Source organism: Paenibacillus sp. 2TAB19, assembly GCF_052115185.1.
Lineage (GTDB): Bacteria > Bacillota > Bacilli > Paenibacillales > Paenibacillaceae > Pristimantibacillus.
Genome location: NZ_JBFRGE010000016.1, coordinates 1 through 57,671 on the forward strand (window position 1 = coordinate 1; position 57,671 = coordinate 57,671).

Annotated in this window: 57 protein-coding genes; 10 read left to right on the forward strand and 47 right to left on the reverse strand. The window is 49.0% G+C overall.

The genetic code is table 11. The features are described 5' to 3' along the window. Both AB4Z33_RS09465 and thrC read right to left on the reverse strand, forming a co-directional pair. Positions 1-449 (reverse strand): SWIM zinc finger family protein (locus tag AB4Z33_RS09465; protein WP_442049785.1); only part of this gene is annotated, 449 nt, incomplete at its 3' end. Positions 450-619: 170 nt separating this feature from the next. Then, positions 620-1,810 carry a threonine synthase gene (gene thrC, locus AB4Z33_RS09470; RefSeq protein WP_442049786.1) on the reverse strand — a complete coding sequence of 397 codons (1,191 nt, stop codon included), beginning with the start codon at positions 1,808-1,810 and terminating at the stop codon, positions 620-622. A gap of 147 nt (positions 1,811-1,957) precedes the next feature. On the opposite strand from thrC, the gene AB4Z33_RS09475 reads away from it, so the two are divergent. Further along, positions 1,958-2,854 carry a LysR substrate-binding domain-containing protein gene (locus AB4Z33_RS09475; protein WP_442049702.1) on the forward strand — a complete coding sequence of 299 codons (897 nt, stop codon included), beginning with the start codon at positions 1,958-1,960 and terminating at the stop codon, positions 2,852-2,854. A gap of 82 nt (positions 2,855-2,936) precedes the next feature. Here the strand turns inward: AB4Z33_RS09475 and AB4Z33_RS09480 are convergent, their stop codons facing one another. Continuing rightward, the gene (locus AB4Z33_RS09480) at positions 2,937-3,944 is read right to left on the reverse strand and encodes an aldo/keto reductase (RefSeq protein ID WP_442049703.1); all 1,008 of its coding nucleotides are present in this window, start codon (positions 3,942-3,944) and stop codon (positions 2,937-2,939) included. Positions 3,945-4,134: 190 nt separating this feature from the next. On the opposite strand from AB4Z33_RS09480, the gene AB4Z33_RS09485 reads away from it, so the two are divergent. Together AB4Z33_RS09485 and AB4Z33_RS09490 are read left to right on the forward strand one after the other, a co-directional pair. Further along, positions 4,135-4,965, forward strand: coding sequence for an AraC family transcriptional regulator (locus AB4Z33_RS09485; RefSeq protein WP_442049704.1), 831 nt, complete (start codon positions 4,135-4,137; stop codon positions 4,963-4,965). A 118-nt stretch (positions 4,966-5,083) separates the two neighbouring features. Further along, entirely contained in the window at positions 5,084-5,884 is an 801-nt protein-coding gene (locus tag AB4Z33_RS09490) for a hypothetical protein (RefSeq protein ID WP_442049705.1), read from the forward strand. Between the two features lie 62 nt (positions 5,885-5,946). Here AB4Z33_RS09490 and AB4Z33_RS09495 read toward each other — a convergent pair whose 3' ends face one another. Genes AB4Z33_RS09495 through AB4Z33_RS09510 form a run of 4 tightly spaced genes read right to left on the reverse strand, consistent with a single transcriptional unit; the run spans position 5,947 to position 8,555 of the window. Next, positions 5,947-6,270 (reverse strand): winged helix-turn-helix domain-containing protein, encoded by a 324-nt coding sequence (locus tag AB4Z33_RS09495; protein ID WP_442049706.1) that lies wholly within the window; start codon positions 6,268-6,270, stop codon positions 5,947-5,949. Further along, the gene (locus AB4Z33_RS09500; RefSeq protein ID WP_442049707.1) at positions 6,263-6,844 is read right to left on the reverse strand and encodes a hypothetical protein; all 582 of its coding nucleotides are present in this window, start codon (positions 6,842-6,844) and stop codon (positions 6,263-6,265) included. Before AB4Z33_RS09500 ends, AB4Z33_RS09495 begins: the two co-directional genes overlap by 8 nt. A 44-nt stretch (positions 6,845-6,888) precedes the next feature. Continuing rightward, complete coding sequence (locus tag AB4Z33_RS09505) at positions 6,889-7,635, reverse strand: ABC transporter permease (RefSeq protein ID WP_442049708.1); 747 nt, start codon at positions 7,633-7,635, stop codon at positions 6,889-6,891. After that, positions 7,632-8,555 (reverse strand): ABC transporter ATP-binding protein, encoded by a 924-nt coding sequence (locus AB4Z33_RS09510; RefSeq protein WP_442049709.1) that lies wholly within the window; start codon positions 8,553-8,555, stop codon positions 7,632-7,634. The genes AB4Z33_RS09505 and AB4Z33_RS09510 overlap by 4 nt, the downstream gene beginning before the upstream one ends. 218 nt (positions 8,556-8,773) lie before the next feature. Here AB4Z33_RS09510 and AB4Z33_RS09515 point away from each other — a divergent pair, with 218 nt between their 5' ends. Beyond that, positions 8,774-9,604: a sugar phosphate isomerase/epimerase family protein gene (locus tag AB4Z33_RS09515; protein ID WP_442049710.1), complete on the forward strand. Its 831-nt coding sequence runs from the start codon at positions 8,774-8,776 to the stop codon at positions 9,602-9,604. 92 nt (positions 9,605-9,696) lie between these two features. Here the strand turns inward: AB4Z33_RS09515 and AB4Z33_RS09520 are convergent, their stop codons facing one another. The 3 genes from AB4Z33_RS09520 to AB4Z33_RS09530 form a co-directional block, all read right to left on the reverse strand. Next, positions 9,697-10,635, reverse strand: coding sequence for a site-specific integrase (locus AB4Z33_RS09520; RefSeq protein WP_442049711.1), 939 nt, complete (start codon positions 10,633-10,635; stop codon positions 9,697-9,699). A gap of 164 nt (positions 10,636-10,799) precedes the next feature. Next, positions 10,800-12,128 (reverse strand): helix-turn-helix domain-containing protein, encoded by a 1,329-nt coding sequence (locus AB4Z33_RS09525; protein ID WP_442049712.1) that lies wholly within the window; start codon positions 12,126-12,128, stop codon positions 10,800-10,802. Positions 12,129-12,211: 83 nt separating this feature from the next. Continuing rightward, positions 12,212-14,161: an ATP-dependent DNA helicase gene (locus tag AB4Z33_RS09530; protein ID WP_442049713.1), complete on the reverse strand. Its 1,950-nt coding sequence runs from the start codon at positions 14,159-14,161 to the stop codon at positions 12,212-12,214. A 147-nt stretch (positions 14,162-14,308) separates the two neighbouring features. Here AB4Z33_RS09530 and AB4Z33_RS09535 point away from each other — a divergent pair, with 147 nt between their 5' ends. Continuing rightward, positions 14,309-14,638: a DUF5658 family protein gene (locus AB4Z33_RS09535; protein ID WP_442049714.1), complete on the forward strand. Its 330-nt coding sequence runs from the start codon at positions 14,309-14,311 to the stop codon at positions 14,636-14,638. Positions 14,639-14,804: 166 nt separating this feature from the next. Further along, entirely contained in the window at positions 14,805-15,986 is a 1,182-nt protein-coding gene (locus AB4Z33_RS09540) for a voltage-gated chloride channel family protein (RefSeq protein ID WP_442049787.1), read from the forward strand. Between the two features lie 71 nt (positions 15,987-16,057). Here AB4Z33_RS09540 and AB4Z33_RS09545 read toward each other — a convergent pair whose 3' ends face one another. The 12 genes from AB4Z33_RS09545 to sleB all read right to left on the reverse strand — a co-directional run bounded on the left by AB4Z33_RS09545 (position 16,058) and on the right by sleB (position 25,522). Continuing rightward, positions 16,058-16,897 (reverse strand): undecaprenyl-diphosphate phosphatase, encoded by an 840-nt coding sequence (locus AB4Z33_RS09545; protein ID WP_442049715.1) that lies wholly within the window; start codon positions 16,895-16,897, stop codon positions 16,058-16,060. A 34-nt stretch (positions 16,898-16,931) separates the two neighbouring features. Beyond that, positions 16,932-17,807, reverse strand: a complete 876-nt coding sequence (locus AB4Z33_RS09550; RefSeq protein ID WP_442049716.1) for a radical SAM/SPASM domain-containing protein — start codon at positions 17,805-17,807, stop codon at positions 16,932-16,934. Positions 17,808-17,937: 130 nt separating this feature from the next. Further along, positions 17,938-18,615 carry a DUF4166 domain-containing protein gene (locus AB4Z33_RS09555; RefSeq protein WP_442049717.1) on the reverse strand — a complete coding sequence of 226 codons (678 nt, stop codon included), beginning with the start codon at positions 18,613-18,615 and terminating at the stop codon, positions 17,938-17,940. Beyond that, on the reverse strand, positions 18,599-19,564 hold the full coding sequence (locus tag AB4Z33_RS09560) for a DoxX-like family protein (RefSeq protein ID WP_442049718.1): 966 nt from the start codon (positions 19,562-19,564) through the stop codon (positions 18,599-18,601). The genes AB4Z33_RS09555 and AB4Z33_RS09560 overlap by 17 nt, the downstream gene beginning before the upstream one ends. Positions 19,565-19,569: 5 nt before the next feature. Further along, positions 19,570-20,013, reverse strand: a complete 444-nt coding sequence (locus tag AB4Z33_RS09565) for a thiol-disulfide oxidoreductase DCC family protein (protein WP_442049719.1) — start codon at positions 20,011-20,013, stop codon at positions 19,570-19,572. 111 nt (positions 20,014-20,124) lie between these two features. Then, positions 20,125-20,769 carry a response regulator gene (locus AB4Z33_RS09570; RefSeq protein ID WP_442049720.1) on the reverse strand — a complete coding sequence of 215 codons (645 nt, stop codon included), beginning with the start codon at positions 20,767-20,769 and terminating at the stop codon, positions 20,125-20,127. A 42-nt stretch (positions 20,770-20,811) separates the two neighbouring features. After that, entirely contained in the window at positions 20,812-22,149 is a 1,338-nt protein-coding gene (locus tag AB4Z33_RS09575; RefSeq protein WP_442049721.1) for an ATP-binding protein, read from the reverse strand. A 123-nt stretch (positions 22,150-22,272) separates the two neighbouring features. Next, complete coding sequence (locus tag AB4Z33_RS09580) at positions 22,273-22,491, reverse strand: cold-inducible protein YdjO-related protein (RefSeq protein WP_337101356.1); 219 nt, start codon at positions 22,489-22,491, stop codon at positions 22,273-22,275. A gap of 34 nt (positions 22,492-22,525) precedes the next feature. Then, positions 22,526-23,614, reverse strand: a complete 1,089-nt coding sequence (locus tag AB4Z33_RS09585; protein ID WP_442049722.1) for a lactonase family protein — start codon at positions 23,612-23,614, stop codon at positions 22,526-22,528. 92 nt (positions 23,615-23,706) lie between these two features. Continuing rightward, positions 23,707-23,943 (reverse strand): hypothetical protein, encoded by a 237-nt coding sequence (locus AB4Z33_RS09590; protein ID WP_442049723.1) that lies wholly within the window; start codon positions 23,941-23,943, stop codon positions 23,707-23,709. Continuing rightward, positions 23,943-24,659, reverse strand: coding sequence for a DsbA family oxidoreductase (locus AB4Z33_RS09595; RefSeq protein WP_442049724.1), 717 nt, complete (start codon positions 24,657-24,659; stop codon positions 23,943-23,945). Before AB4Z33_RS09595 ends, AB4Z33_RS09590 begins: the two co-directional genes overlap by 1 nt. A 206-nt stretch (positions 24,660-24,865) precedes the next feature. Then, complete coding sequence (sleB, locus tag AB4Z33_RS09600) at positions 24,866-25,522, reverse strand: spore cortex-lytic enzyme (RefSeq protein ID WP_442049725.1); 657 nt, start codon at positions 25,520-25,522, stop codon at positions 24,866-24,868. 442 nt (positions 25,523-25,964) lie between these two features. On the opposite strand from sleB, the gene xerS reads away from it, so the two are divergent. Continuing rightward, complete coding sequence (gene xerS, locus AB4Z33_RS09605; RefSeq protein ID WP_337101362.1) at positions 25,965-27,044, forward strand: tyrosine recombinase XerS; 1,080 nt, start codon at positions 25,965-25,967, stop codon at positions 27,042-27,044. Between the two features lie 20 nt (positions 27,045-27,064). Here xerS and AB4Z33_RS09610 read toward each other — a convergent pair whose 3' ends face one another. From AB4Z33_RS09610 to AB4Z33_RS09620, 3 genes are all read right to left on the reverse strand, one after another. Further along, positions 27,065-28,870, reverse strand: coding sequence for an ABC transporter ATP-binding protein (locus AB4Z33_RS09610; RefSeq protein WP_442049726.1), 1,806 nt, complete (start codon positions 28,868-28,870; stop codon positions 27,065-27,067). 28 nt (positions 28,871-28,898) lie between these two features. Then, complete coding sequence (locus AB4Z33_RS09615) at positions 28,899-30,635, reverse strand: ABC transporter ATP-binding protein (protein WP_442049727.1); 1,737 nt, start codon at positions 30,633-30,635, stop codon at positions 28,899-28,901. A 403-nt stretch (positions 30,636-31,038) separates the two neighbouring features. After that, on the reverse strand, positions 31,039-31,572 hold the full coding sequence (locus AB4Z33_RS09620) for an ADP-heptose synthase (protein ID WP_442049728.1): 534 nt from the start codon (positions 31,570-31,572) through the stop codon (positions 31,039-31,041). A gap of 163 nt (positions 31,573-31,735) precedes the next feature. On the opposite strand from AB4Z33_RS09620, the gene AB4Z33_RS09625 reads away from it, so the two are divergent. Then, complete coding sequence (locus tag AB4Z33_RS09625) at positions 31,736-32,713, forward strand: YpdA family putative bacillithiol disulfide reductase (protein ID WP_442049729.1); 978 nt, start codon at positions 31,736-31,738, stop codon at positions 32,711-32,713. 335 nt (positions 32,714-33,048) lie between these two features. On the opposite strand, the gene AB4Z33_RS09630 is transcribed toward AB4Z33_RS09625, so the two are convergent. From AB4Z33_RS09630 to AB4Z33_RS09675, 10 genes are all read right to left on the reverse strand, one after another. After that, on the reverse strand, positions 33,049-34,383 hold the full coding sequence (locus tag AB4Z33_RS09630; RefSeq protein WP_442049730.1) for a DUF4129 domain-containing protein: 1,335 nt from the start codon (positions 34,381-34,383) through the stop codon (positions 33,049-33,051). Further along, positions 34,383-35,534 (reverse strand): DUF58 domain-containing protein, encoded by a 1,152-nt coding sequence (locus tag AB4Z33_RS09635; protein ID WP_442049731.1) that lies wholly within the window; start codon positions 35,532-35,534, stop codon positions 34,383-34,385. Before AB4Z33_RS09635 ends, AB4Z33_RS09630 begins: the two co-directional genes overlap by 1 nt. A 10-nt stretch (positions 35,535-35,544) precedes the next feature. Next, a complete protein-coding gene (locus AB4Z33_RS09640) occupies positions 35,545-36,504 on the reverse strand; it encodes an AAA family ATPase (protein WP_442049732.1) in 960 nt (319 codons plus the stop codon). 15 nt (positions 36,505-36,519) lie between these two features. Further along, entirely contained in the window at positions 36,520-37,446 is a 927-nt protein-coding gene (locus AB4Z33_RS09645) for a polysaccharide deacetylase family protein (protein WP_442049733.1), read from the reverse strand. 34 nt (positions 37,447-37,480) lie between these two features. Further along, complete coding sequence (locus tag AB4Z33_RS09650; RefSeq protein ID WP_442049734.1) at positions 37,481-38,476, reverse strand: phosphotransferase; 996 nt, start codon at positions 38,474-38,476, stop codon at positions 37,481-37,483. A 46-nt stretch (positions 38,477-38,522) separates the two neighbouring features. Beyond that, positions 38,523-39,209, reverse strand: a complete 687-nt coding sequence (locus tag AB4Z33_RS09655) for an MOSC domain-containing protein (protein WP_442049735.1) — start codon at positions 39,207-39,209, stop codon at positions 38,523-38,525. A 231-nt stretch (positions 39,210-39,440) separates the two neighbouring features. Beyond that, a complete protein-coding gene (locus AB4Z33_RS09660; RefSeq protein ID WP_442049736.1) occupies positions 39,441-41,057 on the reverse strand; it encodes an amino acid permease in 1,617 nt (538 codons plus the stop codon). 137 nt (positions 41,058-41,194) lie between these two features. Continuing rightward, on the reverse strand, positions 41,195-41,806 hold the full coding sequence (locus AB4Z33_RS09665; RefSeq protein ID WP_442049737.1) for a DUF3298 and DUF4163 domain-containing protein: 612 nt from the start codon (positions 41,804-41,806) through the stop codon (positions 41,195-41,197). Positions 41,807-41,822: 16 nt separating this feature from the next. Continuing rightward, positions 41,823-42,335 carry a GNAT family N-acetyltransferase gene (locus AB4Z33_RS09670; protein ID WP_442049738.1) on the reverse strand — a complete coding sequence of 171 codons (513 nt, stop codon included), beginning with the start codon at positions 42,333-42,335 and terminating at the stop codon, positions 41,823-41,825. After that, a complete protein-coding gene (locus tag AB4Z33_RS09675) occupies positions 42,332-43,057 on the reverse strand; it encodes a phosphonate ABC transporter ATP-binding protein (RefSeq protein ID WP_442049739.1) in 726 nt (241 codons plus the stop codon). Before AB4Z33_RS09675 ends, AB4Z33_RS09670 begins: the two co-directional genes overlap by 4 nt. A 160-nt stretch (positions 43,058-43,217) precedes the next feature. Between AB4Z33_RS09675 and AB4Z33_RS09680 the strand changes: the two genes are divergently transcribed. After that, positions 43,218-43,442: a hypothetical protein gene (locus AB4Z33_RS09680; RefSeq protein WP_337101377.1), complete on the forward strand. Its 225-nt coding sequence runs from the start codon at positions 43,218-43,220 to the stop codon at positions 43,440-43,442. A 68-nt stretch (positions 43,443-43,510) separates the two neighbouring features. On the opposite strand, the gene AB4Z33_RS09685 is transcribed toward AB4Z33_RS09680, so the two are convergent. Next, positions 43,511-43,648, reverse strand: a complete 138-nt coding sequence (locus AB4Z33_RS09685) for a hypothetical protein (protein WP_337101378.1) — start codon at positions 43,646-43,648, stop codon at positions 43,511-43,513. 155 nt (positions 43,649-43,803) lie between these two features. On the opposite strand from AB4Z33_RS09685, the gene AB4Z33_RS09690 reads away from it, so the two are divergent. Continuing rightward, a complete protein-coding gene (locus tag AB4Z33_RS09690) occupies positions 43,804-44,538 on the forward strand; it encodes an HAD family hydrolase (RefSeq protein ID WP_442049740.1) in 735 nt (244 codons plus the stop codon). 66 nt (positions 44,539-44,604) lie between these two features. Here the strand turns inward: AB4Z33_RS09690 and AB4Z33_RS09695 are convergent, their stop codons facing one another. The 11 genes from AB4Z33_RS09695 to pdhA all read right to left on the reverse strand — a co-directional run bounded on the left by AB4Z33_RS09695 (position 44,605) and on the right by pdhA (position 57,397). Continuing rightward, on the reverse strand, positions 44,605-46,890 hold the full coding sequence (locus AB4Z33_RS09695; RefSeq protein ID WP_442049741.1) for a DNA topoisomerase 3: 2,286 nt from the start codon (positions 46,888-46,890) through the stop codon (positions 44,605-44,607). 172 nt (positions 46,891-47,062) lie between these two features. Then, positions 47,063-48,184 (reverse strand): hypothetical protein, encoded by a 1,122-nt coding sequence (locus AB4Z33_RS09700; protein WP_442049742.1) that lies wholly within the window; start codon positions 48,182-48,184, stop codon positions 47,063-47,065. Positions 48,185-48,234: 50 nt separating this feature from the next. After that, positions 48,235-48,588, reverse strand: a complete 354-nt coding sequence (locus AB4Z33_RS09705; RefSeq protein ID WP_442049743.1) for a hypothetical protein — start codon at positions 48,586-48,588, stop codon at positions 48,235-48,237. 74 nt (positions 48,589-48,662) lie between these two features. Continuing rightward, positions 48,663-50,150, reverse strand: a complete 1,488-nt coding sequence (locus AB4Z33_RS09710) for a glutamate synthase subunit beta (protein ID WP_442049744.1) — start codon at positions 50,148-50,150, stop codon at positions 48,663-48,665. Positions 50,151-50,378: 228 nt separating this feature from the next. Then, positions 50,379-50,867 (reverse strand): dihydrofolate reductase, encoded by a 489-nt coding sequence (locus AB4Z33_RS09715; RefSeq protein WP_442049745.1) that lies wholly within the window; start codon positions 50,865-50,867, stop codon positions 50,379-50,381. Positions 50,868-50,918: 51 nt separating this feature from the next. After that, entirely contained in the window at positions 50,919-51,875 is a 957-nt protein-coding gene (locus AB4Z33_RS09720; protein ID WP_442049746.1) for a thymidylate synthase, read from the reverse strand. A 53-nt stretch (positions 51,876-51,928) separates the two neighbouring features. Next, positions 51,929-52,372, reverse strand: coding sequence for an acyl-CoA thioesterase (locus tag AB4Z33_RS09725; RefSeq protein ID WP_442049747.1), 444 nt, complete (start codon positions 52,370-52,372; stop codon positions 51,929-51,931). Positions 52,373-52,531: 159 nt separating this feature from the next. Then, a complete protein-coding gene (gene lpdA / locus AB4Z33_RS09730; RefSeq protein WP_442049748.1) occupies positions 52,532-53,947 on the reverse strand; it encodes a dihydrolipoyl dehydrogenase in 1,416 nt (471 codons plus the stop codon). A 3-nt stretch (positions 53,948-53,950) separates the two neighbouring features. Then, positions 53,951-55,273, reverse strand: coding sequence for a dihydrolipoamide acetyltransferase family protein (locus AB4Z33_RS09735; protein WP_442049749.1), 1,323 nt, complete (start codon positions 55,271-55,273; stop codon positions 53,951-53,953). 58 nt (positions 55,274-55,331) lie between these two features. Beyond that, on the reverse strand, positions 55,332-56,309 hold the full coding sequence (locus AB4Z33_RS09740) for an alpha-ketoacid dehydrogenase subunit beta (protein WP_442049750.1): 978 nt from the start codon (positions 56,307-56,309) through the stop codon (positions 55,332-55,334). A 20-nt stretch (positions 56,310-56,329) separates the two neighbouring features. After that, complete coding sequence (pdhA, locus tag AB4Z33_RS09745) at positions 56,330-57,397, reverse strand: pyruvate dehydrogenase (acetyl-transferring) E1 component subunit alpha (protein ID WP_442049751.1); 1,068 nt, start codon at positions 57,395-57,397, stop codon at positions 56,330-56,332. Positions 57,398-57,671: the final 274 nt, after the last annotated feature.

The following is a 57,671-nucleotide window of genomic DNA, read 5'->3' on the forward strand; positions in this document are numbered from 1 at the left end:
CCTTCTAGCTGAGCGGCCAGCTTCTTGGCCAGCGCGGACTTATTCACCTTCCGCTTCGAAGGCGCGGCATCTCCCGCTTCAGCAGTTTCTTTCTTTTTCTCCTCGCGTTTCTCTGCTTTCTCCCGCTTCTCGGCAATGTCGCTTGGAATGTCTGCCACATGGAAGGTCTGACCGGCTGCGGCTGCGTACAGCAGACCAAGGATATGCTTGCAAGGAAACTGCCTGCTCGGACAGGAACAGCGAAACACGGGCTGATCGGGAACGATAAAGTCTGCGGAACAGCGATAGGGCTCCTTGCCGCTGCCCTTGCATTCCCCGAACAGAAGCGTATCGTCTTCGGTACGGTTCAACAGCGGGAAACTATTTTTGCGAACGAGGTCCTTGCCATTCTTAATGGAAGCCGCGTTCAGCGCTAAAGAATCGATATAGGCTTCAGTTAATGCGATCATAATTCCCCTCGCTTGTCTAAATTGGATTTCCCTATACTTCCACAAAAGCAACTTCATTTCCTGCCGCAACACAATAACCCGAACGGTCACGACCGTCCGGGTCCTTTCATCTATATGCTTGCTTTATTTGCGAATATGCCATTTTTCGCCTATGAGAACAATTGTTCGTATTACATTTTTTGATCGTATCGTTTCAAGGCGTCAATGTCTTTGAGCAGATGACCGGTTAACAAACAGACCGCCGTTTCATCCTTGTCGATGATGCCATTCGCAATTAGCTGCTTCAATCCGGCTAGCGAAGCGGCCGATGCGGGCTCACAGCCGATTCCAGAACGATCAATGACCGCTTTCGCGTCAAAAATCTGTTCGTCCGTGACCGATACCGTTACTCCGCTCGTGAAGCTTAGTGTTCGAAGCGCCTTGCGCCAGCTTGGCGGATTACCGATATTGAGCGCGCTCGCTTCCGTCTTCGGCTCCGAACAAGCAACGAGAGTGTCCGCTTGCTGTTCAACCATACGGTGGAACGGGCTCGCTCCTTCCGCTTGCACGACTGCTACGCGAGGCACTTTCTTGATGAAGCCGAGTGTCTTCAGCTCCTCCAGCCCTTTGCCTAAGGCAGACGTATTGCTTAGCGCCCCGCCAGGCAGTACGATCCAATCTGGCAGTTCCCAGTTCAAATATTGGGCAATTTCGAACACGATGCTTTTTTGTCCTTCGATTCGGAACGGGTTCACTGAATTGCATACATACATCCCAAGCTCTTCGGCATGCTGCTCCAAATAAGCGAGTCCATCGTCATAGGTGCCCTGAAAGCGAACGAGCTTGCCGCCATACGCAATCGTTTGGCTTATTTTACTCGCGGCAACTCCCGCTTCGGGTAAATAGACATACGATTCGCTCCCAGCAATCGCTGCATACATCGCAAGTGAAGCCGACGTATTGCCAGTCGATGAACACGCGAATCGGTCCATGCCGAGCCAGTTGCCATGCGATACCGCAACCGTCATTCCGTTATCCTTGAAAGAGCCGCTCGGATTCTCGCTTAAGGCTTTCAGCCATACGCCTCTAATTCCCGCATATTCCGCTGCCCCCGCTGACCGATACAAGCCGGTATTGCCCTCATATTTGGTGACAATATGCTGGGTTGGCAATTCAGGATGTATAAGCTCCTTGTAACGCCATACGCCACCTGCATATGGAGACATCCGATCCGATAAACGTTCGCGGAATAAAACCTTCAAATAATCGCAGTCTAGCCCCGCTAAATTCTGTTCAATCTGCAATAAGCCACCACAGCTGCATCTTGTCCGAGGTTTATAAAGGTCCCATTCCAACGAGCACTCTGAACAACATAGCTTCATCATAACGCCTCCTCTTGATAGATGAAGAACGGCTTGCAGCTTCTTCTCTTGAGGCTTACAATAAACGATATTGACTCATAAAAATAATACATATTTATTAGCCATTCATAAATCAGATTTATACTTTGAGTGAAGGGGGACGTAAAATTGAATCTTCATGCGCTTAAGCTGTTCCATACCGCTGCTAAGGAAGGAAGCGTCACTCGCGCAGCGGAGCTGCTGCGCATCAGCCAGCCTGCTGTTACCATGCAAATTCGTAATCTTGAGAAAGAGATCGGAATGCCGCTGCTGCTGCCCAAAGGCAGAGGTGTGATGCTTACGGAAGCGGGACAATTCGTCGCCGAACAAGCCAGCCGGCTTTTTGCTTTGGAGAGTGAGATTGACCGCTCTTTAATCGATTTCAAGTCAGGCGTGACCGGCAAGCTTCGTATTGCCGCAACCTACTTGCCTTCCAACTTCCTGCTCCCTCATTGGATTGCTTCCTTCAAGCGGGATCGTCAAGGCGTGCAAGTGCTGCTCCAAACGGCGAATGCGCAAGAAACGATGTTACGGCTATCCCGCTATGAGGCTGATCTCGCCATCATCGGCGGCGGTATCGAGTCCGCACCTGGGATCGTCCGCAGCCTGCTCTTCGAGGATCCGATGTGGTTCGTTGCGCCTAAAGGCCACGCGCTTGCGAATAAACGAGAGTTGACGCTTGCTGAAGTGCTGCGCGAGCCTTTCATTATGCGCGAGGAAGGCAGCCGAACACGCGAGATGCTGCTGGCCTTATGCAAGTCGGCTAATATGGATCCGCCTCGTGCTGCAGTACAATGGAACGGGATGAACGAAGCGGTTCGTGCGGTCAAGGCGGGAGTCGGCCTCCTATTCGCCTCTGCCTCGGAAGTGCGGGAGGATGTGCAGCGCGGCGATGTGGCGCTTGTACACGTAAGCGGCAATCATGCGGTTAACCCTATTGCCATCTATTATCGCGAGGGAGAGAAGTTATCTCAGCAAGCGCAAGCTTTTCTTGCTATTGCCAGTCATCATCATGGTCACCCTTAATAAAAAAAGGCAGCTATGGCGCCGCTTGCGATCATAAGTATGATTGCGCAGGGGCGTATAGCTGCCTGTTGTTTTTATATTATTACCAAGGCACATCTCCGATATTGTGCATGATGCGGTCAATCTCGGCCAGCTCGTCCGCCGTTAGCGGCGCAAACGAAAGCGCCTTGACGTTCTCCTCAATCTGGCTGACACGGCTGACGCCGATTAATGCCGATGTAACGCCGCCTTCACGCAGTATCCAGTTCAAAGCGAGCTGGGACAATGTCTGACCGCGGCCTGCTGCGAGCTGCTCAAGCGCGCGGAACTTCTGCACGCGCTCTGGCGTCAATGCTGCCGGTTTAAGGCTGCTTGTTTCCGGCGACTTCGACTCTTGCTCGATACGGTCGACGTACTTGTTCGTCAACTGGCCTCTGCCAAGCGGACAATACGCAATCGAGCCTACACCCTCCGCTTGCAAAATGTCCTGCAAGCCGTCCTCGATCCAACGGTTAAGCATCGAATAGTTCGGTTGGTGAATAAGGCAAGGCGTACCTAGACGCTTCAATATATCAATCGCTTGCTGCGTCTGCTCCGCGCTGTAGTTGGAAAGACCGACATATAGCGCTTTGCCGGATCTTACCGCATAATCGAGCGCTCCCATCGTTTCTTCAAGCGGCGTCTCCGGATCGGGACGATGCGAATAGAAAATATCAACGTATTCGAGTCCCATACGCTGCAAGCTGCGATCAAGACTGGCCAGCAGATTTTTGCGCGAGCCCCATTCTCCGTATGGACCTTCCCACATGTAATAGCCTGCTTTTGTCGAAATGAGCATTTGGTCGCGGTATGGCACAAGATCCTTCTTATAAATGCTGCCGAACGTCTCTTCGGCCGATCCAGCAGGCGGGCCATAATTGTTCGCAAGGTCGAAGTGCGTGATGCCCAGATCGAATGCGCGCGTTACCATCGCTCTTGAATTTTCGAGCGGCTGGTTGCCGCCAAAGTTCTGCCATAGGCCAAGGGACAAAGCCGGCAGTTTAAGGCCGCTTCTGCCGCTGCGCTTATATTCCATTTCCTTATACCGGTCGCTACTTGCTCTGTATGTCATGATTCCAGCTCCTCTTCTACAGTTCGTTGCGAATAATTGCTATGCAATAATGAAAACGGTGATTTTGTCGACATTTCAAAGTATACTTATAAAGACAAGACATTGGAATGTCGACAAGCAAGATCTATATGGCATAATGCAAGTTGTCATGCCATTATAATTATCCATAAAACTACGGAGCTGATAACCATTGATCGAACGAATGGATCTGACTTATTTTTATAGCGGCAAGGAATCGTGTGAGCCCGGCTATACGTGGGGACCTGGCGTGAAGGATAGCTATAAGCTCGTATTCGTACATGAAGGCCGCGGCACTTACTCGCTTAACGGGAAGCTTCATCATCTGCACGAGGGCCAAGGCTTTGTCGTTTATCCGGATATGCTTCTTTATATGAAAGCGGATGAAAATGAGCCATGGACACATTCCTGGCTCGCTTTTCACGGAGAATGTGTGGAATCGCTTCTTGATCAAGCGCATCTTACGATAGACACGCCTGTATTCGAGCTGTCCGATTCCAAATGGTTTGATAGTTGGCTTGATCAATTGGATGCCGCCCATGCAATGGAACGCAACGGAAGCCTTATGATCCATAGCCTGCTCTATCTCATTGTAGCGAACTGGCTCGAGGAGCTGCTTGTTCCGATCGGCCAACAGCCTGTGCTTAAGGCGAAGGAGAAGTATGTACGGAAAGCAACCGAGTATATGAAAGCCAATTATTCCAAAAAGCTCAGCATAACCGATCTAGCAAGTCGAATCGGCATTGATCGTATTTACTTGTCCGCTTTATTCAAAGAACTGGATCTGCAATCGCCACAGGCTTATCTCCTCCAGCTTCGGATGGACAAAGCAAGTGAACTGATGGCAAACCCTGAGCTGACTGTGTCAGAGATCGCTCATTCCGTCGGATACCAAGACCCGCTGCTTTTCTCGAAAATGTTCAAAAAAGTAAAAGGCGCATCGCCTTCCCATTATCGTCAGACAATGAATCCGGAAAAGAAACAATTCTTTCGACTTCCTTGAGAACGATGGGGTTTAGTTAACGATATTCGTTGCTTGACAGACATCTAAAGCTGCTCCTATAATGATTGAGTTATCTAATTGAAAATTATTATCACTTCCAATCATAGGAGGGTTTTCGATGACGACCGAATTGGACTTCTCGCTCATCAAATATTTTTTTCATATTTCGCCTGAAGGTGCTGAGCATCCATCCTATTCGTTGCCGGCAGCTTCGTTCTACGATCTTGAGCAAGCGAAGCAAGCGGTTGAATACACGGGCGAGTTCGTGCAAGCGATCGGAACGAAGACTGCTTCCTCGTTCATGGGCATGTCATTCTTCAACCTCGCCATCACGAAGCTCCTTATTGGCGTACTTCATAACCGATCGCTTGATCTTCCTATCGATAACTTAACCTATCAGCTTGAGAAACATGATGATCATGCTCACCTTGGCTATCGAATCAACGAAGTTCGCAGTGTCGAAATTCCGGACGGAGAAGCGCGAACAACTTTTATATACAATGAAATGGCCTCATACATAGAGAACACGGTTACTCCGGGCATTGAAGCGATCGCCGCTGCCGGCAATGTGAAGACGGCTATGATCTGGACGCAGTTCGGAACCCATGCGCTAGAGGTTCGCGATTATGTCGTGGACTATATCAAACACCCGGGACTACTTGAGAGGTTCTTGCATGATTTTAATATTCTAATGGAGCTGCCAGCCGAGCTGTTCAAGCGCAGCCGCAATCCATTCATCCATACCCCGCGTTTCATCGATAATCCTTGGCATCCCGAGAAACCGCTGATGATGAAGTCGGCATGCTGCTTCTACGATTGCAGGGTAGACGGGGATAAATGCTACGCCTGTCCAAGGATGCTCCCTGAAGAGCGTGAAGAGAGGAAAAAAGTCGTTCTCGCAACCGCTGCAGGCGAATAAACGCATCGAAACACAAAAGGCTGACAAAGGATGCTTTATGCATCCTGTCAGCCTTTTGTGTGCTATTTGTTCAAATTTGCCGCCGATTGGGCCATTCGAATAATTTTCTCAAGTCCATCAATATAGTCTCGAAACCGTTCGATGCCAAGCTTAGTTGCGGTACAACTCGTTTTTGGCTTCTTGCCTTCGAATAACTTCGTCACTTGAATATAGTCGGCTTCTTCCAGCACTCGGATATGGCTGCCAAGATTGCCCTCCGTCAGTTCCAGCTCTTTGCGCAGAAATACGAAATCGCATTCTCCGTGTACGGTAAGCAAACTCATAATGCCTAGACGTGCCTTCGCATGGATTGTATCGTCAATGGCATCAAGAATATTGTCACCCATTCCTCTTCCTCCGTTGCTGCAGCAAATATCCGAATACGATAATGCTTCCCCCGCCAAACACACCTAATACGATGTATTGATAGTCCAGCAGTATTAGCCTGGTTACGATGGCTAGCACGATAAACCATAACCCTAAGTAGACCGGGCCTTTGCCTGCCATAGAGCCCATCGCGATATAGGATAATGCAATCAGTATCGTCCAGAAGAGCGCTGTATAATCCGTGTTAATCATATTCGTCAAAAGCATAAAGCTGCCTGCGGCAAACATTGCAGCGAAGGGCAGCACATACATCCAAGTGCTGAATCCTCCCTCTCCCCCTCTTTGAGTCTTCATCATTCTACTTCCGATTATTCCGGATATCGCACCGCAAATGACTGCCGCAATGCCCCAATACCATATCGGCCATTCTTTCTGATCGAAATGCATGCCTATGAATCCGACCGTCAAGTAAGCCCCCCATACATACATAAATGGAGATGCTTCCCCAAGCTTGCGTTCATTTCTCGCAAGCAGTCCCTTAATATACTCAATATCCTGTAAGGCGCGTTGTTGCTCACCCTCTAACTTACTCACGCAAACTCCTCCTCAAAAGGAATGATGAATCATGCCTAGTTGTATTAATGCTCCCATTTAAACAACATTAAAGCAAGAACAATAACGACCATGCCGAATCCGCCCATAATGAGAAGATCAGTGCCATAACCGGCAAGCGTGCCGCCTTGCCACACCCCTTGCGCCAATTCGACGAAATGAGTCATCGGCAGCCAGCCGCTTGCTGCTTGCATAAATTCTGGAAGCGCCTCAACTGGCATGCCTACCCCGGACAAGAACAGCATCGGGAAGAAGATGGCCATCGCGAAGCCGCTGGCCGCACCCGGCGTCTTCGCCAGACCCGACATTGCAAAGCCAAGTCCAAAAAAGCATAGACAACCGAATAGCAAGCAAGCCAGCAATAAGAATAAGCCTGATACCGTGATGTTAATATTCCAGAACAGCTTTGCCACTACGATAATTTCCAGCGCACCGGCTAATACAAGCAATAGACCTTGCACCGCATGCGAAGCAAGCACCGAAGATTTCCTTACCGGACTAACACGGAAACGTCTCAAAATCCCTGCCTCACGAAGTGTAATGATGTTAATATTTAACGTGAATACAGAGACGGAAATGACATTTAATACGCATAAAGCGGGCACGTATGATTCGATATAACGCATACCACCAGGCTCACTCGTCGTATTTCCGAATATCGATCCGAAGATGGCTAGCATAAGTATCGGATAGACTAGCACCCAGAAGACGGTCAACCAGTCACGCAAGTAAAGCTTCATATCGAACTTGACGAGCTTAGCGAAAGCGATCATGACGCAGTCTCCTTTTCAGTTGCAGTTAATTGGTTGAATACATCATTCATTGAAGCATCCTCCAGCTTCAGTTCGCTAATGAGCCAATCACCTTCGGCTGCATAGGCGTACAAATGTTTCAACGTTTGATCGATATCATTAGTCTGAAGCTTGATAAACGGTTCTGTTATTTCCACATGCGTGGTATAAGGCAAAGCTTGCAGCTTTTGAACTTCAGCAAGCCTATTGTTTTTGAATTGAATCGATCTTGTTCCGCCAATTTTGGCGATGAGTTGTCTGGGCGTATCAAGGGCAATGAGACGGCCCTTATCGATAACGGCAATCCGGTCACAGAGATGCTCGGCTTCTTCCATATAGTGCGTCGTTACGACAATTGTTCGTCCCTCGCTTCGCAGACGATGGATCATTTCCCACATTTCTTTCCTCGCATTCGGATCAAGGCCCATGCTTGGCTCATCAAGAAACACGATCTCCGGATCGTTAATGAGCGCGAGCGCCAGCGATACTCGCTGTTTCCAACCGCCTGACAATGATTTTATATACGCGTTCTGCTTATCCTCAAGCTCCAGGAAAGAATTGATTTTCTTAAGATCAATTCTTTTGTCATAGAATGAGGCGAACAGCTCGAATACTTCTTTCACCTTCGCCTTTTGGGGAATGGCCGTCGATTGAAGCAGAACACCAATTCTTTGCTTTACGGCAGAAGCTTCGGTACGAATGTTGCGGCCAAGAACAGTCGCTAATCCGCTATCTGCTTTGCGCAAGCCTTCAATGATCTCGATTAACGTTGTTTTGCCTGCCCCGTTTGGACCGACTATTCCGAAAATTTCACCCTTCTTCACCTGCAGCGACAAGCCGTGTATAGCGACCTTACGGCCATACAACTTGCGTACGTTGTCCAGTTCAATGACATATTGCAATCGTTAGCCCTCCCCAATCTCTTTCGTATAGATCACTCTGTAATTCAGAGTACTTTGTTGAAAGAGAGATGTCAATCCTAATTTTCCAAACTTTTCTTGATTCGGAAATGAGATAAGAGCATACAAAAATGCCAAAATTGCTACATATATTCTTTGGTTGCAAATGATATGCTAGATTCAATGTTTAGAAGAAATGACAAGGTGAGGTGGTTGAGTCAATGTCCTATTTATCCGTAAGTACATGGAGCTTGCATCGCATGCTCGGACCTCTTCGCTGGACAGCATGGGATACCGAGCAAGGCCAGCACATAACCCAAGTGCAAGAACAGCCTCTAGTGCATACGCTGCTAGAACTGCCTGCAGTTGCCGCAGAACGGGGCTATCAGGCGATTGAAGTATGCCATTTTCACTTTCCAGATACGAGTCTCGCTTATTTGCACCAATTAAGAGCCGCGTTCCAGGATGCCGGTTTATCCTTCGATACGCTTCTGCTAGACTACGGCGATCTTACCTCTGAGGAAGATGGTCGTCGCACAGCCGATTTGCAACTGATGCGTGAATGGATCGATATTGCTTCCGAGTGCGGCGCCAAGCAGATTCGAATCGTTGCCGGCGAAGCAGCACCGGATAATGAACAAGCGATTCGTCAGTCCGCGGAGTTATTGAAGACACTTGCAAATTATGGTGCCCCTATTGGAGTACGTGTCGTTACCGAAAATTTCAAAGCGCTTACTTCCACGGCTCATTCAAGTGAGCAGCTATTGAATCTAGCAGGAGAGCAAGTCGGATTTATTACCGACTTCGGCAACTATAAGGGAGCTGCAGTAGCTGCAGAAATTGCGCGAACGACACCTCTGAGCGTGTCGATTCATGCGAAAGCCGATTTTGACGAAGCGGGTATTCCGAATGAACCTCTCTTCGTGCAATATCTTGAAGCTGCGGCAGCACAGAAGTTCGACGGCGCATATGTACTGATTTATGACGGTCCGGGAGATATGTGGGAAGGGCTTGAGCGTGTGAGACGTATTGTCGAGCCTTATATCAATTAATGTAATTAATTAGTTATCTCAATTTATAAAATAAAAACCGATGCCTATTGCATCGGTTTTTATTTTATGTCATTAAGTTTACATAATTATAGTTATGTTCTTTTATTAGCAGGAACATGAATTTGCGATGCAATGTTATTCATTGCCGTTTGCAGCTGCTTGTTATCGATATGCGTATAGATTTGCGTCGTTTCAATGCTCGCGTGGCCTAACAGCTCCTGCAATGTTCGAATATCCGTGCCGCTGCGAATCTGCATAGTTGCGAACGAGTGCCGAAGCTTATGACTGGACATTCTCTTAGGCGCTAGCGAAGGCATATCTGCCTTAAGCTGCCTGAACGCATCGTCGGCTACGGTCTGAATCATCCGCACGGACAGCCGTCTGCCGAATTGCGAAACGAACATCGGCTGCTCCTTGCCCTGCTTCGCTTCTACTCTCTCTTCGATCGCTTGCCGCATGACGCCTTGGAGCGATTGCGGCAGCGGGATTACTCGCCATTTGCGTCCTTTGCCGAGTATATGGATCGATCCGTCCGCCTGGAAATCATGTACATTCATGCGATGAACCTCGCCAACTCGCAAGCCGGCATAGGCCATGAGCAGCACGATGCATAGGTTGCGGCCATAATGCTTGCCGCCTAGCTTCTTTATGAAAGCTTCCAGCTCACCTGCCTCAAGGTAAGAAGGAATTTTGTTTTTCTCCTGCTTGGATTTGGCGATTAGCGCTGCAGGATTAGCTTCAAGCTGCTCCAATTCGATGAGCGCTTTGAAGAAAGCCCGCAGAGCAGACAACTTTCTATTTCGTGCTTCGTCTCCCGCTCCATTTTCGCGGCAGGCTGACATGAACCTCATCACATCCATCTTTGTTAGCAGCTTCACTTTAGACGGATAAGCCGAATGAAGGAACTGAGTCGTATCGCTCAAGTAAGCACGCTGCGTCGCTTTCGTCATTCCGTTATTTTTCATCCAAATCGAGAACAAATCCAATTCATCGCTGTAGCTATCAAGCAGCTCATGCTGTGTATGTACCAAGCGTTACTTAACCTCCGTCAAAAATCGTGTTTTCACTCTGAAACAAGCTCTATAACTGCTTATATCATACCGAAAAAATGCCTTACAATGCAAATTGCATGAAATATGTATTTCACGCAATTATTTTCTCTAAAAAAATGAAGGCTTTACGCCTTCGAATAGTCCTATTTAGGTGTTGAAAGAATAGGAACGTAACAGGTTACCGTATGACTCCGTTCTTCATCCGGATTGTAGCGGGCATACCATTTGCGCTCTGTATCGGGTTCATAGGCTTCGGATGATGCGAGCCACAGGTAGATGCGTTCTACTACCCCGGTCATTAATCCGTAAACGCCAGTCGTTAAGCATGCATATAGCCCGCCTTCCAGTCGTGCAACGAGATGTTCATCATGCGGTTTCGATGCGTACTCCTCAGGCAGTGTAATAAATAGTTCGTAGCAGTCGTTGCTGTCGTTCGGAGGAAAGGTGCAGCTCATAAACAGTTCAACTTTGTCCCCAAACTCTACGCCGCTCTGGTTCAGCCAATGAACGGAGTCTTCATTCACCTGAGCGATCCGATTATGACCTACAGCTCGAAAACATATAACCTGAGCTTCTGAGCGCTCAACGATTTTAATACTTTCTAATTGTTGCTTGCGTCTAACAGGCAGGTAGAGCTTCAGTCGCAACCTTTTATCGCCAAAATGCTGAAATTCATCGACTAAACGGTGCTCCCCAAGCTCGAATGTACTTCGCGGCAGCCAGTCCGACAATAAACGATTCCAAGCTTCAACGATTGTTGTATCGGACTTAGCCGTAACGCGGGTTGCAGCATACAATCCGCCCTCCCATTCGATAGGAAATAGATCAGGTGCATCCGCATAAGCCGTTTCCTTCGTTCCGACGGCCATCAGTTGATAGCCATAACGATGAGGTTTGTCGTCAGTATCCACGTTCCAGCCGAATATTCTCAATTGATTGCTGTCAAGCTGGCATTCAGCAAGCCTTATTCGGAATTGCCGCAGTGCATCGGTTTCCACTCCATCCTCCCGATCGGCTGTATACAAGTAACCGATTCCTTTCATGGAGGCTAATCTAATGACCTTTACGTCTGAATATCGTTCAGATATTTCGCGCTCCTCCATATAATCCACAATTTCACGGAGATTCATTTTCTCAAAGCTGAAGATCATTTCCGCTTGCCGATACTGGCCAGGTGTCATTCCCAAGCAGCGCTTAAACGCTTTAATAAAAGCTTGATACGTATCAAAGCCAGTCCGAAATCCAATGTCGTTAGTCGGAAAGTCGGTGTAGCGAAGTAAAATTGCCGCTTCGCTAATTCTTCGTTTGCGAATGTACTCTTTGATGGGATGACCGGTCGTTGCATAGAACATTCGGTACAAATTGGGCAATGACATGGAAGCCGATTTGGCAATTTCCTCAAGCGCAAGTACCTCGAATAATCGTTCTTCGATATAATCAATGGCACGCTGAACCGTATCCGCCGTATTCATCTTATCCCCCTATTCATTCCGCGGTTGAAAAACCCCTGATCCTGTCCGGAAGATTCCGAAACGTGAAAAGGGGTTTTGGCTTTTTAGATCGTTTGGGTGTTCACGCCTGCCGGCAATACATGCTTGACTTGCTCGCGAACATGCTCGCTAGCGAGCATGTCGCCGAAGATGACAATAGAGCCGCTGTCTTCGCGAGTACGTATCAGTCTGCCAATTCCTTGTCTTAAGCGAAGCAGCATGTAGGGCATATCCACCTCGTCGAACGGATTAACCGCATCTTCCCGACGTGCATCGAAGACAGGGTCGTTCGGAGGGAACGGCAAATCCCAGATGATGACTTGCGACAATGAATCACCGGGTATATCGAGTCCTTCCCATAGCGTAACCGCGCATAGGATGCTTTCGGTCTTCTGCTGGAACTGGGCGATGATATGGCTAATCTCAGCCGAGCCTTCGTAAAGGAACGGATACTCGCATTTGTGACTTCCACCATCTTGCACGGATTGTTTGAAGCGCTCAAGCTGCTCCATTGAAGGGAACAAAATTAATGAGCCTCCCTTGGCTTCGCCTAACTGCCTAAGAGTGCGTTCTACTTTGCTGTCGAAATCAATCTCCGTATCCATGCCTTGTATGAATACGTCCATTTGCTCGGCATATTCGTAAGGCGAATCAACGGAAAACGATAACGGATCTTCAATGCCTAAGATTTGCGTCATATAGTCGAAAGAACCATCTACGGACAGTGTGGCCGACGAGAAAACGATCGGCATTTGAAGACCGAACACTTGCTCTTGCAGCACTTCCTTCACCCACTTCGGCATAATGACGAGCGATATGCCTTCCTTATCTGTCGTAACCCAGCTAATCGGCTGTTCCTGCCGCTTGTACAGCGACAAAGCGAATTGGAGCATCTCGATATGCTCCTCAACGATCTTCAATTGATATTCGTCGATCGTAAATAGGCCGCTTTCAAAAACGAGCTCTTCTTCGATCTCGGACATCATATCTTGGAACCGGTTCACCTGTTGCAGCAGCTCGGCGTTCCAAATGATCTGCTTGCGATTCGATGCCTGCACACTGCGGCTGTTACGTTCAATCAGGGAAAACAGGTGCTCGCTCTGGGTTAGCGCGTTCTCAATCGCATAGGCTAACGATTCCCGAATATCATCCTGCAGCAATCTTGTAATGATACTTTCGAATACATGATGGTTCAGCTTGTACGTTAACGCCTGCTGTGCAGCCGTTTCAAGCAAATGTCCTTCATCGAATACGACTGAGCTATGCGGTGGAAGCAGCGGCAGCTGACCTTCACGCTTGCGCGCCTCAAAGGTCCATATATGCTCCATATAGAAGTCATGCGAACAGATGATAAGATCGGCCGCCTTGCGATAGTCATCGCGGGACAACGTCTGGCCGCAGCGATGTCTTCGATCGCAAACGAGGCAATCCTGGAACACATCCCAGCCGACCTTGCCCCATTGCGAATCGTTTAACTCCGGATATTCCTTGCGATTGCCGTACGGATGGAACGACTGCATCGTTTCCGGCTTGTAGACGAACGATGGCAGCTTACGGAATATGTCATCATAAAGCTCGGCTTCGCCGTCGAAATCACTTCTCGCATCATCCAGCTTATTCAGGCATAAATATTGATCCTGCGACTTCGCCATTCTAGCATCGATTGTTAAACCGAGATGACGCGAAAGCTTGGCAATATCGCCTTCCGGCTTTAGCAACTGCTCGATGAGCGATTCGTCGGCGCAAGCGATAATCGCCGGCTTTCTCGTATAGCGCGCATAGCTGAGCGCATATAACAAGTAAACGAATGTTTTGCCCGTTCCAACGCCTGCCTCTGCGAAAATCGTTTTTTTATCCGCATACGCTCTCTCCAGCTGAAACGCCATATAAATTTGTTCATCGCGCACTTCGAAGCCGGCTTCGGGCAGCTTCTCGTAGAAAACATCGGCAATCCAGTCGCTTGCCTGCTGAATGTAAGGCTCTTTGGGGTTAAATTCGAAAGGGTAATTATTCACTTCTACTTGTCTCCAATGGCTGCTTGTATAGTTGAACTTTTACTCCATAATGCAGCACGCTACCATCCATCTTAGGATGGAAGTCGCTGCACTTGGACGATAATAATAAAAATGTTATTGCGGATATTGATGCAAGGAGGATATACAATGAACGTTTCGACTAGTAAATCAACTCGCATGATGTTCATTGGTCTGCTTGTGTGCAGCATAACGGATGCGATATTTACGGATGTAGGCTTGCGGCTTCAGCTCATTGAAGAGCTTAACCCGCTAGTCAAACATATTTACGAAACGAATCGGCTCAGCTATTACGGCATCAAGCTGCTGCTGCCCCTCCTTTTACTGTTCCTCTATCCGCGTTTGAAGCCGTATAGATGGATTCACGCTTCAATTTCGGTCACGTTTCTCATCTATTTGGCTGTTAATGTGTATCATGCGCTTTGGCTGTCGATCAGCCTTAGCAAAGGACTGTTCTAACTATACCATATTCGATTTGGACATGTCGGTGTATAATAGCAGATAGCTGCGAGAATGTACAGGTTCTCACAAATAATTGTGCTAGGAGTATATTCCTTTGTCCTCTATTCGAACTAAACTACAATACGCGATTAATCGTTTCACCCCGCTAGGCGTTGCTGCATATATGCTTAAATGGGTATTGCTCGCCGGCATTGTCGGGGTGCTTGCCGGTTCGGCTTCGGCATTATTTCTAAATGGCTTAGAGTATGTCACGGATACGAGACTAAGCCATGGCTGGCTATTGTGGCTGCTGCCGTTCGGCGGTGCTGCGATTAGCTATCTATATATGAAATATGGCGGCAAGTCAGGCAAAGGAAATAATCTTATATTGGAGCAAATTCACAAAGGCGACGGCATCGTTCCCTTGCGTATGGCTCCGTTTGTATTGATAGGAACGTGGACGACGCATCTGTTCGGCGGCTCCGCCGGCAGAGAAGGAACGGCTGTCCAGATGGGCGGCAGCTTGGCGGAGTGGATCGGCAAATGGTTTCGACTGCAAGCGCCGGACCGTAAAATTGTTTTAATCTGCGGAATCGGCGCCGGCTTCGGTTCCATTTTCGGTACGCCTCTATCCGGCACGGTGTTCGGCCTTGAAGTGCTGGCGATCGGATTGCTTAGCTATGAAGCGCTGCTTCCTTGTTTTATTGCTAGCTACACGGGCCATCTTATCACCACGGCATGGGGAGTTACACATGTTCATTATGCAATGGGAGAGGTGCCTGACCTACAGCCAATGGTGCTCTTAAAAGTCGTCATCGCTTCGATTTTATTTGGATTAATGGCATTAACTTTCATCAAACTGACACATGCAATGAAGGCTTGGTTCGGAAAGTTGTTCAAGCATGCGGCTCTCCGCAGCTTCATTGGCGGCTTCATCATCATTGGTTTGGTCTACGTGGCCGGATCGAGAGCATACATCGGTCTTGGCATCCCGCTCATGCAGCAATCGTTCGAGGAAGCTGCATCACCGCTCGCTTTTATATGGAAAACCGTATTTACTGCCATTACGCTTGGCGCGGGCTTCCAAGGCGGCGAGGTTACGCCATTATTCGTAATCGGCTCGACGCTGGGCAGCTCGCTTGCTGCACTGCTGCAGCTGTCCGTCCCTTTTCTCGCTGCTATCGGCTTCGTATCCGTATTCAGCGGAGCAGTCAATACACCTCTTGCCTGCTTCATTATGGGCATTGAACTGTTCGGCGGCGAGGGCGCGATCTACTTGTTCATCGGCTGCATCATCAGCTACCTATGCTCGGGCCGCTCCGGCATTTATTCAGCTCAACAACTTGGCATCGGCAAGCCCAAATGATAATCCGAAAAGTGGCGGTCACAGGAATCAGTTCCCGTAACCGCCACTTTTCTCATGCCATCAACCCTGTTTTAGAAATAAACGATATAAATAATTGCTGCGAGCACGATACGGTAAACCGCGAACGGGACAAGCTTAATCCGATTAATGAGCTTCAAGAAGAAGCGGATCGAGATCAAAGCGAATACGAAAGCCGCAATAAAACCAGCAATAAAGTATGGCAGATAATCGAGCGTGAAATACTCCCAATTCTTAGCAAGCGACAGAAGGCTCGCACCCGCCATGATCGGAACGGCCATAATGAACGTGAAGTCCGCCGCTGCGCGATGGCTTAGTCCGAGTAAGACGCCGCCGGAAATCGTCGAACCGGAACGCGAGAAACCCGGCCATAACGAGACACATTGTATAAGTCCCACGCTGAACGCTTGCTTGTACGTAATTTGATCGACCGTCTCGACCTTCGGACGCTTAGGTCCGAATTTGTCTGCGATAATCATGAATACGGCGCCTATAACCAGTCCTACAAGCACGGTGCGGATGGAGAACAGATGCTCATCAATGTAATCGTCGAATAGTAAACCAAGCACACCTGCAGGAATAAGCCCGGTAATGACATGGCCCAGCTTCAGACGGCGACCGCCCTGCTCTCCCCCGTTCTCATCTCTCTTTCCTCTGCGCAAACCGAGCATCTCAATGAATCGTTCACGGAAAATAATAAGCACAGCCAGGATCGAGCCTAGCTGAATGACAATCTTGAACGTATTCGCCACATACTTTGTTAAAAACGCCTCGGAATGAAGCCACATGTCATCGACGATAACCATATGTCCGGTGGAGGATACAGGAGCAAACTCCGTAAGACCTTCTACAATTCCCAAAATAATCGCCTTGATAATCATTATGAAATCCATGATGCACGCATTCTCCTATCTTCTCATCTCTCTATTATCCGAACCGCTTGCGATAACCGCACTTGCGGCACAGCTCCTCTACAGCCTCACGACGCGAGAAGCCGTCATACAGCTTCGTTGCGCGTTCTCCCTCCACGATGTCTGAGAAATGCCCATCGTGAATGTTGCCCAGATTAATGACCCCTTCGCCGTCAAGACAGCAAGGAATAACCGTTCCGTCGATCAGGACGCCAGCTTGATTGCGGAGCGCGTAACAGAACCCTTTCCCATCGTCCTCAGGCGCATTCAAATCCGGCCAATCGAATTCGGGATCTTGGTTCAAATATATACGTTCAGCAATCTTCACTCCCGTGCCTGGGATGAACTGCTCGTCGATCCTATAATCCAGATCGAACGCCTTCTCAATCATCGCAAGCAGCTCACGATTGCGCATCTTCTGCAGATTGGTTTCATTATCCATGTCGAGATTCCACAGACGGAACGAGATGATAATGTTGCTGCTCGCTACCGCTTCCTTCACGAAACTTAATATTTCTGCGAGATAACCTTCTTTATCGGTTGAGCCGGGATGGCCGTCGAAGCTATGAAGCGAGAAATTCATTTGGCGCAATGCCGGCTTGTTTATAATCTTAGGCTTGGCTTTCTTAATGAGCGTACCGTTCGTCGTAATATTAACCTTGAAGCCCTTCTCATGGCTAATATCGAGCAGCTCCTCGATCTTCGGATGAAGCAGCGGTTCGCCCTTCACATGGAAATAAATATAGTCGGTATGCGGTTTTATTTGATCGAGCGTCTTCTTGAAATCTTCCACTTGCAAGAAACCTTTCGCGCGCTGCGTTGGCGGGCAGAACGTGCATGAAAGATTGCAAATGCTCGTTGTCTCGATATAGAACTTCTTGAACCTCTTCATTAGTAATATGCTCCATTCGTATATAGCAATGGCTGACAGCTTGCGAGTGCTGAAGCCCTATTCTGTGTAGTCTATTGCCATTATACAACGTTTACTAGGAGCGTGACAAAAAAGGATTATTAAAAAGCTGTTATTCGCGGCTTTCATTGCGAAGCGGTTTAATACCGATTGGAATGGCTTCCTCGTCCGTGGCTATGAATGAAGCCTGGAATGCACCCTCGTAACGAAACACCGTCCCGAGCAGCTTGTTGCGTACCTGTACCGTAATTCGATAGCAAGCCTGCTCGTCATCATACCATTCGCATACATCGGCGAAGCCCGTTAGCAGACTCGGGAAAACAAATTGCAGCTTTCCCTCATAAAACCGCTGCTCACCGGAGCAAATGCGCAGTCCGCCGTTAGGTGCGACCGACAGCTCAAGATCGACCGCTAAATGCTGCTTGTTGCCTAGATAGTCAACGATCGCTTGACGGCGCTTGCTGAATACCATTGTCGCATCAAAATGTCTAACGATTCGCGGGAATTCGAACTTGCGGATCCAAGTTACCGTCTCTCTGCCCGAAGGATCGACATATGCGTAGTTCTCTATCGTGAACGGAATGTTGCTCCCGCCATTCGGAAACATAATATGACGGAACGTGCCTAGAAATAACGGCAGCAGCGCCCACTTGGAGTACCAGATTTGTTTCATAACGCCATGTCCGATCGACGCCTTACGATCGCAGCTGCTGAACCCGAACCGCTGCTGGATGCGCGGGTGAAGTTTGCCAAAGTCGGCTCCAAGCGCTTGTTCATATATGGACTTCATGGACTTTCCCCCTTCCCGACTTACGTGTTGCAGGCGGTTTTCTAATACATCTGGCTGCACTTGGAAGGAAGTTTCGAGTCTTGTAGGCTGCGAAGCAGCAAGCAAGCATGGGCAGTGACACGGTAACGGGGTTAAATGGGGATTGCAGCATTTCGGGATAGACGATACAGATCGGAACCGTTAACAGAAGCAATAATGCAGCTTGTAGTATGGAAGACCATGCGGAACGATGACCGATCGCAGCGGCTAGACCAAGGAATAGCTCGAGTACTCCGAGCACGCGGATCATCGGCACTTCGTAGCCTCCGAACATGCCCGTATGCTGCATAATATCGAACTCTCCGCTTGTCTCTGTATAGAATAGCTTAGGAACAAGACCCATATAAAACCAAAGCGATACTAATGTAATGACACTTGTATAATGGACAAGAGCTCTTCCCGCGGTGACGGACGGCGGAATACGATGCTCCAGCCATATCCGCAGACGATCGAAGCTCCAAGCCGTCGCGAAGCCGAACAGCGGTCTAAACACGGCGGTATCGAATAGCTTACCTAGGAGGCCGAAGCGGGTTTGATAGTCGTATAGAGTGATGAACTTTACGATTCCATCCCCTTCAGGTTTGTAGCTCCAATATCCCCCGCCTTGGCTGATCAGAGACATAGCTTGTTCCGAGCGGAAGGAAAGCGTCGATAGACGAGTTTCTTTCCCGTCTTTCCCTGCTTTCTCTTTGCTCGTCGTTATTCCCGTCCCTTCAATCTGCAGACCAAAGCCAATTCGCGTACGATATTGAAAATGTTGTTCAGCCTCTTCTTGTTCACGGGGCAAATAGTTAATCTCAGTGAATCGCAAATCCCATTGCTGGTGCAGCTCGGGCTGCTGTGTATGAACCCACAGTTCTTCCAACGGCGCTTCAATATTCAGCTCTACGTAGATCGGCTTCCGCTTCACAACGTTCACTCCTTGTCATTGTTTATAAGTGGTTCATCGATAAACCGCTCGCGCAAGGCTGCATTCGGCAGCAGACAGCTTTCCGATCTGCCAAACCAACGATAGCGATTGCTGGCGATGAAGCTATACACGACATTTCGAATTGGCGCAGGTACGATAATGAACGGATAGAGCAACGGCCACAGGCCGTTCAACTGGCCAAGTACTCTCAAGGCGGCTCCCGACTTCGTATAATAACGTCCGCCGCGGATGAATACGAACGTATCCAGGTCGTGGAGCGGAAGACCGCCCTCAGCAAGCAGCTGCTGTCCGATCTGCGATTGAAGCGAGGCGAATTGGAACTTAGCCTCCTTGTCGCGCTTGATGACGAACTTCGTGATGGCGTTGCATAGGTGACAATGCCCATCAACGAGCATGATCATTGGTTGTTTCAGTTTATTGTCGCTCATCGTGTTCAACCCTCTCTGCTTGCTTCTATCTTAATGCTGACCCTGCATCACAGGGCAGACCTAACTTTTGTAGTACGATCGACAAAGGGGTACTACGATTTGTAGTACCCCTTAGTTTTTATTGCCGTCTGATTCATCCATTAGACCACGTTTCTTCACTTTCTCGATCGCTTCCTTGCTGCTTTTGACACCAAACTTTTTGAGCATTTTGTTAACCTGATTTTTGAGCGTGCTTTCCGCTTTATACAGCTTCTGCTCGATTTGGCTCTGCGTATGCCCGGTTTCAATAAGCTCGAACACTTCTCGCTCGGCCGGAGTTAAGTCTTTAAGCTGCTCTTCTCGTTTGAGTCTGGCGAACTCCTTAAGCAGCGCCTCCATTGGGGCTGGGTAGAGGTGGGCATTCCGAATCGTCTGCGGCAGCTCCTTGAACTGGGTTTTCTCCAAATATTGAATCGCTCCAGCGGTGAAAGCTTTCGTCATCGATTGTTCATCATTTAATGACGTTAACATAATAATCTTCGCCGACGTCAATCCGTGCAATTCCATCGCGGTCTGAATGCCGTCAAGTCTGCTGCCAGCCAGCTGTATATCCATTAATATAATATCGATCTGCGTCGTCTGCGCTCCTCGTACCGCGTCATCGGCATTCGTGGCTGCACCAACAACGAGAATATCCTCTTCTCGGTTCAGATAGGAAGTGATTGCTTTAATCCAATCCGGATCGTCTTCAACGACGTACACCTTGATATGATTCATCTTAGCACCCTCCTGGCGCGCGCGTTCTGCTTAGCCTGACTCTTAACCCATTCGGACTACTTTATGGCGGGGAAAATAAAACGATACGGCAAGTCCGCCTCTCTCCCCGTTCGCAAGCTTCACGCTGCCGCCGCTTTTCGCCATCACATTGTAGACATACGATAAGCCAAGACCGAAGTTTTTGCCTGATTTGCCGCTGCTGTAGAACGGATCGAATACTCGGTTCAGTTGCTCCGGCGGGATACCTTTCCCGCTATCTTGAATCGTAAGCACGACTGCGCGTTTGACAGCTTCTATCTTAATGTTTATATTTCCTTTACCATCCGCAGCCATTGCTTCACATGCATTCGTTAACACGTTGCTGATCGCTTCAGCCAAGTGGAACGGATCGCATACAACGACCGGCTTAACCTCATAACTGCTTGCAACTTCCACATCATATTTTTGGAAAAGACCGCTGTGATGTACGATACATTGCTCCATCAGCTTATCGAGCCGGGTCGATTGCTCCTGAAGCTCGATCGTCCTCATTTGATTGTGAATGCGCGATACGATGCCCAGCATATGCTCGGTCGCATTTTCGATAATTAGCATATGCTGCTGTGATTGCTCGCTGACTACGCTATCGCCGGTGTAGATGCTTTTCAAATTTTCGGTGCTTATGGCGATTTTGCCAATCTCGTTCTTAATGGAATGATTAAGCAACGCCGTACCTGAGCTGACCGCCTGCATCGTGCTTTGAAGCGGGTCTTGCTCGAACTTAAGCCTTACGCCAAGCACTCCGTACAGAAACGTACATAGCAGCGCCAGTGCGAAGGAATAGATCATAAATACTGAAATGTATTGAAAGAAATCAAAAGATGGATAGATCACTTTAGCAACGTAGATAAAGATAAGAACGCCTAGCAAGGGCGGCACGATGATCAACATCGAGATGAAGCGATTTCGTTTCATGCGAGCATCTGTTTCTTGCCAGAACGACGTAATCAGCAGGTAACAGGTCATTAAATAATAAGGTGCGCTGCATAGGAGCAGTACGATATAAAAGAAACTGCGATTCGGCATGGTATATTCCAGAATAGCCATAATAACTGAAGGAATAAGCAACAGCAGCTTCGCCTTTCTATTGCCTCTCCCCGTACGAAGCTTGTCCGCATACAATAAGCTGAATATAAGAACGCCGTACGGTGTTATCGTATAGTTTAATAGCTGAACAAGTCTAGCTTCATGTAGAGCATTGTGACTGACTAGCCAATCTGTAGTACCGCCAATTGCAGCGAAAAACAGGAAAAACGATGCCCAGCGGCTTGATTCGCTGCTTCGATTGTTTATCCATACAATAATGGCAGCCAGCAGCAGCGCGGCAAAATAAAATAACATGACGTTGTACCGTCCTTATTTTTCGAAGAATAACTTTATCCTACCACAGATTGGAAGCGCTGAGAACGATAAAGCCCAGCCGCTTAGTGAAAGGGCTGGGCTTGCTAGGCTCGTATAATTAATTTAAAAGTCGGATTTAGGCTTGCGCGGCTGCGGCTTCGCTTTGTTCTGTACCGCTGGCAGATGTCTCATGCTGCGAAGCATCGGCCCTTTGCAGATCGGGCATGCTTGCTCAGTCGCAGACGCGAACTCATCTCTTACCCATGCTTTGCAGTCACTGTTTTTGCATTTCCATATTTTCGTCGGTTTAAGCTTCGGTTTTGCTTCATCGCTAGTAGTCACGCTTGTGTAATCCCCTTTTTCATTTCAATGCTCTCTATACGGTTATATATACGGGTTGAATGCATACCGGCTTGGATACCGATACGTTATTTCCTGTGAACGTAAGCTCCCCGCTAGGTTGATCTACGGCGAACGTCGCAATATTGTTCGTGTCGCGATTCGCTGCGAGCAAGTAACGTCCACTTGGTGTTAATGCAAAATGACGCGGATGTCCGCCTTGAACGGAAATATGCTGAATCGTCGTCAGCTTGCCCGATTGCTCGTCTACCGCATAAACAACGATACTGTCATGACCACGGTTGGAGCCATACACATATTTACCGTCATTGCTAATTGTGATTTCGGCACAGGAATTGTCGCCTTCGAAGCCTTCAGGCAGTGTCGATACCGTCTGAATCGTCGATAACTGACCTGATTGAGCATCATAGGCAAATGCGGTTACGGTTGAATCTACCTCATTAATGACATACGCATAGCTGCCGTTCGGATGGAACGTCAGATGACGAGGTCCTGCTCCAGGATGAAGTGCTACTTCCGCTACAACAATCAGTTTACCAGCTTCCTTGTCTACCTTGTAAGTGACAATTTTGTCCAAGCCTAAATCTTGAATGAGCAAATAACGTCCGTCCGGGCTATAGAACGAGGAATGCGGATGCGGTCGGTCTTGCCGCTCTGGATGAACACTGCTGCCTGTATGCTGTGCTACGTCCAGTTTCTCTCCGATAAGCCCATCTTCTGTTAGAGCATGTAAACCAATCATTCCTCCATGATAGCTCGTAACTGTGGCAAATCTTTTTGAAGCATCCAATTGAATATGGCATGTCGTTGAATCGACCGTTATAGCACGGTTAAGCAATGTTAGCTTGCCTGCAGCTCCGTCGATGGCGAATGCTGCCGCTTCCCCAACCTTACGGCCATCCTCCATCGTTGTCTCCGAAATGGCGTACAATCGATTGTGTTCTGCATCCACTTGAACAAATGTTGGATTTTTTAATCCCGCATATTCGTTTAATAGCGTTAATTGTCCGGTTTCTTCATCAAAAGCATACACGTAGACTCCGCTTTCTTCGGCCTCCGAATAGGATCCGGCGAAGACAAGCAAGCGCTGTTGCTCTGCACTCACGTATTATTCCCCCCAAACCATTTAACAAGCACGTTCCCTATTATAAGTTGAATATCGCAGCAAAACAAATCTTGACGGCGATCAATTTATGATTATTGATCGCTGCTTCTGTCTTCCGCCCTCTTCGCTAATACCCATAATCGTCCCGACCATTCGATTGTATCGCCGACTTGTATGCCCGAGGCGAGCTTCTGCAATGCTACTTTGCTTATCCTTCCATCACAATTAATTTCTGCGCAGTCAAAAAACAGACGGCTCACTATCGCCGTCCGCTTTATTTGACATTTGCTGTTGTTCTGGTCTGATTCAGTAGGATCGATTCTGTCCATTACGAGCGTTTAGCGTCTGGCGCGCATACACCATCCGTACATAATACATCATCATCCCCATCAACTTGAACGAGCGTCGGATGTTTTTCCTCCCAAGCTTTGATCAAAGTACTAAGGAAGGTTTCAGGAGATTGCGCTCCGGATACTGCATACTTACGGTCAAATACGTAGAACGGAACGCCTCGTATGCCTAGCGTACTGCCTTCGTCTTCTTCACCGCGCACGGCGTCCGCATAGTCGTTAGACGCAAGTATTTGAGCCGCAACTGCTGCATCAAGCCCCACTTCTCCCGCAAGCTGAGCCAGTGTCTCATGGTTACCGACGTTGTCATTGTCTGTGAAATGCGCTTTGAATAGTCGCTCCGAAAGCTCCTTGTCTTTGCCCTTTGAAGCAGCGTAATGCATCAGACGATGCGAGTCGAACGTATTCGTAACGATTTGACCGTTAAAATTGAATGTGAGACCGACTTCTGCTGCTTGTTGCGCGACATTCTCCGTATTCGCTTTCGCTTGTTGAATCGACATGCCGTATTTTTTGGAAAGCATTTCAAGCGTACTAATACCTGAATTCGCATCTGCACCTGGATCAAGCTCGAAGCTGCGGTATACGACTTCGATATTCTCCTTATGCTCGAACTTACTTAATGCCATTTCGAATCTTCTTTTGCCAATATAACAGAACGGACATACATAATCCGACCATATTTCTACTTTCATTGTTAGAAGCACCTCCGAATAATGGTTGTAAAATCACTTAATATCAAAACGAGAGTTACTTTCATTATAACGTATTCATACAAAATTGCGAACCTTGAGAATTGATATTCCAGCTTTATTTACATAATTATGTTTATGTTGTTATTGTGAGTTGCCGAACATAAAAACAGCGTCTAGAGATTATTAATCTCTAAACGCTGTTCATTTTAAACTGCGAAAATATGGCGGCCAATCTTCAGTGTCTGTTGTCTCGACCAGATCCACTTAGATGTAGCGGTATCCGGGTTAAAGTAGTACAACGCGCCATTAGTCGGGTCGTTGCCGCGAATCGCTTCCAATGCGGCTTTGTATGCCGTCGAATCCGGCTTCATATAATATTGCCCATCATCAACAGCAGTGAAAGCGCCTGGCTGTTCGATTACGCCTTGAACCGTATTCGGGAAGTCCGAAGCGGCAACACGGTTCATCACGACAGCTCCGACTGCGATCTGGCCTTTATAAGGCTCTCCGCGCGATTCTGCATAAATGATACGAGCAAGCAGATCAAGCTCCTTCTGATTGACGGATACCTTTTTCAGCGTCTCCCACGTTTGTTTGCCGGCAATGCCATCCACCGCAATGCTGTAGTCCTTCTGGAATTTCATCAATGCCTCGTACGTATCATCGCCAAAAAACAACGTAATCGAGCTGTCGAAATAACCTAGTGTTTTCAGTCGGTATTGCAAATCCGGTACGTCAGGACCTGTGCTTCCGTACTTTAATGTTGCCGGAGCAGCCGCATTCGCATGCGTGGTTGGTATCGCTAAAGCGAGCATAATACCGATCAATAATGCCATACTATAGTTAATCAATCGTTTATTCATCGTTATGAATATCCTCCTTATTCACCGAATCGTTTATCGTTCAAATCGTGTAAAACGATCATCGGCCGTTGGTTTTTACGAGTGTAGCATAAGCTCTTGATCAAATGTAACCTCAATCTAGATATTACATATATTTACTAGTATTCATTTTTCTCATTTATTGATATAATTTCACGTCTTTTATGAGGGCATATCCTTAGAGCACCAACGGTTTAGGCAAATAGGAACATACAGGCGCATCGTCCGGCTTAGTCGGATGCTGTGCCTTATTTAATTTCGCGTTTCGCGTTGTGACTTGGCGAGGTGATTGCTACAATATAGGAGATTCGATAGATTACTTATAAAGAAAATCGGACATAAGCTTTCACATGATAACATAACAATAATTATGTAAACTTTATACCATTAACAATTAAACACATGAATTAAGGGGTGCAAGCGAATGAATATCATTAAGCAAAAAGACCGGCTGGAGCTCGACAAAAAAATTCTCACTATGCCCTGGTTCATCGAAAAGTTTATCAACTATAAGCTGCCTGACCTGTCCCCCTCCTCGTTGCTTGAATACATCCGAGACTATGATACTTTCCTCAGATGGTTGATGGCTGAAGGCTTGTCCTCGGCAAGTGATGTCAAGCAAGTAACACTGCTCGAGCTGGAACAGCTTCATATGGACAGCATCGACGGCTATCGGATGTTCCTGTCTACCTATAAGGAAGAGCGTAACAGCAAGACGACGATCTCACGCAAGCTGTCCTCCCTTCGCTCCTTGTTCCATTACTTAAGCCAAATTGCCGAGGACGAGCAGTTCTACCCGTTATTGAAACGGAATGTAATGGCCAAAGTAACGATCAAGCGGACACATAAGCCGAAGGATACAGCTGCCAAGCTAGAAGGAAAGCTGTTGCAAGAAGAAGAAATATCGGAGTTTATGTTCTACGTGCAGCAGCAATACGAGACGGATATCGCTTCTAATAAGCAAGCGCTGTACTCCTATGAGCTGAATAAAACAAGAGATGCGTGCATAATCAGCTTCATCCTGCACTCGGGGCTTCGCGTGTCCGAACTCGTTAATTTGAATGTGGACGATGTGGACGTGAAGAAGAAGCTTGCTCATGTGTACCGCAAAGGACGCAACGACGATAACTTTAAGACGCCGGTCTATTTTCGCCAAGAAGCGGTAGAAGATTTACAAGCGTATTTACAGCTGCGGGAGACGCGATATAAAGCTCAGAAACGCGAGAAGGCTTTGTTTTTGGCGATCGCCAATGGCAAAAATGAAGGTGCGAGGATGACGAAGCGTGCGATCCAGGAGATGGTTATTAAATATGCCAAGCGCTTCGGAAAGCCATATTTATCTGTCCATAAATTAAGGCATTCGTTCGCAACGGACTATTATCTCCGCAACGATATTTATAAAACGCAAGAGCAATTGGGCCATGCCTCACCGGAAACGACACAAATTTATGCGCATCTCACCGATAAGACGATGGCCCTTGCCATTGATCGAACGAAAGAATAGGAATAAGTTCAGAAGTTTAACTAACTCGTCTGCAATATAACGGATTCCTGCATCGACAGCTGCGTCAACACGAGGTTCGCATACAGGCCTCCCTGCTTCATGAGCGCTTCATGCGAGCCTTGTTCCGCAATACGGCCGTCCTGTACGACGAGGATAAGATCTGCGTCTCGTATCGTGGATAACCGATGAGCGATAATGAACGCCGTCCGTCCAGCAAGCAACGTCTGGAGCGCTTCCTGGATATGCTGCTCTGTCTCCGTATCGACGCTGGATGTCGCCTCATCGAGAATGAGGATGCGCGGATCGGACAACAACACGCGTCCGAATGCAAGCAGCTGGCGCTGTCCGACCGACAGCTTCGAGCCTCGTTCCTCCAACTCTGTTGCATAGCCGTCCGAGAGCTGCGCGACGACACGGTCTAATCGTACGCTCTCCCCTGCTTTGCGAAGCTGTTCATCACTCGCATCCTCGTTACCGTAGCGCATATTTTGCTCCACTGTTCCCGCGAAGATGAAAGAATCCTGCAGCACGATCCCCATTTGCTTGCGCAAAGACTCCAGCGTTGCATCCTTCACATCCATACCGTCAATTCGAACGCTGCCGTCAGTTGCGTCATAGAAACGCATGAGCAGATTGACGATCGTACTCTTGCCAGCGCCGGTTGGACCGACGAGGGCCACCCGTTGCCCCGGCTTCACCTTAAAGCTGACGTCATGAAGCACATCAGGCTTACTCTCTTCATAACGGAAGGAGACATGCTCGAACTCCACTCCTCCTGCTATTGGCGGCAGCTCGCGGGCGTCGCTGCTGTTTTTCACCTCGGAGTCGGTGTCCAATACTTCAAATATACGTTCCGCGGATGCCATAGCCGAGAGCAATTGACTGTACACCTTCGACAAGGCGCTGAGCGGGCCCCAGAAACGCCACAAATAGTTGATGAACGCCATAATGAAGCCTAGCGACAAAGCGCCGTCGATGACGCGAATAGCGCCGAACCAAACGACGATACAAGTGCCGATCATCCCGATCATCTCGACAAGCGGATAGACAGTCGATTCAAGCGTAATGGCGCGCATGAACGCTTTCTTATTACGCATGTTGATTTCGTTGAACATGTCGTTATTTTTATTTTGGCGCGAGAACGCTTGAACGACGCGTATTCCTTGGATCGTCTCGTTCAGGTTGCCGTTGATTGCGGACATCGTGGAACGCGAACGCGACCAAGAGCCCTCGATCTTCGGCCTGACTTTGGCAACGATTAAATACAATAAAGGCATCATAACGAACGATAGGATGGCAAGCTGCCAATCCATCCAGAACAAGATGATGACAATGCCGAGCAAATGCGTGACTTCCATTACCATCGTTATTAAGCCGCCGTTGATCAACTCGCCGATGGCGTTCGTATCATTCGTTATCCGCGACATAATCTTGCCTGCCGGACGACCGTCGAAGAAACGGAACGACAACGATTGCAGATGATTGAACAGCTGTTGACGCAAATCGAATAAAATCCGTTGGCCGGTGAAGTTAATCCATCTTGTATGCATCCAGCTGAACAGCCAGCTTATGATTCGGATGCCGAGTAATGATGCCCCTAACGCGGTAATGACGGCATAGTTTTTGTCTCCAATGCCTTTATCGATCAAATAAGCGAGTATAATCGGCTCGGATAAGCTTAGCAGCATGTTGAGCAGTACAATGACAACAACTAAGCTCATCAGCTTGCGGTACGGATATAGGTAGCGCAGCATTCGCCGCATATATTTCATATTAAACGGTTTTTCCTCGATATCTTCATCCATATCCCATTCGACTTGACTCATGAAGCACCTCGTTTCTTAAGTAAAATGGTTATTTATGCAGCGCAATCTGCTTCTGACGGTTGAATAGCTGGCTGAAGAAGCCGCCTCGCTCATTCAGTTCCTTATGCGTGCCTTCTTCGGTTATGCGTCCGTTCTCAAGTACGATAATCCGATTCGCATGCTGAATGGAGGACAAGCGCTGGGCAATAATGAATGTCGTCCGCCCTTCCATAACCTCCAGCAGCGCTTCGTGAATCGCCGACTCGGTTGCGGTGTCAACGCTTGCCGTCGCCTCGTCCAGGACAAGGATCGGCGGATCCATGAGGATCGCGCGCGACAGCGCTACACGCTGACGCTGACCGCCGGAGAGACCAACGCCTCGTTCACCGATGCGCGTATTGTAACCGTCCGGCAAACCGACGATAAAGTCATGTATTTGCGACTTTTTGGCTGCATTCTCGATCTGCTCCTGCGTTGCATCCGGGCAGCCGTATGCGATATTATCACGAATTGAAGCAGAGAATAGGAACGTTTCCTGCGGCACAATGCCGATGCTCTTGCGCAAGCCATCGAGGTCGTAGTCTTTGACATCAATGCCGTCTATGAGCACCCGTCCGCTTGCCGCGTCATAAAATCTGGACAACAAGCCGATCAAGCTGCTTTTGCCGGAACCGGTCGAACCTAATACGCCGATAACCTCGCCTCGATCAACCGTGAACGATATGCGGTCCAATATCGGGCTGTCCTTCTCTTGATCTTGGTCGTCGAAATAAAAAGAAACGTTGTCAAACACAACATTGCCGCTCATGCCGTCAGTTGAAGCACCGTTTGCTGGCGATTCGATATCGACCTTCGTGTCTAACACCTCGAACACGCGGGGAGCTGCCTTCATCGCCTGTTGCATAATGTTGATCTGCCAGCCAAGCATGTTGAGCGGCCATATAATTCCCCATGTGTACCATTGGAACGCCATGAACGTTCCGAGCGTCATCTCACCTTTCACGACGAAGATAGCGCCGATCCATATCATGAGCACGAAGGTAAGTCCGCCGTAAAAGCCCATCTGAGGGAAGGCGCGTGCCTCCAGCTTGGCGCGCTCCATGTTCGTCTCGAAGTTCTGTTCGTTGCGCTCGGCGAACTTCCGTTCCTCAACCTTCTCTGTAGCGAACGACTTTACAACTCGTATACCCGAAATATTTTCCTGAAGCGTCGTTGTTAACCGTCCCATCTGCTCCCGAATATTACTCCAAGCTGGACCGACTTTATGATTGAATCTCCACAGTACGAATAAGATCAGCGGAATCGTCACAAGACTTATCAACGTAACCTTCCATTGCATCGACATCATAAAGATGACCGTTCCCAAAAAAGTAAGCATGCCCGTAATGAGATTCATCGCCCCGAAACCGACGAAGTTTTTGACCGAATCGATATCCCCGGTCATTCGGGACATTAATTGCCCCGTCTGAGCACGATCGTAATAGGAGAAAGATAGCCGTTGCAAATGCGCATATAATTCTTTGCGTAGCTGGAACACGACATTTTGCCCGACAAGCTCCTGCGAATAGCCTTGTACGAACATCGCTCCGCTCTTAATCGCCTGCACGCCGATGAGCGAGAGCGTCAACCAGAAAACGACAGACATATCTTTTTTGTCGATCCCCTTATCGAATATTTCCCTGAGGATCCATGGCGCTACTAGATCGATCAGTGTCGCTACCACCATAATGGTTATCGCGGTTACGACCCATTTGGCGCTTGGCCTTACGTAGACCATAATTCTCATGAGCGTTTTCATTTCGATTTTGCCAACCCCTTTCTGAGCAAACCTTTATACTTTCCTATACGTCAAAAAGACCGCAAGCCGTAGATAGGCTCGCGGTCTTCGTATTAACGGCTGACAGCATAGCGATCTCGCTATATGGTCACCGCTTTGCGAAGGCAGGCCGGTCGGCATGTTTGAACCATTGGTTGGGACTGATTCGACAACGCGATGTTACGGCCTTGCTCACCAACAGTCCAATTAAACATACGATGACCCCCTTCTTCTTTAATTACGGTAGTATTGTTTTCTAACCCAACCAAATCTTAACACCTTGGCAAATAGATGCGCAAGAGGCTAAACAAAAAAAATACGCCTTGACAGCCGCCCATCATTCATTGGCAAGCGGCCTCCAGCGCTTCTTCTTTTATGGCTCGTTAGACATTTCCAAATCTTCAGTCGATATGCCTTCTTCTACCGCAAACTCGAAATCCTCTATATCATAGACCTGCACCGGAACGCCTGCTTCGATGAGTCGGTCTTGAAATTCGAATTGATCGGATAAGAGCGGAATATGGAGCTTTATGCCTGTGAGCAACAGCTCGGTTTCGATCGGGTCGAACGTCTCTCCATAATGCGCATTATCTACCCCATGCACAACCGTAAACTGGATCATCTCATTCAGGAGCAACGGCGAGCTCTCGCGCCATGGCACTTGCATCGCCTTCTCTATCTTCTTGCGGTTGAGCGGATCCTCGAAGAAAGCGATGAGATCGTTAATCTTCGCTTTAACGTGACCGTCATCATCCGGATCATCCATGACCGGATCGGCTCCGTCCCGCATCTCATATAATTCGGCAATCGAAGAATAAGGAACGACATAATCTATGGGCCGACTCGGTACGAGCAGATGCCCATACGTTGCTACTAATACTGCTTCTATCACAAAACGCCGCTGCATGCTGGCTCCTCCTCACGTAAGAACGGTTACACATTATTATACAATATTCCATTGCCTGTACAAGAGAGTCAAACGCCAAATTTGCATAAACACGGTTGACCCAAGTAAAATGATCGATAGATAAATAAAGATGACGACTGGTTTCAGGAGGGAACATCATACGATGCAGAAGGAAGAAGCTATCATTATCGGAGCAGGTCCTTGCGGTTTAGCTGCGGCAATAGAGCTGCAGAGAATCGGCTTGAATCCGCTCACCATTGAGAAGCGGAATATCGTTTATTCTATTTCGCAATACCCGACCTATATGCAATTTTTCAGCACCCCTGATCGGCTGGAGATCGGGGACATCCCTTTTACGACGGCTAGTGAAAAGCCATCACGTCTTGAAGCGCTTCATTATTATCGTGTAGCTGCTCAGCGCCATCAAATACGCGTGCAAGCCTATGAAACGATCAAAAGCATTGAACGCGAGGACGATGGCTTCATAGTCAAAGGTGAAAATCGGTTCGGCGAACCGCGTGCTTATTTCGCCCGCTACGTCATTATCGCTACAGGCTATTTCGATAATCCGAACGTTCTCGGAATACCCGGCGAAGAGCTTGATAAAGTGAGCCACTTCTTCCGCGAATCCCATCCCTATGTCGGCATGCAGGTCGCCATTATCGGCGGCAGTAACTCGGCCATCGATGCTGCACTGGAGCTGGAACGTGTTGGAGCTAAAGTAACGGTTATTTATCGCGGTGAATCTTACTCCTCCAGCATCAAGCCATGGGTTAGACCGGGCTTCGAGAAGAAAGTGGCTCAAGGACTCATACAAATGCGATTCAGCTCCACGGTTACAGCCATCGGCAACAATGACATTACGATACAAGGACCGGAAGGCGCCGAGCTCATTCCGAACGATTTTGTCCTTGCGCTTACCGGCTTCCACCCCGACCGCAACTTCTTAACACAAACGGGCGTAACGATGGAAGCTGAAGGTTATCCGACCTTTAATGAAGCGACGATGGAGACGAATATTCCTGGCATTTACCTCGCCGGCGTCGTAGCTTCCAGGCACGAAGCGAATGAAATCTTTATCGAATCAGGCCGTTATCACGGCAACAAAATAGCAGACCATATCATGAGCAAACGGGACTAACCCAGCTCGCATAATACAAATATGGCGGTGCCGGGGAAGTTATCCCAGCATCGCCATTTCTGACTCTCGGTCTATTGCCGTTCTCGTATCAGGAAACGCCGTAATCCCCCCGTTGAGGTTGAGTGGATTTCATCCAGTCAAATGGGCTAAATAACATCAGATCAGCAGTTTGATTGGATTTCCTACAGGCTAATGCGGTCAGTTTGATGGAATTGAGCTGCAAGAGTGAATTAGGCTGTATATTTTCCACTCAAAAGTGATTGACCAACGTTCAACAGCCTGTTTGGCTGGATGATTTCCACTCTAAACAAGGAAAAATACTCGTACGTTACCCACTACTGTATATCGAGCTTCCGCTTTAGATCAGCTACCGTCTCGTCGCTTGGTGACTTGTCACCGTAACGAACAGCTTCATAGACATCGATAAGCGGTGATACATGTTCAGATGCAATAACGGTTTGTTTCTTCTTCTCCATATCGGCAGCCGTTTCACGAGGTGTCAAGCTAGGAATGACCGTATAGCCTGTCTTCATTCCGCCACTCAGCAGTCTCTTGTACAAATAACGAATCCGCTCGGCGTTCGACTTCAGATCCTGCCAGCCAGGCTCCTTGTCCTTCCCTCGAAGGCTCAATCTCCGCAGCGAGCCGTTTAGTTGATCCTTCAGCTTTGTATACGACATTAAGCTTTCGACTTCATCCGAATAGTTCGCGTCATCACCTTGTCGATCCGCGCTTCGCTCCCATATCTTTGATATGAAGGACTGAACGAGCCGATACAGCTTTTTACCTAAGTAATAGAGCAGGAAACAGACGACTACAATGACGAGAATCGTTGCAGCGATCTTCAATATCTGCTCCAATAGAACGACCCAATCAGCAGGAGGCTTGGTCTCGGTCTGAGGCAATGCCGGCGGCGGCGCTTCACTAGGCGGCTCGCTCTGCACCTCGTTCTCCCGAGGTCGATTCATCCATCCCATAATCGAATCGATGATTTGCTTAATGAAGCGCTCGATAGCATGTTGAATTTGCCTGAACATCGTTATTATGGCTATGACCACGAGCAGCAAAACGATCCAAAGCCGATTTTGACGCTTGAAATCAAGCGTTGTCTTCGATTTGCCCGTGTCGGCTGTCTCCGCGCCAATATGTCTCTCATTCGCAATAAAGAAAAACAAAATTACGGCCGCAATTCCGCAGCAAATGAGCACGACATTATAGGAGGATAGCTCTTTTAACAAAAAAAGCTTGAGCGGCTGAACAGCTATATATACGCATACGGCTGTTAACAGCTGCGAGTTTGGAAAAGAATTGTACCATCCACGTATCGTCGATGCCATGCCTCGATAGGCAAAAACAGCACCAATGAGGCTGCAGATCACGACAGGTACTGGGCTTAATGCTTGTTCAACAAGCAAGAAAGTTAACACCGTTAAAAATAAACCTAAGCCTGCTGAAAGCAGCAGACGATATATTCTTCGCTTGATCGGCTTTGCCCCTATTATGGCGGAGCCAGCCCAATAACCGATACCTAACGAAACGCTCCAAGGCCAGACGGCGCTATCGCCAAGCGTGTATACGGCTGCGGTTAAGACGAAAGGCAAGAAAAATAGAAGCTCCACGTAGCCTTGGACGAGGGATGCCATCGAGCCTGAACGCATCATAGACTTCATTAAGCGATCACCTCTTCCGCTTGCCCGCTTGCAGCTTGACCAGCTGGATTCGACCGTTCTGAGCTGCGCTTATCAGATGGGTCGGTTAAGTGCCACACAGCAACGGCATTTCCGTTGTACCGCAAATGCTCCGCCGCCTGCTCCAGCGACTCATTCCAATATGCGGAGATGACCAGAATATCCATATCGTGCATTCCGCGGGCTGCCTCCGTTTCCAACAAACGATCGAATAGCTCCGTTCGCTCGATCTCCAGCTTGGCCATGTTCTCAAATATAGTCATAAGCTGCTCGTGGCCGCCTCTTGGCTCAATGCGAACGCTGTCACGCTCCCCGAATAACGGCATATTCGTCGCGAAGCCCACTTCGCTTCCCTCTGCGATAACGGCTTCAGCAGCACCGGCCGCCCACTCGATGCCTTGTTCAATGAGCGCATCATTTGATACCGAACGCCACATTCCCTCCGCATCGTCCACGTTCAAATAAATCATTAGCCGGCGGTCGGCGGTAAAGTCATGCTGATGCACCTGCAGCTTCCCCGTCCTTGCCGTCGCTTTCCAATTGACCTGCTTGAAGTTGTCGCCAGGCTGATATTCTCTAACGCCCGCTATAACGAACGGATCGCTGACGATCCAGCGCTTGACCGTTTGCTCGCCCTGCCAGCTATGATAGGGCAGCTCTTGTACAGGTACTTGTGCCGGCTTCGGATAAACGATCAGCTCGCTCGAGAGCGGAATCTGTCGCGATGCGCTCGTAAGCCCAAGCAAATCGCCGCCCGTCAGCGTCACGGTCTGAAGACGATACCAGCCTCTTCTCGCACAAGTGAAGCGATGTTTGCGAGTCACCTTCGTATACGGCCGGAAGGTGAAGAAGCTCTTATGATTCTGGGAGAGCTGCCCGCTGCTAACCGCAAAGTTGTCATCGTGCTGGAATCGCAGGAAAGCGGACAATTGCGATTCTACGCGCAGCCAAGGAACGGGCAGCCACTTGCTGTTGGAGATCTGCTCGACCAGTTCAACCTGCTCGCCGCGATAGCTTGTCTTTTGCTGAAAATGTCTTTCATAGCTAATATGCTTAAGCGCATATCGGCGAAATACACGGCTCTGTATGAATAAAATGATAACAGTGGCGACAATGAACCAAAATAATAGCATCGCCTGCCGCCTACTTCACAGCTAAGCCGGCTTCCGCTGGCACGGGCGTCTGGCGAATAATATCATCTATAATCGCCTCCGCATGGTTATGGCTGCGCTGCAGACCGCGCAAAGCAAGACGATGCGCAAGAACTGGCCTAGCCATCGCCTTAATATCGTCAGGCGTTACGAAATCGCGGCCGCGAAGAATGGCATGAACCTGAGCGGCGCGCAAGAGCGCTTGGCTGCCGCGAGGGCTGACGCCGATCGCGACCTCTTCTCTCGATCTTGTCTGTTCGACAAGTCGAAGCAAATAACCAAGCACGTCATCCGAGATCGTTACAGCCGTATAAGTCTGCTGAGCCTGCACAATAGCGGCTTGCTCTGCAACAGGCTCGAGCGACTGCAACGGATCATTGTCTTTGAACCTTTTTAACAGACGTATTCCCTCTTCAGTTGTCGGATAGCCCATCTTTATTTTGAACAAGAAACGGTCTAGCTGCGCTTCCGGCAGCGGGAACGTACCGTGGTGCTCGACCGGATTTTGCGTCGCAATGACCATGAACGGCCGTTCAAGCCATTTTGTTTCTCCGTCTATGCTAATCTGCCGCTCCTCCATACATTCGAGAAGACTTGATTGTGTGCGCGGAGTCGCGCGGTTAATCTCATCCGCCAACAGCAGATTTGTGAACAATGGTCCGGAACGGAACTCGAATTCGCTTTGCTTCTGGTTATAGTAATGAATGCCGCTTAGATCCGACGGCAATAAGTCCGGCGTGAACTGAATCCGCTTGAATTGCAAAGACAATGACTTCGCTAGCGACTTGGCCAGAAGCGTTTTGCCTGTTCCCGGCACATCCTCAAGCAGCACATGTCCTGATGTGATTAGTCCAATCAGCAGCAGATCGATTACTTCTTCTTTTCCGATAATGACGCGGCCGATGTTGCTTCTAACGGTTTCGGCTAATTGTTTGACAGATTCGAATGACATGTACGCAGCTCCTTCTTATTGGCTAGCCTGATCGGCTAGTTTTTGTTGCAGCTCTTGCAGCTGGCTCCAGCGGATCATCTTGATTCCTTCGGTTTCTAACGTACGCAATATATCTGGATCGCGGAATAATTCCAGCTCCATCCCGCGTTTCTCAGCTTGAAAGTGATAGGCCCGCAGCTCATCAGTCACGACGGATGGATGTATAATGACCTCGCTTACGCCAGGACGCAGCCCTCGCAGCAAGCCGATCATATTCGCTTTAAAGCTTTCATACGTCTCGCCTTCTTGCAATTGGAATGGCAGCCCAAGCAAATAATCAAGCACGACTACGCCCTTCGATGCTGCATAATCGGCAAGCTGCTTCGCTTGCTCCGCCATCTCGGGAGGCGCCACCTGACCATCTTCCTGCAGCAGATAACGTGGCAAGCGGAACGGCAAACCGTATGCAGCGCATACATCGAATACAATTGGCAAAAAGTTGCGTCCGGTTGTCAGCCCATAGAGGCTGCCCATATGATTGTCGGCATGTGTCGGCTTAACGCCGAGCTGCAGAGCCATCTCCACTTGTGCGATCAGTTCCGCTCTTACTTGCTCCTCATCGGCTTGTTGCTCGAATGTCTTGCAGTCCGGCGGAAAGTAGCCTTCATTCGTAACGAGCGAAGAGCTGTCGCCATTGCGATTCACAGGACCCCAACGATAAGCATCCCACTCGCTTGTGAACGTAAAGTGGATACCTACATTGAGCTCCGGATGCGAAGCGCTCCATAAAGCCGCTTCACGCGCCCAAGCGCAAGGAAGCATTAACGTTGCCGAGCTGATGGCGCCTTCCTCCAGCAATTGCTGGATGCCGACATTAACGGAATGACAAGAACCGAAGTCATCCCCGTTCACGATTAGAAGCCGATCCTCTTCCTTATATCCGAGGGCTTTCGCCAAGTTCATGTTGCATACCATCCTCTCTGAAAGTATTGAATCTTTATGGCTGAAGCTGATGAAGCAGCTCATTACAATTAAGTTCTACCCACTCGCAGCCATAAGCAGATTGATCGATAATGCCACACAGCACATCGTCCGCATCCAGTCCATCCTTGAACCTTATTGCGAAATGCAGCGCAACGTCGAGCAGCCTAAGTTTCATAATCGCCGGCAGCAGCTCCAGCTCTCGAGCCGACAGCTCTATGATCTCGGAATAACCCGCAAATAGCCGCTTAATCCGATCGAGTATATCCTCCCGCCCCGGTCTGATCATATCGACAGCTGTTACCGCCAGCTCCATCGCCCGTACATCTACGGTGCAGAACTCGAAGTCCAGCACTCCTGATATCCTCTCATTTCGGACTACAGTATTATTGAAAACGAGATCGCCATGGATCCACTGCTTTGGCAGCTTCGCGACGCGTTCGCTTAACGGTTTCAGCTTCTGCCGTTCTGACATGAGAGCGATCATCCTATTACGCCTTGCAATCAGCTCGTCAGACCGATCACTTAACGAAATGAAGCTCTCTTCGTCCATTGCCGCATATGTTTCTTCGAGCAAATAATAGGGACTGTAGATGGGCGGTTTCGAAGGTTGCGCATCCTTTAACGCAACGGTCAATTCACCCGCAGCTCGACCTAGCAAGAACACATGATGGTTCTCCTCAGCATCCGTTCGATCTCCTTCGATGAAACGGAATAACGAAGCGATCGTTTCGTCACCAGCCCTTGTTACGGTCGAACCAAGCTTATTGCGAATGGGCAGCGGCACTTGAAAAGGCAGCGCTTTCGTATTAAGCCACGCCAGCAGCTCATGCTCGAGCGCAACAATGTCGATGTCCTTATGATTATTATAAATCCGCAGAACGAATCGTTCGGTGCCCGCCGTTACCATCCGAGTTGTATTATTCATGCCGCTTTCCTTATGCTCGATGCGCCAATCGTCTTTGAACGAATATTGATCCAAAAATAGCGCAAAATCTATGTTGTCCTTCACTGCCGGTTGTCCTCCTTAAAGCTAAGCAACGATTCTTGTAATGCGTTTAAGCTTCCTGCTGTTCAAGCCGCCGCAGCCGCTTGCCAAGCTGCTCCTGCCAGCTAATCGAGAGCTCTTCTACCGATAAAAGCTCGCGCAAACCTGCCGCATCCTCCTTGTCGATATACATGAGCCGGTTCGCTTCGGCAATCGATTTGGCTGCCGGATGGCGCCCAATGCGATTAAGCTCCAAGCCTGTCTTCAGCATACCTTCCTTAATCACGCGAAAATAAAACCCGGTGTATCCGCTGAGCTGAACGTCCTGCGGGAGCTCCTGCAATTCATGTCGCAAGCCAAGCTTATAGCATGGCTGCCTAGGCTGGCTGACTTGTACGATAACATCGCCAATCTGCACGATATCACCAATACATAAGTCATGCTCCGTCCACTCTGACACCGTTAAGTTCTCCCCGAACGCACCGGCTTCGAATGAACGATTGTATTTATCCGACCAATGCGGCAAATGCCTCTCGAAATAAACACAAATAGCTTTGTCGCGCCCGCCGTGATGAACGGTATCTCCCTGACCGTCCCCCTCCAAACCGGTATACGACAAAGCATGCGCTTGTTCCGATGCTTGCTTCACAATTCCTGATACAACTTCTTTCGTGCCATGAGCCATCGCAACCGGCATGCCGACATTAAGCGATACGACTTTCGGCAACGGCAACGATACAACCGGTTCCACCGACATGATCTGCTTCCTCCCACAAGTTGATTGCTATAGTCCTATTATAATCGGGGAAGGGAGAAGATGGCAAAGATAACATCCTTCAATTCATTTACGGCATTAATAATTAATGTTGTAACCCATGTCGAATATAGGCGGAAACGCGATCAGAACTCGATGTCGAATTCATTAATTTTGTGTAGCTTCATGCGCTTCCCCGGGAAATTTTTATCTTCAACAATCATTATTTCCCCGTTATTGCAGTGGAAACTTTTTCTCCATCCGTAACAGCTCCTTGCGGCTTCGCTTGGCGCGGCTTTGCATACTGACGAGGCGACGTTTCTCATATCTGAAATCCATTATCGTTGCCGCCAGCAGAACAAGCGCTGCTCCGATTGCTCCCCAGCGATGGAGATAACCTGCTGCAAGCGCCGCGGAGACGACAAGCCATATAACCGCAATCCAGCTAACTACCCGGCTCCATCGTCCCAGATGCCATGGCGCGCGTTGCTCCGCCTGCAGCTGATTATTCTGCTGCAGCTTCATCGCGATTGGAATGGCGTAGGAAGTATGTATGCAAATGACGCTGAAGGAAACTAGCAGCATAACATAACCAGTTGATGTAATTAATTGTGCGGCAGCGAGAATGACAACCGCCATACTAGCGCTTAACCAGACAGTGCTAGCGGGTGTTTGATGACGCTCGGATACTTTCGTCCACCATTTGCTTAACGGGAGCGCTTCGTCCCTTGCCAAGCTTAACAGCGCTCTCGAGCAAACCGTCAAAGTCTGCAGTCCGCTCACCCACAACGACAGCAGAACTATCGCACCAATGATCCATGCGCCTCCCCAACCAGCAAGAGCGCTATTGATGAACAAACCTGCACCCGCATTGCCTTCAGCCGTATAGGTCAAAGTCAATGTCATAAAGGCTAGCATCGCGAACCCGACGATATAGGTGTATGCAGTGGACAAATAAATAGCCCAAGGCACTTTCACGCGAGGCTCAATCGTCTCCTCCGCTCCTTGGCTCGCCGCATCCATTCCGATGAACAGCTTCTGCAGCAGCAAGGTACCGCCGATGAACGCGCTGGCGTTCACCGTTCCGCTCAGTTGCGCATTATGGAACTGGAACAATACAATCGGCGAATAGCTGCCAGGCCAGAACAGCCAAACGAGTCCGCCGACGATTAGCGCGGCAGCAATCATTTGAAGCCACACACCGCCTGCCAATATGTATTTAAGCCCGCGCGTTCCCCAGTGGTTGGCGGCCGCTTGCGCAATCGTAAGTGTCACGACCATAGTCCAAAATGTGAGGAGCGATGGATCATAATGAAGTCTGGCCGATAGGAAGGCATCCAGCAATCCGGCACAAGCCGCATTAAGCAGCGTTAAAGTTGCAAGCTGTCCTGCGGCATGAAAGGCGCCTGTCCGCCAGCCCCACTTGCGGCCGCCCATGGCCGTAGCCCAATGGTAGACCCCGCCGGCTGTTGGCACCGCTGATGCCAGCTCCGCTAGCGAGGCGCTGACCAATAGCGCCAATAAGGCCAAGATCGGAAAGCCGAAACCGATAACCGATGGTCCGCCTTCCTTTAATGCCGGTCCATACAGGAATGCCGCCCCGCCGACTAATGCCATCACGTTGAATGACAGGCCGAAGATGGACATCCCGCCCAGATGCCTGCGAAGCTGCTGAGCGATGCCGAAACGATGCAATTCATGCTTATCCTGCAGCAATTGGGTCGAAGCCCCGTAGCTGATCATGCTCTGATAACCGGAATTTTTCACGCTTGTTTGCGCTTTGAGCGCACCTGCTAGAATCGCCGCGAATACCGCCGCTGCTAACAGCAACCCAATTAGTGCAACTACCAAAACGAACACCTCCATACTTTAATGTATGAGCGGCAATCCTCGGACATGCTCTATTGGACCACCAATTGAATAGCTACCGCAGAATAGGAAAGAGCCGCATCTATTGGGATGCGGCTGCGGTATGATCTCGTAATCGTTTAATCATTCGGAACCATTTGTCCAAGCGGACCATCTTCATTGATAATGTCCTCGATATCGTACACCGATATCGGAAAATAAGGAAAGCCGAACACATATGGCGTTAATTCATAGATTTGGAAGTAGATGACGAGCGAACGATCGGCGATATAGAAATCTTGATCAGGACGAATCGACTTGAACGGTTCAATCGGAGCGATGTCCCTCTCCTTGATTTGCGCCGCGATAATCTCGTTCAATCGTGACACATAGTCGCTTCCAGGCTTGAACAGTTGAGCGAGTGTATACGTTTCGCCAGTCGATTGCTTGAACGTTAGCGAATCCTGCAACGTCAGACCGTGTGCTCCGCCCGTATAAGCGTAGTTATATAGCGATAAGCTCAGCACGTCTTTCTCGTTCGTCTTCTGTTCATAATAACCGATCATTTCGGCGTTCGGGTCTTGAAGCGAACCTTGGCTGTCGACTAACTTCTGAGCGCTTTTCTTGATTGCGTCATTGATTCGTTTGTCAGCCGCCGAGCTGACGCCTCCGGATATATGCGGCACCGCAAGGTCCGCTTTGTGAAAATGAGCCTTGGCGGTCTGCACCACGACGGGTGATTGGAATGCCATCCTTAAGAACACCTTCCTATTCGGTAAGATGCTCCATTGTATGCAGGTCTAGGCTCATCTCATACCATACGATGCCTCCATGATTGGAAGCCGATCGCCCGTGAAGAGCGAAGCCTTCCTGTTCGTAGAAGCCGATCAGATGCTCTTCGCACATGAGGACGATGGAACGCAGCTCATCGCTGCGGCACTGGCCAATAAGCTTCCGAAGCAGCATGCCTCCTATACCTTGCCTGCGATAATTCGTATCGACTGCTACGGTGAGTACGCAGAAGCTATGACCTGCCGGATCATCGCCATGCGCACCTTTCATCTCATCGCCGCACTCCTCTTGTGAAGTTCGAACTCCGTTCGCGATGCCTACGAGCTTCCCGTCCGCCCAAGCGGACCAGAAATAAGCAGGATATACGCGATTCCGATGCTGAAATCCTTCGAATGTTGCTGCAGCCTCAGGCGTATAGCAGCTCCGCTCCAGCGTAATCGCTGCAGCCATTTCCTCTTCGGCTATGACGCGCAGTTGAATCTCCGTCACAGCAACTGCTTCTCTCTTTCCGTGAGCCTGCGGCCCTTCACATCAAGCACGATCTTGCCGGCATTCAAGCCGATTATCCGGTCCGCGAACCGCTCTGCCCAATCTCCCTGATGAAGAACAGCAATAACGATGACGCCTTGATCGCGACAAAGCGCTTTCAAATCGGAAAGAACTTGATCGGCCGTGTGCGGGTCTAATCCGGATACAGGCTCGTCCGCCGCGATTACCTTCGCGCCATGGACAAGCGCTCTTGCAACGGCCATACGCTGGCGCTCGCCGCCGCTTAACGTACTCGCCTTCTGATGCGCCTTATCAATGAGACCGCGCTTCTCGATCATATCCATCGCGCCCATATAGTCGTCATTGCGGACCATTCCCGTCCAACGGCGCCAAGCAGGCGTCTGAGAGACCGATCCGATAATAACGTTCTTAAGCCCTGTCTTGGAAGGGAACAAGAACGGCTTCTCTTCGAGGTAGGCAACCTGCTGCCGTACTTTGCGCTTCGCCATGATCCCTTGCTTGAACACGTCGGCCCCGTCGAAATAATACGTGCCTTCCGTCCAATTCTCTTGTAGCGACAAGCACTTAAGCAGCATGGACTTGCCGCTGCCGCTGCTTCCTTTGATCGCTATAAATTCACCTGGGTGCGCCTCGAAGCTTACTTGATCAAGCACCTTCGGTCCGCCAGGAATTTGTTTCGTCAAACGCTGAATTCTTATCATTGCTCGCGCTCCTTCTGCTTGCGACAGTCTTATCTATAAATCTAGTTTACGGGAAACAAAAAATAGTTTCCATACGAACAAATGTTTGGTATAATGAAAACAAGAACAAATGTTCTTAATTGCGTATAAATTACAAATCATTTAAGGAGGATCGATCATCATGAAAAAACTTTGCGAAAATTACCGTTATGTAGAGAAAGGACGCCCTTATCGCGACCTAACCTTTAAGTTCTACCCGGACGGGCGGCTTGTCATTATAGACAATAACGCAGAGGAGGTGATCGCTCCGAGAGACTTGAAGGGTGACAGCCTAGACTTTTATGTACGTCGAAGAATCGATTTCATTAAGAATCAGCTTGCTGCCTCGCAGCTCAAATACGCTTAATTTCTAATCTATAGAACGCGGATGGAGAGGTGCTTAACCTCTCCTTTTCGCGAAACCTTCTATCCCCGTTAAGGCAACTGTTTATTAATCCCGTTCAAGCTCGGCGGCCTCTTTGCGAACTTCTCCGATTTCAGCGTTATCGATTGCTCGCGGAAGCTGGAATGATTTTGCTGATTCTTCGTTTTGCTGCTTTTGTTGAATGGCATGCTTATCACCTCCAGTATCATTATGCGAATATAGCTGGATATTTATGTGAAATCATAACCCTCCCATAAATAAACATCGTTACATTGACTCTGCGTCTTCATTGCGGTAGATTGTTCATACAGCAGCCAATCGCCCTACAAAGGAGACGCTCCCTATGAAGCAACAAATTATGTTCGACCTGGACGATACGCTTATTCACTGCAACAAATATTTTTATCTCGTTGTCGATCAATTCGTCGATGCGATGACTACATGGTTCCAAGGCTTCCCTGACATTACAGCCGATGCCATTCGAGACAAGCAGACCGAGATTGATATTGCCGGCGTTGCGGTGTTCGGCTTCAAGAGCGAGCATTTTCCGCAGTCGTTCGTTGACACCTATGTTCATTTCTGTAACTTGAGCGGACGCAGACGCTCCAAGTCAGAAGAGGACTTGCTATGGAAGCTCGGATTAAGCGTGTATGAGCATGACAATGAGCCTTATCCGAACATGGAGCAGACGCTGTATGAGCTGGCTAATACCGGCCATGAGCTACACTTATATACTGGCGGCGAGATGCTAATCCAGCGGCGCAAGATCGAGAAGCTGCAGTTGGAGCGCTATTTCGATTCGCGCATCTATATTCGTCGATTGAAGAATAGTGAAGCGCTGGAGACCATATTGTCTGAAGGTCCCTTCGACCGCAAACGAACATGGATGGTCGGCAATTCGATTCGCACGGACGTTGTGCCTGCCTTGACTGCAGGTATCCATGCCATCCATATGAAAGCCAAGTCGGAATGGCAATATAACGTCATCAATATAGACGTCGAACCGAAAGGCGCTTTCTTCACGCTCGATCAGCTTAAGGACGTGCCGGATACGATTCATCGCTACATTGGACGGTAGACTGTAGATACGAAGAGGCCGTATGATTAGGTGTTTTCCTCCTAACCATACGGCCTCTATTGTGTCTTATTCGATTGCTAATTCTCCGGTCGATTCATTTCTTAATACGATTCGGCCCTCCGTCTGGGTTCCATCCGCAAGGGTCACCTTTAGCTTCGTCGTCTTGCCTTTCTCAATCAATGACTTCACTTGACCGTCGGTTAAGCTTCGACCGTAGCTTTCCTTCCAAATAACGAACTTGCAGCCTTCCTTATAATGCGAGCAGCCGTAGCCCTTCCGCCCCATGAAGATCGACCCTCCGCATCCGGCACTTGGACATACACCGATTACAGACGGCTCAGAAGCCGCAGATGGGGATTGAACGGCAACACCGCCCTTTGATCCGGATGAGGACTTCGCACTCGCTGAACGAGCGCGTGAACCGCCTAAAGCGGATGCAGACTGTTCTCCTCCGGACTTGCCTTTGCTTCTTGTAGTTTTGCTTTGAGCAGGAGCTTCGCTTTCGAACGAGTTTTTATTCGCCCGCGACTGTACGCGCACTTTATCGACAATCATCGTAGCGAACTTCTTAACATTGTCCATAAACTGCTGATCCGAAGCTGAGCCTCTAGCGATCTCATTCAGACGACGCTCCCACATCCCGGTCATTTCCGGTGAAGTTAGCAGTTCGATTCCGGCACCGCGTATTAATTCAATGGCCGTACGGCCCTTCTGTGTAATAAGAATCTTTTTGCCTTGCATTTCGACATAACCGACATTTTTGAGTCGCTCGATTGTAGCCGCGCGTGTAGCCGGCGTGCCTAGACCCGAGTCCTTCATCGCATCTCGCACATCATCGTCCTCGATCTGCTTGCCGGCGCTCTCCATCGCTTTCAGCAGCGTACCCTCCGTATAATGCTTAGGAGGCTGCGTATCCTTTTCCTTCACAATGGCGTCGGCGCAAGTGACACCTTCGTTCGCTAATATCGAGAACGGCTCGCTGACCTCGATTTCTTCATCCTCGGCTTCTTCATTTTCTTTACCCTTCGTCGTCTTAGGCTTGTCCTTCTTCTGATCGGCGTAGATCACTTTCCAGCCTAAGCTGAGCAGCTCTTTCACTGTCGTCTTGAAGTTCTCGCCTTCAACCTCTGTAATGACCGTATGCACCTTATATTCAGCTGCAGGATAGAATTGCGACAGAAACCGGCGCACGATCAAATCATACAACTTCTGCTCATCCGGGTTCAATCCGTTTGCCTTGCGGTAAGTCGGCAATATGGCATGATGGTCTTCCACTTTGCTCGGATTGCAGATGAATTTATTCCCTTTATGGACGAGGCCGCGATTTGCGCCTTTCACGAATTCATCGTAAGCTGTCCCTTGCAGCGCGTTCAACGTTTTATGCATCTCCGGAATGTTCTGCTCGGTCACATAATTGGAGTTCGTCCTCGGGTAGGAGATCACTTTATGTTTCTCGTACAGAGCCTGAGCGACGTCGAGTGTCTTTTTTGCCGAGAATCCGTATTTGCCATTGGCTTCACGCTGGAGCAGCGTCAAGTCGTACAGCTTGTTCGGGTATTCCTTCGTATCCTTTACCTCATAGGAAGCAATCCGCCCAGGCTTACCTTTCACCTTGGCAGCTAAAGCGTCAGCCTTCTCCTTATCGGTCATTCGCTCGCCCTGCCACATCCCGCGATATGTCATTTCCCCTTGGGCGAAGTGCCCTTCTAATTCGAAAAACTTCAGCGATGAGAACGCCTCAATCAGCTTCTGCCGATCATAGATCAGAGCAAGCACCGGAGTCTGTACGCGTCCGACGGACAGCAACACATTATGTTTTGTCGTGAAAGCCCTTGAGCCGTTCATGCCTATCAGCCAGTCCGCTTCGCTTCGAGCCGTAGCCGCCTTCGTCAGGTTTTCATATTCTGAGCCCTCGCGCAGCTCTTCGAATCCCTTCCTGATTGTCTCAGGCGTCAAGTCCGATATCCAAAGCCGTTTTACCGGCTGCGAGAGCTTCAGGTGGCGCTGAATGAGCGAGAAGATGTATTGACCTTCCCGCCCTGCATCGCATGAGTTAACAAGTCTATCACTGCGCTTCGCCAGATCGGCGATCACCTTGAGCTGGTCCATCGTTTTCCGGTTCGGTATGAGCTTGAACTTGTCCGGTATTATAGGCAGATCATTAATATTCCATTTTTTATACCGATCGTCGTAAGCGTCAGGCTCGGCAAGCCCGATAAGATGGCCAATTGCCCACGTAATAATATAATGCTCTCCTTCTATGTAGGAACGGTGATTTTTCGCCTTCGGATCTATTGCGGCCGCTATATTTCTTCCCATATCGGGTTTTTCCGCAATAATTAACGTCTTCAATACAGAATCGCTCCTTCATTACGATCATTCTTTTACCTATTTTACAGATAATCGTCGGCTCTCGCCATCACTTTGCGACCTATTCTCAAGAAAAAAACCTGATCGGATCTTGATCCGAATCAGGTTCATTCCTGAATAATAGGCTATAAAATCCTATAATAGCTAGTATTTTTTAGTCTTCGACATAAGCGGTAATCGTGCCGAATATCGATCGAACGCCATCCGCCCAATTCGGATCCTCGGCATACTTGCGGTTAATCCAAGTAAACGCATCGGCATCCTCCGGTCTGTCCTTGCTTTTATTGAAGACCGTTCTGGCCGCAATCTCTGCCGAATCATGGATCGTCGTATTGTACTCCTTCCAGCTATGGAACACATTGAAAGGATTGTTCGCTATCTCGTCAGCTAGCTTATTCGTCTTAGGAACGAAGCCCTGCTCCTGCCCTGTTATGGCGAACAGCAGGATCGGATGAATATCGAATGCATGAGCGGCATCAATAATCGCATCGAAGTAAGGCTGCTCCGCAAGTACGGATGATTTCGTCTCTAAGTAGCGAATAAGCATATCCTCATTAATCGGCGTATAACGAAGCTCCATCGGCAGCCCGCCTGCGGCCATCTCGACTTTCTGTACGGAATTCGTCGCAACCGGCGGCAGCATCTGACCAACTGACGGCCTTGACAATGACCAAGCGTACAATACGGACGTTACAGCTAAAATGATACAAAGCGATAAATACGTCAGATTGCGTCGTTCAATCCGTTTCTTGATCAGCTCGAACGCTGAACTCGGAAGCGAGATCACCTCAGCCGGTTCAATCGTCTCCGCAATTTGATGCTGCCTCAACGAATGCGTGGCAAGTTCGGCCCTTAACTGAGTCCATAAGCTGTCTGCGTGCGTATCGCTCTCCATGCTTGGATGAGCAAGCTTGTCCAACACACGCCCCATTACTTCCGAATCGCATTGAACGTTCAATTGATGCTCTATCCACTCGTGGAATGGCCCCGCTATGGCGGCAACGTTGCGATCCAATGCCAAGCAAGCGTCGAAAATATCATCTGCCTTAACCGGTCGTCCCTGTTCCATAACGGCGCTTCGAATCAACTCGGAAGTAATCAATCGTTTGACCGACTCTTCGAATGCAGGCAACTGCTTATGTATGATACGAGTAACGGCATCAGCAACGATCTCCGCCCGTTGCTCCTGCGGCATTGAAGAATACTTATGTTGAACATAGCTGCGAATGTTTCTAACATCAGTCGGAGAAACAACCAAAGCTTCCTCGGCCGGCATCGTTAATCGCTCCTTCGCATCAACTCATACCGATTTTACCACAACTTTCCTTACGATGGGGAGCTTAGTTTTTGAATGAGCCCTTGAATATCCGTGCGGTTTACAAAATTCGTTATTTGCTCCTTCTCCCCTACCGTGAATTGATATTCACAGTCGCAGCCTTCGTCTTGCGGTACGATCTGCGCAATAGCACCGCTATGCGTGCAGATAACCAGTGCTGTGAAATCGATCAGATCATCAGGAATAGGTGTAGTAGCTTCAAGCTCGAAGCGAAGCGTAATATCGATCCACTGATCATCCCGGCGTTCAATCATCGGCTTAATCGTATGAAAACGCAGCTCCGTCACTCGATCCAATCCATACTTAATCACATTAATTACCCCGCAATCTAACTTAATTGGCATGTCCAGCTGTTGCCCTGCAAGAGAAAAAGCGCCCGAAGGCGCTTATCTGTATACATGATATCACAAGCCTCTTATTAAGGAAGCATCGATGATCCCATCAAATATTTGTCAACCTCGCGAGCCGCTTCGCGACCCTCGTTGATTGCCCATACGACCAAGCTTTGGCCGCGGCGCATATCGCCGGCTGCGAACACTTTGTCCACATTTGTTTTGTATTTGCCGTAAGCTGCTTTCACATTCGTGCGACGGTCTTGCTCAACGCCGAGCTGCTCGATTACCGGCTTCTCTGGACCTTCGAAGCCGACTGCGATGAATACGAGATCAGCAGGCCATACTTTCTCGGTGCCAGGTATTTCGCTATATATTTTGCGGCCAGTCTCATCAACCGTACGCTCGATTTGAACCGTGTGAAGTTCTTTCAATTGGCCATTCTCGTCGCCAACGAATTTTTTCGTCAAGACGGAGAATGCGCGCGGATCTTCGCCGAACAACGCTTTCGCTTCCTCATGCGCGTAATCAAGCGTATAGACGTTCGGGAATTGCGGCCAAGGGTTATTGATCTGATCACGCTCAAGCGGAGCTTTCGCATGCGTGCCGAATTGCGTTACTGACTTGCAGCCGTGGCGAAGAGCTGTTGCTACGCAGTCTGAACCCGTGTCGCCGCCGCCAATGACGATAACGTCCTTGTCTTTGGCCGAAATGTAGTTGCCATCTTCCAGGTTCGAATCCAAGTAGCTCTTGATCGTGCCGTTCAAATAGTCCATTGCCATATGAACGCCGTTCAAATCGCGGCCTTCGATCTCAACGTCGCGAGCGCGAGTCGATCCGCCGCACAATACGACAGCATCAAAGTTCTCCACAAGCTCGTTGGCGGTAATATCTTTGCCGATCTCCGTGTTCGTTACGAATTCAACGCCTTCCGCTTCCATCAAATCAACGCGGCGTTGAACGACATGTTTCTCAAGCTTCATGGTAGGAATACCGTAAGTGAGCAATCCGCCGATGCGGTCTGCGCGCTCGTATACCGTTACGGTGTGACCCGCTTTGTTCAATTGTGCGGCAGTCGCCATACCGGCAGGGCCGGAACCAACGACAGCTACGCGTTTGCCCGTACGCATCTTCGGAGGCTGCGGTACGACCCAGCCTTCTTCGAAGCCGCGGTCAATGATAGCTTGTTCGATCGTCTTAATCGTTACAGCGTCGCCAATAAGGCCGACTGTACAGGAACCTTCGCAAGGCGCTGGACATACGCGGCCTGTGAACTCGGGGAAATTGTTCGTTTTATGCAGGCGGTCAAGCGCTTCACGCCATAGGCCACGATAAATGAGGTTATTCCATTCTGGAATGAGATTGTTAACCGGACAGCCCGATACGGAGCCCGCCAGTTCCATTCCCGTATGGCAATAAGGCGTGCCGCAATCCATGCAGCGCGAGCCTTGCGTCTTCAACTGCTCATCCGAGAAATGCTTATGAAATTCCTGCCAATCCTTGATGCGCTCCAGCGGGTCGCGATCGGCCGGCAATTCGCGTTGATATTCCATAAAACCAGTAGGTGTAGACATGATCGCATTTCCTCCATCCAAATTTCCGTTTACCATCTTAACAATTCTCTTTAAAACTATATCGGGAAATAATCAAATATTCAACTACAAACTTTTTAGTGTGCTTATATACTATTGTAAAACATCCTAGCATTTCTGTCACAAGGACGTTAATGGATTATACGCACAATCATTTGCACTATCTTACATAACGTTCGTAAAAAGTATACGTGATCCCGATAAAAATTGCTACTGCTTACGTAAATAAGTACAAAATGTGAAGTTATACGTATTGTGCTCATCCTTCTGTTTATGTTCGCCTTTGGTCATTTGCCACTCTGTTTCATCGAACGACGGGAAGTAAGCATCGGCTCCTTCGATGTCAGCTTCGACGTCCGTTAGTAGCAGCTTGTCCGCAAATGGAAGGAACTGCTCATAAATATCGGCACCGCCCATAACCATCAACTCATCGCCACGATATTTCTCAAGCGCTTCCTCGACGGAATGAACAATCTCGCAGCCTTCCTGCATATAATCGGCTTGCCTAGTCAAAATAACGTTTTTGCGGTTCTTAAGCGGTTTGCCAATCGAATCAAACGTTTTTCTGCCCATAAGTACGGTCTTGCCCGTTGTGTTGGCTGTAAAATAAGCCATCTCTGCCTTCAAGCGCCACGGCATGCGGTTTTCAATGCCGATCGCACGATTGCGGTCCATGGCAGCAATTAAAGTTATAGACATCGAAGCTGCCCCTCTCTAATGAAATACGCGATCGTCTTCCTTATTAAAGCACTAGACGGCTACTGGAGCCTTAATCGTCGTGTGCGGATTGTACCCTTCTACCTTTAAGTCGGAGACTTCGAAATCAAATATCGATTTTTTGTCCGTATTCAGTATAAGCTTCGGAAGCTCTCGTGGCTCGCGGCTTAGCTGCAGTTCGATCTGCTCGATATGATTGCTGTAAATATGCGCATCGCCGAGCGTATGAATGAAATCTCCGACCTCAAGGCCGCATTCATGCGCAATCATATGGGTCAACAGCGCGTAGCTGGCGATATTGAACGGAATGCCAAGAAAAATATCCGCGCTTCGTTGGTACAGCTGGCAAGACAGCTTGCTGTCAGCTACATAGAATTGGAACATCGTGTGGCATGGCGGCAAAGCCATTGTCGGGATATCCTCCGGATTCCAAGCCGATACGATTAGCCTTCTGGAATCGGGATTGCGCTTGATCGTATCGATGACATCCTTCAACTGATCAATCGTCTCGCCCTGTGTTGTCTTCCATTGCCGCCATTGCTTGCCGTATACATCACCGAGTTCGCCGAATTCAGCAGCGAATGTTTCGTCTTCAAGCACATTGCGCTTGAAGATATCCATCTGCTCCGTATACAACATATGAAACGCTTCGTCCGTCTGCGAGCGCAAGCCGAAGTTCGTCATATCAGGTCCAATATAAGCGCTGCTCTCTATCCATCTCTTGAACGCCCATTCGTTCCAAATATTATTGTTGTTCTGAAGCAAATAACGGATGTTCGTATCACCCTTTATAAACCATAAAAGCTCGCTCGCGATTAAGCGGAACGGAACTCGTTTTGTCGTTATTAGCGGAAAGCCTTCACGTAAGTCAAAACGCATCTGATAACCGAAAGTCGAAATCGTGCCCGTTCCCGTGCGGTCTTCCTTCTTCGTGCCGCTGGAAAGAACATCCCTTAGCAGCGTCAGATAGGCTTGCTCGTTGTTGCTCATTTCGATTCGCCCCCTCTTCTCAACCCAACTGCAAAATATCATATATTATATCATTAATTGCGATCTCTGTCCTGCTTTCGTTTACGCCGCAACTGATGACGCTCTGGCGCAGAAGCATGAAGGCTAAGCTCCTCCTCAGACTCCGGAATGACAGCTGGAACGGGCGATGGTTTTCCATCTGGCCCAAGCGCAACAAAGTTGAAAAATGCGGTAACCGTCTTCCTACGCTCACCCGTATACAAATTTTCTGACTCCACAGTAACGTATATTTCCATCGAGCTGCGATGCGTCCATGTTACGAATGCTTCAACCTCTATGACCTCTCCAACCCGAATCGGCGCCAAAAAATCGAGACTATCCGTCGAAGCAGTTACTACCTGCTTGCGCGCATGGCGCATGGCGGATATCGCTGCAACCTTATCCATATATTCCATCAGCTTGCCGCCAAACATCGTCTCATGATGGTTCGTATCAAGCGGGAATATGAGCTGTGTCATGATGGTTCGCGATTCACTTGCCTTCCTAGTAGCCGGTTCCACAAACGATCCCATCCCTTCTGGCACTCGTATTGGCCTTGTAAAGCACAAAGAGGCCCCGACGGCAGAAGCTGCCGCGTGACCTCTATTATTACGAATAAGCAACGATTATATAGCTTATTATTTGATGAACGTATGGATCGGGTGACCAAGCGCCACTTCAGCAGCGTCAAGGACGATCTCGCCAAGCGTTGGATGCGCGTGAATCGTAAGCGCGATATCTTCAAGCGTAGCACCCATCTCGATGCCCAGAGCAAGCTCTGCGATCATGTTGGAAGCTTCAATACCGATAATTTGTGCGCCAAGAACAAGGCCGGAGTCAGCATCGGATACGAGCTTCACGAAACCTTCGTTAGCGTTAAGCGACATAGCGCGGCCATTGATAGCGAACGGGAATTTGCCCACTTTAACGTTATGGCCTTTGTCCTTCGCTTCTTTCTCGCTAAGTCCAACGCTTGCGCATTCTGGATCGGAGAAGCAAACAGCAGGTACGCATTTGTAATCGATGACGCTAGGCAGACCCGAGATCGCTTCAGCTGCGACGCGGCCTTCGTACATCGCTTTGTGAGCAAGTGCAGGTCCAGCGATAATATCGCCGATTGCGTAGATGTGCGGAATGCTCGTACGGCATTGTGCATCAACCTCGACAAGACCGCGATCGGACATCTTCATGTTGATCAGATCAAGACCAAGCTCGCCATCCGTGTTTGGACGACGGCCAACGGTTACGAGCAAGTAATCAGCTGTTACTTTCTCTTCTTTGTCGCCTACCGTGTAAGTGACTGTAACGTCTTTGTCTGTTTGTTCTGCGCTCTTCGCTTGTGCGCCGGTAACGATGTCGACATTCGTGCTCTTCAGCTTCTTCGCAACGATCGAGGACATATCTTTGTCGAAGCCAGGAAGGATCGCGTCAGAGCCTTCGATAACCGTAACTTTCGTGCCGAACTTGGAGTACATTTGGCCAAGCTCGATACCGATGTAGCCGCCGCCGATAACGACAAGGCTCTTCGGAATTTCTGGCAAGGACAATGCGCCTGTCGACGATACGATACGGCCGCTGAACGGGAATGCTTTCAGCTCGATCGGACGTGAACCAGTAGCGATGATGCAGTTCTTGAAACGGTAGCGCGGCGCTTCTTGATCGTTGAAGACGCGAGCTTCGTTTTCGTTGATGAACATCACTTCGCCTTGGAAATATTGAACTTTGTTCGCTTTAAGAAGCGATGCAACGCCGCCCGTCAATTTTTTGACGATGCCGTTTTTGAATTCTTGCACTTTAGTGAAGTCAACCTTCGCCTCGCCTACTTCGATACCGAAAGCGGAAGCGTGGCTGATCGACTCATATTGATGCGACGCGGAAATGAGCGCCTTCGACGGAATACAGCCTACATTCAAGCATACGCCGCCTACATATTCTTTATCCACGATTAAGACGTTTTGGCCTAGCTGAGCGGCACGAATTGCCGCTACATAACCGCCAGGACCTGCGCCGATGACTAGAGTGTCAATATCTAGGGAAGCATCTCCAACTACCATGTCTTATACCTCCATAATGAACAGTTCAGGTTGGCCCAGAAGCTGTTTGATGTAGTTCATAAAGTTTTGTGCGGTTGCGCCGTCGATGAGACGGTGGTCGAAGCTAAGCGACAATGCCATAACTGGAGCCGCTACGATCTCGCCGTTACGTACTACCGGTTTCTCGGAGATACGGCCCGTGCCAAGAATCGCAACTTCAGGGAAGTTGATTACCGGCGTGAAGAACATGCCGCCAGCCGAACCGATGTTCGAAATCGAAATGGTGCTGCCTCTAAGCTCGTTCGCGCTAAGCTTGCCGTCACGGCCGCGAACAGCCAAGTCACGAATAGCGTCAGCTACCATGAAAATATTTTTGCGGTCCGCGTCTTCGATAACAGGAACGATCAAGCCGTTGTCTGTATCTGTTGCGATACCGATGTTGTAGTACTTGCGCAGAACGATTTCTTGATTAGCTTCGTCAAGCGTAGCGTTCATAATCGGGAACTGGCGGCATGCTGCCACAAGCGCCTTCACGATGAACGGCAAGTACGTAAGCTTCGAACCTTTTTTCTCTGCATATGGCTTGTATTTTGCACGAAGCGCAACAAGCTCGGTTACGTCTACTTCATCCATGATTGTAACGTGAGGCGCTGTGTATACCGATTTAACCATCGCGTTCGCAATTGCTTTGCGAATGCCTTTGAACGGTACGCGCTCTTCTGGACGGTAAGCTGTACCGGAAGCAACTGGAGCTGCTTTCGCTTCGCTCTTAGGTGCTGCTTGTTCAGCAGGTGCCGCTGCATCAGCAGTTACTGCTGCAGGAGCTGCCGCTGCGCCGCCGAATCCAGTAACGTCATCACGCGTGATACGTCCGTTTTTGCCAGAGCCGTTTACTTGTGTCAAGTCAACGCCTTGCTCACGAGCGAACTTGCGTACGCTAGGTGTTGCAAGTACAAGTCCGCCAGTCGCTTTAGGCGCTTCAGCGGATGGAGTAGCAACAGGAGCCGCTTGTACGGCTGGCGTAGGTGCAGCTGCAGGAGCTGCCGCTGGCGCCGCTTCTGCCTTAGGCGCTTCTGCTGCAGGAGCTGCTTGCTCAGGCAAGTCGCCTTCCGCGTCAATAATCGCAACAACCTCGCCAACATGGCATACTTGGCCGTCCTTCATACGAACTTCCACTACTTTGCCGTTAACCGGACAAGGCACTTCTACGATCGCCTTGTCGTTTTGGACTTCCATAATAATATCATCGTCAGTTACCGTGTCTCCGACCTTGATATGCACTTTAACGATTTCGCCCTCGTGCAATCCTTCGCCGAGCTCTGGGAAACGATATTCAAATTTAGCCACCGATCGCATCCTCCTCAATGTCAAACTCACTATGCAAGCAAGCTATATTTTACAAGTTCTAAAAGTTCAGCACTTTCTGAACGGCCGCTACGATGCGTCCCGTCGTTGGAAGCCAAGTGTCCTCGATTTGTGCGAACGGATAAACGGTATCCGGTCCTGCAACGCGAAGCACTGGCGCTTCCAGGTGCAAAATCGCTTTTTCATTGATTTGCGCAATAATCTCAGCAGCAGCGCCAGAAGTTTTCTGTGCTTCTTGTACAACGATTGCACGGTTCGTCTTCTGAATCGATGCAACGATTGTATCGATATCAAGCGGAAGCAGCGTGCGAAGATCGATAACCTCTGCCTTCACGCCTGTTTTCTCAAGCTCTTCGGCCGCTTTAACAGCTGTATGAACCATCATGCCGTAAGAAATGATCGTTACGTCGCTGCCTTCGCGTACAACGTTCGCTTTGCCGATCTCGACCGTGTATTCGCCCTCTGGAACTTCCGCTTTGAACGCACGGTACAAATTAAGATGCTCCATGAAAAATACCGGATCATTGTCGCGAATAGCCGCGATCATAAGGCCCTTCGCATCATAAGGGTTCGAAGGGATAACAACTTTGATGCCCGGCGTTTGAATCGCTAGACCTTCAAGGGAGTCGGTATGCAGCTCAGCCGCTTTAACGCCGCCGCCGAATGGCGTACGGAATACGATTGGCGAGTTGTAACGGCCGCCCGAACGGTAACGCATGCGAGCCGCTTGAATGAACATTTGATCGAGCGCTTCATAGATGAAGCCTACGAATTGAATTTCGGCGATTGGACGGAATCCTTGGATACCCATACCGACTGCCATACCTGCGATTGCGGATTCCGCGAGCGGCGTATCGAACACGCGATCTTCTCCGAATTCTTCCTGCAGTCCTTCCGTTACGCGGAATACACCGCCGACCTTACCAGCGTCCTCGCCAAAGATGAGAACGTTCGAATCACGTTTTAATTCTGTGCGCATCGCGTCGCGAATCGCTTCCAACATATTCATTTGAGCCATGGTCGTCTGATCCTCCTCTTCTATTGAAAATCGGCTTTTTGCTCTTCAAGATGCTGCGGCGTCGTTTCGAACATCGAATCGATGAGGCCTGGAACGGTCATTTTTTCAACTGCTTCCGCTTTCTTGATATGCTCGTTAACCGTTGCTTTCGCTTCTTCTTTTACGCGAGTTGTATCTTCTTCCGTCCAAAGGCCTTTTTTCTCCAAATATTTACCGAAGCGCACAAGCGGATCTTTTAGTGCCCACTCAGCTTCCTCATCCTTCGTACGGTACTTCGTCGCGTCATCCGCCAAGGAGTGCGGACGGAAACGGTACGTCAACATTTCGATTAAAGTAGCGCCTTCGCCATTGCGTCCGCGTTCAGCAGCTTCTCTAACCGCTTTGATTACGGCAAGAACGTCCATGCCGTCTACTTGCACGCCTTTGATACCGGCTGCAACCGCTTTGTGTGCAACCGACAATGCTGCCGTCTGCTTAGCGAAAGGTGTCGTAATCGCGTAACCGTTGTTTTGAACGACATAGATCGCAGGAAGCTTGTAAATACCGGCAAAGTTAAGACCTTCGTAGAAGTCGCCTTCCGACGAACCGCCGTCGCCTGTATACGTAATCGCTACGCGTTTCTCGTTCTTTTTCTTAAACGCCATTGCAACGCCAGTCGCGTGCAAAATTTGTGCGCCGATAATGATTTGCGGCATAAGAACATGCACGTCTTGCGGAATTTGTCCGCCGTGCTGATGTCCGCGGGAATATAAGAATGCTTGGTACAATGGCAAACCATGCCATACCAATTGCGGCATATCGCGGTAGCCTGGGCAAATGAAATCGTCTTTATTAAGTGCATACTCACTGCCGATCATCGAAGCTTCTTGTCCGGATACCGGAGCGTAGAAACCAAGTCTGCCTTGACGGCCTAGGTTGACGGCGCGCTCATCCCAAGTACGGGTAAATACCATGCGGTACATAATTTCTTTAAGCTGCTCATCCGTCAGGTCAGGAAGCAAGCTTTCGTCGATAACTTCTCCTTCGAGTGACAGCACGGATAGCGGCGTTACCGGTTCCGTTTGAACTTCGTATGGCAATTTGCTCATTTTGAACGCTCACCTCAATTGAAATATTTGAAAATCGTTTACCTCTGTTATAGAATTATTATAAACCTGTTTAACGAAAATGGTCAAAGCAAAAAACAAAAAAACCGTTGTTTTTTCGCTAATTATCATCATTCTGTTAAGAAATTGTATATGCTACAGATAATAATTTGGACTGTAACAGAATAATACAACAGAACGGGAATAGACGATTCACCTATGTTTACCTTACTATTGTTTACCCACATCGGCTGCATTCCATTCAAACGGTGAAACT

Bases quoted from the DNA above. Each gene is read 5' to 3' on its own strand.
- AB4Z33_RS09645 (WP_442049733.1), bottom strand. From the start codon at position 37,446: ATGAACTTGGCGAAAGCCCTCGGATATAAGGAAGAGGATCGGCTTCTA.
- AB4Z33_RS09615 (WP_442049727.1), bottom strand. From the start codon at position 30,635: ATGAGAATTATGGTCTACGTAAGGCCAAGCGCCAAATGGGTCGTAACC.
- AB4Z33_RS09630 (WP_442049730.1), bottom strand. From the start codon at position 34,383: ATGAAGTCTATGATGCGTTCAGGCTCGATGGCATCCCTCGTCCAAGGC.
- AB4Z33_RS09640 (WP_442049732.1), bottom strand. From the start codon at position 36,504: ATGTCATTCGAATCTGTCAAACAATTAGCCGAAACCGTTAGAAGCAAC.
- AB4Z33_RS09690 (WP_442049740.1), top strand. From the start codon at position 43,804: ATGAAGCAACAAATTATGTTCGACCTGGACGATACGCTTATTCACTGC.
- AB4Z33_RS09555 (WP_442049717.1), bottom strand. From the start codon at position 18,615: ATGAAGTCCATATATGAACAAGCGCTTGGAGCCGACTTTGGCAAACTT.
- AB4Z33_RS09595 (WP_442049724.1), bottom strand. From the start codon at position 24,659: ATGAAAGTAGAAATATGGTCGGATTATGTATGTCCGTTCTGTTATATT.
- AB4Z33_RS09565 (WP_442049719.1), bottom strand. From the start codon at position 20,013: ATGAGCGACAATAAACTGAAACAACCAATGATCATGCTCGTTGATGGG.
- AB4Z33_RS09540 (WP_442049787.1), top strand. From the start codon at position 14,805: ATGCTTAAATGGGTATTGCTCGCCGGCATTGTCGGGGTGCTTGCCGGT.
- AB4Z33_RS09740 (WP_442049750.1), bottom strand. From the start codon at position 56,309: ATGGCTCAAATGAATATGTTGGAAGCGATTCGCGACGCGATGCGCACA.
- AB4Z33_RS09725 (WP_442049747.1), bottom strand. From the start codon at position 52,372: ATGACACAGCTCATATTCCCGCTTGATACGAACCATCATGAGACGATG.
- AB4Z33_RS09515 (WP_442049710.1), top strand. From the start codon at position 8,774: ATGTCCTATTTATCCGTAAGTACATGGAGCTTGCATCGCATGCTCGGA.
- AB4Z33_RS09505 (WP_442049708.1), bottom strand. From the start codon at position 7,635: ATGATCGCTTTCGCTAAGCTCGTCAAGTTCGATATGAAGCTTTACTTG.
- AB4Z33_RS09620 (WP_442049728.1), bottom strand. From the start codon at position 31,572: ATGCAGCGGCGTTTTGTGATAGAAGCAGTATTAGTAGCAACGTATGGG.
- AB4Z33_RS09665 (WP_442049737.1), bottom strand. From the start codon at position 41,806: ATGGCATTCCAATCACCCGTCGTGGTGCAGACCGCCAAGGCTCATTTT.
- AB4Z33_RS09610 (WP_442049726.1), bottom strand. From the start codon at position 28,870: ATGAGTCAAGTCGAATGGGATATGGATGAAGATATCGAGGAAAAACCG.
- AB4Z33_RS09480 (WP_442049703.1), bottom strand. From the start codon at position 3,944: ATGACATACAGAGCAAGTAGCGACCGGTATAAGGAAATGGAATATAAG.
- AB4Z33_RS09490 (WP_442049705.1), top strand. From the start codon at position 5,084: ATGACGACCGAATTGGACTTCTCGCTCATCAAATATTTTTTTCATATT.
- AB4Z33_RS09635 (WP_442049731.1), bottom strand. From the start codon at position 35,534: ATGCTATTATTTTGGTTCATTGTCGCCACTGTTATCATTTTATTCATA.
- pdhA (WP_442049751.1), bottom strand. From the start codon at position 57,397: ATGAGCAAATTGCCATACGAAGTTCAAACGGAACCGGTAACGCCGCTA.
- AB4Z33_RS09680 (WP_337101377.1), top strand. From the start codon at position 43,218: ATGAAAAAACTTTGCGAAAATTACCGTTATGTAGAGAAAGGACGCCCT.
- AB4Z33_RS09675 (WP_442049739.1), bottom strand. From the start codon at position 43,057: ATGATAAGAATTCAGCGTTTGACGAAACAAATTCCTGGCGGACCGAAG.
- AB4Z33_RS09720 (WP_442049746.1), bottom strand. From the start codon at position 51,875: ATGAGCAACAACGAGCAAGCCTATCTGACGCTGCTAAGGGATGTTCTT.
- AB4Z33_RS09700 (WP_442049742.1), bottom strand. From the start codon at position 48,184: ATGCCGGCCGAGGAAGCTTTGGTTGTTTCTCCGACTGATGTTAGAAAC.
- AB4Z33_RS09495 (WP_442049706.1), bottom strand. From the start codon at position 6,270: ATGGGTGACAATATTCTTGATGCCATTGACGATACAATCCATGCGAAG.
- AB4Z33_RS09535 (WP_442049714.1), top strand. From the start codon at position 14,309: ATGAACGTTTCGACTAGTAAATCAACTCGCATGATGTTCATTGGTCTG.
- AB4Z33_RS09525 (WP_442049712.1), bottom strand. From the start codon at position 12,128: ATGAATACGGCGGATACGGTTCAGCGTGCCATTGATTATATCGAAGAA.
- thrC (WP_442049786.1), bottom strand. From the start codon at position 1,810: ATGAAGCTATGTTGTTCAGAGTGCTCGTTGGAATGGGACCTTTATAAA.
- xerS (WP_337101362.1), top strand. From the start codon at position 25,965: ATGAATATCATTAAGCAAAAAGACCGGCTGGAGCTCGACAAAAAAATT.
- AB4Z33_RS09685 (WP_337101378.1), bottom strand. From the start codon at position 43,648: ATGCCATTCAACAAAAGCAGCAAAACGAAGAATCAGCAAAATCATTCC.
- sleB (WP_442049725.1), bottom strand. From the start codon at position 25,522: ATGAATAAACGATTGATTAACTATAGTATGGCATTATTGATCGGTATT.
- AB4Z33_RS09570 (WP_442049720.1), bottom strand. From the start codon at position 20,769: ATGAATCATATCAAGGTGTACGTCGTTGAAGACGATCCGGATTGGATT.
- lpdA (WP_442049748.1), bottom strand. From the start codon at position 53,947: ATGGTAGTTGGAGATGCTTCCCTAGATATTGACACTCTAGTCATCGGC.
- AB4Z33_RS09655 (WP_442049735.1), bottom strand. From the start codon at position 39,209: ATGTCGGTGGAACCGGTTGTATCGTTGCCGTTGCCGAAAGTCGTATCG.
- AB4Z33_RS09590 (WP_442049723.1), bottom strand. From the start codon at position 23,943: ATGGACAGAATCGATCCTACTGAATCAGACCAGAACAACAGCAAATGT.
- AB4Z33_RS09550 (WP_442049716.1), bottom strand. From the start codon at position 17,807: ATGAAGAGGTTCAAGAAGTTCTATATCGAGACAACGAGCATTTGCAAT.
- AB4Z33_RS09715 (WP_442049745.1), bottom strand. From the start codon at position 50,867: ATGTCTATAACTTTAATTGCTGCCATGGACCGCAATCGTGCGATCGGC.
- AB4Z33_RS09710 (WP_442049744.1), bottom strand. From the start codon at position 50,150: ATGTCTACACCTACTGGTTTTATGGAATATCAACGCGAATTGCCGGCC.
- AB4Z33_RS09545 (WP_442049715.1), bottom strand. From the start codon at position 16,897: ATGGATTTCATAATGATTATCAAGGCGATTATTTTGGGAATTGTAGAA.
- AB4Z33_RS09625 (WP_442049729.1), top strand. From the start codon at position 31,736: ATGCAGAAGGAAGAAGCTATCATTATCGGAGCAGGTCCTTGCGGTTTA.
- AB4Z33_RS09575 (WP_442049721.1), bottom strand. From the start codon at position 22,149: ATGTTATTTTATTTTGCCGCGCTGCTGCTGGCTGCCATTATTGTATGG.
- AB4Z33_RS09705 (WP_442049743.1), bottom strand. From the start codon at position 48,588: ATGCCAATTAAGTTAGATTGCGGGGTAATTAATGTGATTAAGTATGGA.